The 43706-nt window shown below is 56.9% G+C and carries 38 protein-coding genes, 3 tRNA genes, 2 pseudogenes and 1 riboswitch; of the genes and pseudogenes, 31 read left to right on the forward strand and 12 right to left on the reverse strand.

The features are described 5' to 3' along the window. Positions 1-57: 57 nt before the first annotated feature. From CE168_RS08675 to CE168_RS08685, 3 genes are all read right to left on the reverse strand, one after another. A complete protein-coding gene (locus CE168_RS08675) occupies positions 58-396 on the reverse strand; it encodes a hypothetical protein (protein WP_099572004.1) in 339 nt (112 codons plus the stop codon). A gap of 85 nt (positions 397-481) precedes the next feature. Further along, positions 482-1324: an ATP-binding cassette domain-containing protein gene (locus tag CE168_RS08680; RefSeq protein ID WP_099572005.1), complete on the reverse strand. Its 843-nt coding sequence runs from the start codon at positions 1322-1324 to the stop codon at positions 482-484. A 42-nt stretch (positions 1325-1366) separates the two neighbouring features. After that, entirely contained in the window at positions 1367-2536 is a 1170-nt protein-coding gene (locus tag CE168_RS08685) for an ROK family transcriptional regulator (RefSeq protein WP_033501168.1), read from the reverse strand. A 243-nt stretch (positions 2537-2779) separates the two neighbouring features. Between CE168_RS08685 and CE168_RS08690 the strand changes: the two genes are divergently transcribed. The 12 genes from CE168_RS08690 to pyrE all read left to right on the forward strand — a co-directional run bounded on the left by CE168_RS08690 (position 2780) and on the right by pyrE (position 16957). After that, the gene (locus CE168_RS08690; RefSeq protein ID WP_099572006.1) at positions 2780-3961 is read left to right on the forward strand and encodes a substrate-binding domain-containing protein; all 1182 of its coding nucleotides are present in this window, start codon (positions 2780-2782) and stop codon (positions 3959-3961) included. 81 nt (positions 3962-4042) lie between these two features. Further along, positions 4043-5599, forward strand: coding sequence for a sugar ABC transporter ATP-binding protein (locus CE168_RS08695; RefSeq protein WP_099572007.1), 1557 nt, complete (start codon positions 4043-4045; stop codon positions 5597-5599). Further along, on the forward strand, positions 5596-6813 hold the full coding sequence (gene mmsB, locus CE168_RS08700; RefSeq protein WP_099572008.1) for a multiple monosaccharide ABC transporter permease: 1218 nt from the start codon (positions 5596-5598) through the stop codon (positions 6811-6813). The genes CE168_RS08695 and mmsB overlap by 4 nt, the downstream gene beginning before the upstream one ends. Before the next feature lie 100 nt (positions 6814-6913). After that, positions 6914-7171, forward strand: a complete 258-nt coding sequence (locus tag CE168_RS08705) for a hypothetical protein (protein WP_099572009.1) — start codon at positions 6914-6916, stop codon at positions 7169-7171. A gap of 92 nt (positions 7172-7263) precedes the next feature. After that, positions 7264-10359: a bifunctional [glutamine synthetase] adenylyltransferase/[glutamine synthetase]-adenylyl-L-tyrosine phosphorylase gene (locus tag CE168_RS08710; protein WP_316102547.1), complete on the forward strand. Its 3096-nt coding sequence runs from the start codon at positions 7264-7266 to the stop codon at positions 10357-10359. A 208-nt stretch (positions 10360-10567) separates the two neighbouring features. Then, positions 10568-11581, forward strand: a complete 1014-nt coding sequence (pyrB, locus tag CE168_RS08715; RefSeq protein ID WP_099572011.1) for an aspartate carbamoyltransferase — start codon at positions 10568-10570, stop codon at positions 11579-11581. Beyond that, entirely contained in the window at positions 11581-12006 is a 426-nt protein-coding gene (locus CE168_RS08720; RefSeq protein ID WP_099572012.1) for an aspartate carbamoyltransferase regulatory subunit, read from the forward strand. Before pyrB ends, CE168_RS08720 begins: the two co-directional genes overlap by 1 nt. A 3-nt stretch (positions 12007-12009) precedes the next feature. Beyond that, entirely contained in the window at positions 12010-13428 is a 1419-nt protein-coding gene (locus tag CE168_RS08725) for a dihydroorotase (protein ID WP_099572013.1), read from the forward strand. Further along, positions 13428-14390: an orotidine-5'-phosphate decarboxylase gene (gene pyrF / locus CE168_RS08730; RefSeq protein ID WP_099572014.1), complete on the forward strand. Its 963-nt coding sequence runs from the start codon at positions 13428-13430 to the stop codon at positions 14388-14390. The genes CE168_RS08725 and pyrF overlap by 1 nt, the downstream gene beginning before the upstream one ends. 72 nt (positions 14391-14462) lie before the next feature. Further along, the gene (locus CE168_RS08735; protein WP_099572015.1) at positions 14463-15281 is read left to right on the forward strand and encodes a dihydroorotate dehydrogenase electron transfer subunit; all 819 of its coding nucleotides are present in this window, start codon (positions 14463-14465) and stop codon (positions 15279-15281) included. Position 15282: 1 nt separating this feature from the next. Beyond that, positions 15283-16233 carry a dihydroorotate dehydrogenase gene (locus CE168_RS08740; RefSeq protein ID WP_099572016.1) on the forward strand — a complete coding sequence of 317 codons (951 nt, stop codon included), beginning with the start codon at positions 15283-15285 and terminating at the stop codon, positions 16231-16233. A gap of 28 nt (positions 16234-16261) precedes the next feature. Then, positions 16262-16957, forward strand: coding sequence for an orotate phosphoribosyltransferase (gene pyrE / locus CE168_RS08745; RefSeq protein ID WP_099572017.1), 696 nt, complete (start codon positions 16262-16264; stop codon positions 16955-16957). A 131-nt stretch (positions 16958-17088) separates the two neighbouring features. Here pyrE and CE168_RS08750 read toward each other — a convergent pair whose 3' ends face one another. Further along, complete coding sequence (locus CE168_RS08750) at positions 17089-18012, reverse strand: LysR family transcriptional regulator (protein ID WP_099572018.1); 924 nt, start codon at positions 18010-18012, stop codon at positions 17089-17091. A gap of 217 nt (positions 18013-18229) precedes the next feature. Beyond that, complete coding sequence (thiC, locus tag CE168_RS08755; protein WP_099572038.1) at positions 18230-20872, reverse strand: phosphomethylpyrimidine synthase ThiC; 2643 nt, start codon at positions 20870-20872, stop codon at positions 18230-18232. Positions 20873-21074: 202 nt separating this feature from the next. Further along, a riboswitch (TPP riboswitch) is annotated at positions 21075-21177 on the reverse strand. Positions 21178-21352: 175 nt separating this feature from the next. Here thiC and CE168_RS08760 point away from each other — a divergent pair. From CE168_RS08760 to CE168_RS08775, 4 genes are all read left to right on the forward strand, one after another. Continuing rightward, the gene (locus CE168_RS08760; protein ID WP_099572019.1) at positions 21353-21916 is read left to right on the forward strand and encodes a GNAT family N-acetyltransferase; all 564 of its coding nucleotides are present in this window, start codon (positions 21353-21355) and stop codon (positions 21914-21916) included. Positions 21917-22140: 224 nt separating this feature from the next. After that, on the forward strand, positions 22141-22779 hold the full coding sequence (locus CE168_RS08765) for a sugar O-acetyltransferase (protein WP_099572020.1): 639 nt from the start codon (positions 22141-22143) through the stop codon (positions 22777-22779). 143 nt (positions 22780-22922) lie between these two features. After that, the gene (locus tag CE168_RS08770; protein ID WP_099572021.1) at positions 22923-23213 is read left to right on the forward strand and encodes an autorepressor SdpR family transcription factor; all 291 of its coding nucleotides are present in this window, start codon (positions 22923-22925) and stop codon (positions 23211-23213) included. A gap of 11 nt (positions 23214-23224) precedes the next feature. After that, positions 23225-24001, forward strand: coding sequence for an SdpI family protein (locus CE168_RS08775; RefSeq protein ID WP_099572022.1), 777 nt, complete (start codon positions 23225-23227; stop codon positions 23999-24001). A gap of 254 nt (positions 24002-24255) precedes the next feature. Here the strand turns inward: CE168_RS08775 and CE168_RS08780 are convergent, their stop codons facing one another. Both CE168_RS08780 and CE168_RS08785 read right to left on the reverse strand, forming a co-directional pair. Beyond that, positions 24256-24891, reverse strand: coding sequence for an HAD family hydrolase (locus CE168_RS08780; protein ID WP_099572023.1), 636 nt, complete (start codon positions 24889-24891; stop codon positions 24256-24258). A 93-nt stretch (positions 24892-24984) separates the two neighbouring features. After that, on the reverse strand, positions 24985-26766 hold the full coding sequence (locus tag CE168_RS08785; RefSeq protein WP_099572024.1) for a bifunctional ADP-dependent NAD(P)H-hydrate dehydratase/NAD(P)H-hydrate epimerase: 1782 nt from the start codon (positions 26764-26766) through the stop codon (positions 24985-24987). Between the two features lie 93 nt (positions 26767-26859). Here CE168_RS08785 and CE168_RS08790 point away from each other — a divergent pair, with 93 nt between their 5' ends. The 3 genes from CE168_RS08790 to CE168_RS08800 all read left to right on the forward strand — a co-directional run bounded on the left by CE168_RS08790 (position 26860) and on the right by CE168_RS08800 (position 27867). Continuing rightward, on the forward strand, positions 26860-27561 hold the full coding sequence (locus CE168_RS08790; RefSeq protein ID WP_099572025.1) for an ABC transporter ATP-binding protein: 702 nt from the start codon (positions 26860-26862) through the stop codon (positions 27559-27561). A gap of 98 nt (positions 27562-27659) precedes the next feature. After that, a tRNA-Asn gene (locus tag CE168_RS08795) sits at positions 27660-27732 on the forward strand. 59 nt (positions 27733-27791) lie between these two features. Continuing rightward, positions 27792-27867 (forward strand) — tRNA-Asn (locus CE168_RS08800). A 33-nt stretch (positions 27868-27900) separates the two neighbouring features. Here CE168_RS08800 and CE168_RS08805 read toward each other — a convergent pair. After that, a complete protein-coding gene (locus tag CE168_RS08805) occupies positions 27901-28278 on the reverse strand; it encodes a transcriptional regulator (RefSeq protein ID WP_180753427.1) in 378 nt (125 codons plus the stop codon). A gap of 176 nt (positions 28279-28454) precedes the next feature. On the opposite strand from CE168_RS08805, the gene CE168_RS08810 reads away from it, so the two are divergent. After that, complete coding sequence (locus tag CE168_RS08810; RefSeq protein WP_099572027.1) at positions 28455-29066, forward strand: M23 family metallopeptidase; 612 nt, start codon at positions 28455-28457, stop codon at positions 29064-29066. A 114-nt stretch (positions 29067-29180) separates the two neighbouring features. After that, positions 29181-30995 carry an AMP-dependent synthetase/ligase gene (locus CE168_RS08815; protein WP_099572028.1) on the forward strand — a complete coding sequence of 605 codons (1815 nt, stop codon included), beginning with the start codon at positions 29181-29183 and terminating at the stop codon, positions 30993-30995. 140 nt (positions 30996-31135) lie between these two features. Here CE168_RS08815 and CE168_RS08820 read toward each other — a convergent pair whose 3' ends face one another. Both CE168_RS08820 and CE168_RS08825 read right to left on the reverse strand, forming a co-directional pair. Further along, positions 31136-32668, reverse strand: coding sequence for a substrate-binding domain-containing protein (locus tag CE168_RS08820; protein WP_099572029.1), 1533 nt, complete (start codon positions 32666-32668; stop codon positions 31136-31138). A 156-nt stretch (positions 32669-32824) separates the two neighbouring features. Continuing rightward, positions 32825-34045, reverse strand: a complete 1221-nt coding sequence (locus CE168_RS08825; protein WP_099572030.1) for an NADP-dependent isocitrate dehydrogenase — start codon at positions 34043-34045, stop codon at positions 32825-32827. A 146-nt stretch (positions 34046-34191) separates the two neighbouring features. Here CE168_RS08825 and CE168_RS08830 point away from each other — a divergent pair, with 146 nt between their 5' ends. Beyond that, entirely contained in the window at positions 34192-35310 is a 1119-nt protein-coding gene (locus CE168_RS08830; RefSeq protein ID WP_099572031.1) for a GuaB3 family IMP dehydrogenase-related protein, read from the forward strand. Between the two features lie 147 nt (positions 35311-35457). Next, positions 35458-36048 (forward strand): 3'-5' exonuclease, encoded by a 591-nt coding sequence (locus CE168_RS08835; RefSeq protein ID WP_099572032.1) that lies wholly within the window; start codon positions 35458-35460, stop codon positions 36046-36048. 16 nt (positions 36049-36064) lie between these two features. Here CE168_RS08835 and CE168_RS08840 read toward each other — a convergent pair whose 3' ends face one another. Then, a complete protein-coding gene (locus tag CE168_RS08840) occupies positions 36065-36499 on the reverse strand; it encodes a hypothetical protein (RefSeq protein ID WP_143433427.1) in 435 nt (144 codons plus the stop codon). Beyond that, the gene (locus tag CE168_RS09205) at positions 36492-36854 is read right to left on the reverse strand and encodes a hypothetical protein (protein ID WP_236824379.1); all 363 of its coding nucleotides are present in this window, start codon (positions 36852-36854) and stop codon (positions 36492-36494) included. Before CE168_RS09205 ends, CE168_RS08840 begins: the two co-directional genes overlap by 8 nt. Positions 36855-37164: 310 nt before the next feature. Between CE168_RS09205 and glmU the strand changes: the two genes are divergently transcribed. The 8 genes and pseudogenes from glmU to CE168_RS08885 all read left to right on the forward strand — a co-directional run. Next, the gene (gene glmU / locus CE168_RS08850) at positions 37165-38547 is read left to right on the forward strand and encodes a bifunctional UDP-N-acetylglucosamine diphosphorylase/glucosamine-1-phosphate N-acetyltransferase GlmU (protein WP_099572034.1); all 1383 of its coding nucleotides are present in this window, start codon (positions 37165-37167) and stop codon (positions 38545-38547) included. A gap of 2 nt (positions 38548-38549) precedes the next feature. Beyond that, positions 38550-38957 (forward strand): ribosome silencing factor, encoded by a 408-nt coding sequence (rsfS, locus tag CE168_RS08855; protein WP_099572039.1) that lies wholly within the window; start codon positions 38550-38552, stop codon positions 38955-38957. Positions 38958-39065: 108 nt separating this feature from the next. Then, positions 39066-39797 carry a histidine phosphatase family protein gene (locus CE168_RS08860; RefSeq protein ID WP_099572035.1) on the forward strand — a complete coding sequence of 244 codons (732 nt, stop codon included), beginning with the start codon at positions 39066-39068 and terminating at the stop codon, positions 39795-39797. A gap of 123 nt (positions 39798-39920) precedes the next feature. Then, complete coding sequence (locus tag CE168_RS08865; protein WP_099572036.1) at positions 39921-41051, forward strand: hypothetical protein; 1131 nt, start codon at positions 39921-39923, stop codon at positions 41049-41051. Between the two features lie 153 nt (positions 41052-41204). Further along, positions 41205-41277: transfer RNA gene (locus tag CE168_RS08870), tRNA-Ala, on the forward strand. A 137-nt stretch (positions 41278-41414) separates the two neighbouring features. Further along, positions 41415-41957, forward strand: a pseudogene (locus CE168_RS08875) (Fic family protein); the annotation flags it as partial. Between the two features lie 488 nt (positions 41958-42445). Further along, complete coding sequence (locus CE168_RS08880) at positions 42446-42850, forward strand: pyridoxamine 5'-phosphate oxidase family protein (protein WP_099572037.1); 405 nt, start codon at positions 42446-42448, stop codon at positions 42848-42850. A gap of 319 nt (positions 42851-43169) precedes the next feature. After that, a pseudogene (locus tag CE168_RS08885) lies at positions 43170-43706 on the forward strand (isopeptide-forming domain-containing fimbrial protein); the annotation flags it as partial.

The following is a 43706-nucleotide window of genomic DNA, read 5'->3' on the forward strand; positions in this document are numbered from 1 at the left end:
CAACCGCCCCTGATGTTATACGCAAGATCATTCTATCCGACGTCACGGTTGGGACTTCTACTTTTTCTTGGTACTCCTCGCACTCTTCAACGGTGTCTTCGGCTTGGCGGGCTCGAACCACGGGAAGCGGTGAAGTACCCAGCGGTGCAGCGGCGGGGTCTTGGCGACGGCCCAACCCGCAATCATTGCGAAAATCGCCACCCACGAGGCGAGATTCTGCTTGGCGAAGATCAGCAGGATGGTTAGTCCCACAGCGACGATGCCGAGGGCTTGCGAATATTTGTTCTGCGATTCGGTGGTCTTGTCCGTCTTCATCGGCACGAAACCGAAGAACAGGCCGATCGCCACGGATACGATGGCGACGGCGACGCAGATGATGATGTCCTGAGTGCTCATGAACGTTCCCTCCCGGAACAGGCGATGAAGATATGCGATTGTATCAGTCTACCGCGGCGCATCGGCGCGTGCCGATGCGCCCCTTCTATTCGAGATTCATCGCGGCGCTGATCGTGCGGTCGATGAGCTTGCGCTGATGAACCATGTTGGCGTATTTCGGGTTCTCCGTTATCCCCTCACTCCCACGTCCGGCGTCAACGCCAGCGATTTGCGCGATGATCTCCTCGTAGGAGGTCTTGGCGGTGCGATACACGCCGCGGATACGTCCTTGGCGGATGACCACGATGCGATCCGACACCGCGAACACGTTCGGCAGGTCATGACAGACCATCACTACCGACCGGCCATCGGAACGTATCCGTTTGATGTAGGACAGCACCTCCGCGGCCTGCATCACCGACAGCGAGGCGGTCGGCTCGTCGAGCAGGATGAGCTGCGGGTCGTTGAGTAGCGTGCGGGCGATGGCCACGGTCTGACGCTGCCCCACCGACAGCGAGGTGATGGGGGACCCCACACGGATCGCGGAGCTCAGCGTTCCGAGCACGGAACGGGCTCGCGTGTTCATCATATCGTCGTCACGAACCCAGCCCGACTTCATCTCCTTGCCGAGGAAAAGATTGGAAGCCACATCGAGGTTGTCGCAGAGTTCCTGACCTTGGAAGACGGAAGCGATGCCCATGCGGTCCGCCTCCCGGATCGAGGGGATCGTCACCTGTTCGCCGTTGAGGTAGATATGCCCGAATCCGGGTTGCAGAAAACCGGAGATTACCTTCATCAGTGTGGACTTGCCGGCGCCGTTGTCGCCCACGATGGCGATGACCTCTTTGCGGTCGATGGTCAGATTCACCGATTTCAGCGCCTCGACGAATCCGAATCTGACGCAGATGTCCTCCAGCTGCAGCAACGGAGGTGTACTTGCGTTCCTCATGTCATCCCTCTTTCCTTGACCCTTTCCTCATGGGTGTTTCGTCTATGCTGCGATGCTGTTGCGAATCGCATGTCCGATGGCGGCGAGCGCGCCGCCCAGCGCGCAGTTGTCGCTCGGGTGAGGGGAGCTCAGCACCGTGATTGGCATGACCGCGTCGGGGAACAGCAGCCGCTGCAGCGCTTCATTGAACGGTTGAGTAAACACCTCGCCGGCCATGGCGAGTTTGCCTCCGACCACGACGACCTCCGGGTCGATGCTGATGCACAAGTCGGCGGCCACTTGCCCGATGCGCACCGCCGTGTCAGCGATGATGCGGCGGCATCCGGGGTCGCCGTTGTTCGCCTGTGCCACGAGGTCGTCCATCGTCATGTTGCCGTGCGTGACGCTGAGCAGTTGCACCAGCCGGTTCTCAGCGACAATGGTGTTGAGGCATCCGCGATTGCCGCAGGAGCAGATCGCACCGAGCGGATCGACTTGGATATGGCCGATCTCGCCGGCCAGGCCGGTCACCCCGTGCATGATCTCCCCGCCGGCAACGATACCCGCGCCTACGTTGTCATTGGTGGAGATATAGACGAAGTCGCGCTTGCCGATTGCTGCGCCCATGCGTGATTCGCAGTAGGCGGCGTAGTTTGCGTCGTTGTCGACATATACGGGGGTGTTGAATGTGGCGCTTAGCGGAGAGACGATGTCGAAGCCATCCCACCCGGGCATGACGCCGGGGATGGCGATCATGTGGTCGCCGATGGCGACTGGTGCGGCCAAGGCTACGCCGATGCCGGCGATCTCCCCGGGATCAGCGTCGATGTTGGTCATGGTCTCGTTGATGAGCTGTATCGCGCGTTCCAGTGTGGTGTCGGCCTTGTGACCGAGGGGAAGCGGCAGCATATGCTCCGCGATGATTGATTTCGCGAAATCGACGACGGCCAGTTTCAGTTCGCGTTGCGCGATCCACAGGCCGATGCCGAGACCCTGATTGTGGGCGAGTCTGACCAAGGTAGCCCTGCGGCCGTTGCGTATGGTGCTTTTCGTCTCCAGCTGTCCCTCGTCGACGAGTTGGTGGACGAGTGTGGAGACCGTTGCGGTGGAGAGGCTGGTGACCTCCGCGAGTTCGACCTGCGTCATAGCGCCGAATTTGTGGATGCTGGACAGCAGGTTGGCACGGTTTGCCTCGCGCAGAGAGGTTTGTGAGCCGAAAAGTCGTGTTGCCATGGATATCCAGTGTAGTCCGACGCGGTGGTCGCCGGGGCCGTGTGCGCTCTTCCTGCGGCGTGTCGCGTCGAAAGGCGCATAATACAGCTCTTATGTTCGATAACTGAATTTAAATAACGTTTAAGAACAAATATAAGTTTGACAACTTAACTCAAGAGTGTATGCTATGAGATGAACCGGAACGGTCCGGATCACAAACGGAACAATGGTCGTTCCGTCACCCTCAAAGATGAAGGAGAATACATGCAGTTCACCAAGAAGATCGTCGCCGTCGTGGCGGGCGTGGCGATGTGCGCGGGTCTCACGGCCTGTGGCGGCAGTCGAACCGGACAGTCCGGCGACGGCGACAAGATCGAGAAAGGCGCAACCATCGGCATTTCGATGCCGACCAAATCCGAGGAGCGCTGGAACAAGGATGGCAACAACCTCAAGGCCAATCTTGAGAAGCGAGGGTACAAGGTCATCCTGTCGTTCGCGGATGACAAGCCCGCCCAACAGAACGCCGACATCGAGAACATGGTCAACAACGATGCGAAGATCGTCGTGGTCGCCTCCAAGGACGGCACCGCGGTCGGTCCAGCCGTCGAGAAGGCCCGTGACGCTGGCGCGAAGGTCATCGCCTACGACCGTCTGATCATGAACACCGACGCGGTCGACTACTACGCCACGTTCCAGCTGGAGCAGACTGGTGTACTCGAGGCCACCTGGCTGATCGACAAACTCGGGTTGGAGGACGGCGCCACCGGCCCGTTCAACATCGAGCTGTTCGCGGGCTCCCCGGACGACAATAATTCCAAATACTTCTTCAAGGGTGCATGGGATCTGCTCCAGCCCTACTTCGAGAAGGGAATCCTCGTCAGCCCATCCAACCACGGCGGCGGCGTGAAGGCCTCCGACAAGGCCGAGGACATCTGGCAGAAGATCGGCGTGCAGTCTTGGAAGGCCGAGCAGGCCCAGAAGGACATGGAATCCATCCTCGACTCCACTTACGCGCACGGCGAGAAACTCGACGCGGTGCTCAGCCCCTACGACGGCATCACCCAAGGCGTGGCCAACGCCATCGAGTCCAAGCGCCCGGATATGAAGCCCGGCACCGACAGCTGGCCGTACATCACCGGCCAGGACGCGATGGAGATCTCTATCGCCAACATCGCTAACGGCAAGCAGGGCGAGACTGTGTTCAAGGACGTGAACAAGCTCGCGAACGCCGTCGAGGAGATGATCATCGAGATCGCCGAGGGCAAGGAGGTGTCCGGCATCAACGGCAAGTTCAATAACGGCAACTTGGACGTGCCGTCCAAGCTGCTTGACCCGCAGGGCATCACCATCGACAACCTCTCCGATTTGGTGAAGGCGAACTACGTGACCCAGAGCCGCTTCAACGAACTGACTAAGGGCACGCTGCTCGAGGATCAGATCAAGTGACGCGACGGTTCGACGGATGGGGCACACGGCCGTCGTGGCGTGCGCCCCATCCCCTCGCAACACAATATGAGGAGTGATGAAATGTCCCAAACAGACACCATTCTGATGATGGAGAACATCACCAAGACGTTCGGACCGGTCAAGGCCCTGACCGACGTGAATCTGGAGGTGGGCCGTGGCGAGATCCACGCCATCTGCGGCGAGAACGGCGCGGGCAAATCGACGTTGATGAACGTGCTTTCCGGTGTGTATCCATACGGCAGCTACAGCGGAAGGATCGTCTTCGACGGCAAGGAATGCAGATTCCGCACGATCAATGACTCCGAGGCCGATGGCATCGTGATCATCCATCAGGAGCTGGCGCTGAGCCCGTTCCTGTCCATCGCCGAGAACATCTTCATGGGCAACGAGCGGGCCAGGGCCGGCGTCGTCGACTGGGACCGGACCCGCGCCGAGGCCAGAAAGCTGTTGGATCGCGTGGGCCTCCCGGAGGATCCGGACACCAGGATCATGGACATCGGTGTCGGCAAGCAGCAGCTCGTCGAAATCGCCAAGGCTCTGAGCAAGGACGTGAAACTGCTCATCCTCGACGAGCCCACCGCGGCCCTGAACGACGAGGACTCCGCCCATCTGCTCGGTCTGGTGCGCCAGCTGCGCGACGAGCAGGGCGTGACTAGCATCATTATCACGCACAAGCTCAACGAGGTCGCCGCCATCGCCGATAACGTCACCATTATTCGTGACGGCTCCACCGTCGGACAGATGTACGTGACGCCGGAGACACCACTCGATCAGGACGAGCTGATCCGCAAGATGGTCGGTCGCCCGCTGCACAACTTGTATCCGGATCATCCCTCTAACAAGCCGGGTGAGGAATATCTGCGCATCGAGGATTGGACCGTGCATCATCCGCTCGACGTCGAGCGCGTGATCGTGGACCACGCGAACATCAACGTGTGCGCCGGCGAGATCGTCGGGCTCGCGGGGCTGATGGGTGCCGGCCGCACCGAGTTGGCTATGAGCGTGTTCGGACGGTCCTATGGCTCGAACATCTCAGGCAACGTGTACGTCAAAGGCAGGAAGGTCAACCTGCCGAGCGTGCAGGCCGCCATCGACGCCGGAATCGCCTACGCTACCGAAGATCGCAAGGTATACGGCCTAAACCTGTTGCAGAACATCCGTGAGAACGCCTCGCTCGCCTCGCTGAAGAAGATGAGCCGGCACGGTGTGATGGACGATAACATCGAACGCAAGGAGGTGGAAGAGTACCGCAAGGACTTCCACATCAAATGTCATGACATCGATGTGAACGTCGGCACGCTTTCCGGCGGCAACCAGCAGAAGGTCGTACTCGCCAAATGGGTGATCTCCCAGCCGGACATCCTCATCCTTGACGAACCGACCCGAGGCATCGACGTCGGCGCCAAATACGAGATCTACGAGATTATCGACCAGCTGGCCGACGCCGGTAAGGCCGTCATTGTGATCTCCTCCGAGCTGCCGGAACTCATCGGCATCTGCGACCGCATCTACACCGTAAGTTACGGCGTCGTCACCGACAACGTCGAGAAGAATGGATTCACTCAGGAATACTTGATGAAGGGAATGACCAAGGAAAGGAAGGTGGACGCCCGATGAGCGCCGCAACCGCAACATCTGCACAGAAGAAAGAGAAGGTCAGCCTGCTGGCCACTATCGGCAACAACGCCCGCCAATACGGCATCGTCGGCGCATTGCTCTTGATCGTCATCGCCTTCGAGATCCTCACTGGAGGTGTGCTGCTCAAGCCGAACAGCTTCGTGTCGCTAATCCAGCAGAACGCCTATGTGATTATCCTCGCCATCGGCATGGTGATGGTCATCATCGCCACCCACATCGACTTGTCTGTCGGTTCGTTGGTCGCCTTCATCGGCGGCGTCTGTGCCCTGCTGATGGAGCGCGCAGGCATGAACTGGATGCTTGCTATCCTCCTCTCCCTCATCGTCGGCCTCATCGTTGGCGTCTGGCAGGGATTCTGGGTGGCCTACGTGGGTATCCCGGGCTTCATCACTACCTTGGCCGGTATGCTGATGTTCCGAGGGCTCGCCACCGTGATTGTCGGCGAATCCGTGCCGATCACCTCCAATGCCTTCCGTGGCATCGCCCGTGACTATCTGCCGAACATCTTGGGGTTCTGGGGGCCGTTCGATGGTCTGACCCTTGTCGTCGGCGTGCTGTGCATCGTCGGCTACGCCTTCTCCCAGCTGCGCAAGCGCAAGCGCGTCGAGAAGGTCGGATTGGTGCCCGAACCGATGAACTTGACTATCCTCAAGATCGTCCTCGCGGCCGTGGTCATTGCGTTCGTCACCTATCTGCTGGCCTCTTCGGGCAACGCGGAACAGGGCGGCATCCCGATTATGCTCGTCATCGTCGGCGTGCTCGTGCTCGCCTACAACTTCATCCTGACCCGGACCGTGTTCGGTCGTCACGTCTACGCCGTCGGCGGCAATCGCAAGGCAGCCATCCTCTCCGGTATCAACACCAAGCGCGTCGACTTCCTGCTGTTCGTCCATATGGGCTTCCTCTCCGCTGTCGCCGCGGTCTGCATGCTGTCCCGTCTGGCCTCCGCGACCGCACAGGCCGGCATGGAGTTCGAAATGGACGCCATCGCTGCCTGCTTCATCGGCGGTACGGCCGTCACTGGCGGTATCGGCACGATTCCGGGGGCAGTGGTCGGCGCATTCGTGATGGGCGTCATCAACCAGGGTCTGTCGATCATGGGTGTGGACACCGCCGTGGTGAAGACCATCAAGGGTCTTGTGCTCCTGCTGGCCGTCGCCGTGGATATCATGTCCAAGCGCAAGAAGAGCTGATCTGTTCCGAATCCCCTCCGGCGGATGGGGGTCCGCATCGCGGTGATGCGGACCCCCATCCGCCCGTCCCGTGCTCATTGTCGAAAGAAAAGGAATCCCCATGCGACTGAATACGCATTCCACCGCCCGTCTCTATGCGCTCACCTGCCTCGCCTGCGTGATCTGGCTTGCCCAGTCGCTGATGCAGGCACAGGCCGACGGTTCGTTGCTCGACTGGTCTACCATCGTTTTCTCGCTGTGTTTGCTCGTCGTGATCGGCTGGTGCGCCCGTTGCGCCGTCGTTGGCTGGAACACGAAGGACGGCGATCAGGCGGCGACGTCCCACGATGCGGGGACCACGAAGGAGCATCGTCGATGACATGTCCGTCGTGAAACGCGGAGGTGGTCGCAGATTGGCCGAAATCGCGTCCGAACGGGGCATGGCGTGTACATTAGCTAGATATGAACGCAATGAACGCTTTCCATCCATCGGCCATGGACCTGATCCGCATCGGGCTGCAGAACCTCGACGACGCACGCGCGAACCTTGACCGGCTCAAAGCCGACGGCGTGTCCGACGAACGGCTGGTTGGCATGCTCAAGGCCCTGTCCAAGGTGTGCGACCCGGACTGCGCGCTTTCCAACTTCGTCGACATCACCAACGCGATGCAAAGCCAGGGGCGCGACTTCGACGCCATGGTGCCCGACGAAGCGGCGCTCGAACGGCTCATCACCGTGCTCGGCGTCTCTGACGCCCTCGGCAAGCTCATGCGATTCCGTCCAGAACTCGTGGAGGCCGCAGCCAACGATGCCTGCGAAAGCCACCTTTACAATCACGAACAGCGCAGAGCGCATGTGCTCAAATCGGTAGGAGCCGATCCCAATGACCATGCCATGCCGACCGCAAATCTGCCACTTGCCGAAGCTGCGACGGCGCTGCGTAAAACCTATCGCAAACAACTCGCCGCAATCATGACGCAAGACGCCACGGCAAACGATCCCACCGAAATCCAACCGCGCATCAGCGCCGAACTTTCCGACCTTGCGGACGCGGCGCTCGAAGGTGCACTCGCCATCGCACGCCATGAAGTGGACGGCAGCGAACATGTACGTTTCGCCATCATCGGCATGGGCAAACTGGGCGCACGGGAGCTCAACTATGTATCCGACGTGGACCTGATCTACGTGGTGGAACCCGCCGACACGGACACCAACGGCATGACACTCAGCCGAGTCGGCACCAAAATGGCGACCACCCTGCAACGCGTATGCCAATCCGTCATCATGGGCGTCGCCGAACCGACGCTCTGGCAGATCGACGGCGGATTGCGCCCCGAAGGCAAGGACGGCCCACTGGTACGCCGGCTCGAATCCCACGAAGCCTACTATGAGCAATGGGCGGAAAACTGGGAATTCCAAGCCCTGCTCAAAGCACGCCCGGTAGCCGGCGATTTTGACCTCGGCCAAGCGTATATGAGCATGACCCGACCGTTTGTCTGGACCGCATCCAAACGAGACAACTTCGTCTACGACTGCCAGCAGATGCGCAAACGTGTCGAAGATCTTATTCCCAACCCGCTCAAAGACCGCGAAATCAAACTCGGCAGGGGAGGTCTGCGCGACGTCGAATTCACCGTGCAGATGCTCCAACTCGTGCACGGACGCTCCGACGAAGCATTGCGTACCAGCTCCACACTCGAATCCCTACAGGCCTTGGCCGAAGGCGGATACGTATCACGCAAACAAGCCAAAAAGCTCTCATGGGACTACCGATTCGAACGCGTACTGGAACACCGCCAGCAAATGTGGGCGCTCAAACGCACCCACCTGTTCCCGGACCTCGGCAAAGCCAGCACGGGAGGCCTTGAACGCAAACGAGACATCACCATCGACGAGCTAAACCAAAATCTCGAACTACGACGACTCGCACGCGCATTCCACATGCATCCCGAAGAACTCGTCAACAAATATGATGAGACACGTCGCGAAGTACGCCACCTGCACATGGACATCTACTACAGGCCCATGCTGCCCATCAACGCGGGACTCGACGACGAACAGGTGGAACTCTCCGCAAAAGCTACGCAGGAACGATTCGAATCCATCGGATTCGCCGACGCCGACGCGGCCATGCGCCACGTCACCGCACTCACCGCAGGCGTCTCCCGAGCCGCGAAAATCAACCGCATCCTGCTGCCCGCGGCGCTGCAATGGCTCGGCGAAGGGCAGAATCCAGACATGGGACTGCTCAACTGGCGCAAACTCGAAGAAAACTTCGGTTCCGAAAGCGAATACCTCGGATTCCTACGCGACTCACCATCCGCGGCACAACGCCTATGCCACATACTATCCAACTCACGATTCCTCGGCGACGCACTCAACAAATCCGTCGAATCCGTCACCTGGCTCGGCAACGACGAATCCCTGCAACCACGCTCGCGCGAAAGCCTCAATATCCAAACCAAAGCAACGCTCGAACGCAATGCCGGCAACATCAACGACTTCGCCAACTCCATCCGAGCCATGCGCAGACACGAAATCGAACGCATCGGCCTTGCATGGATGAGCGGCGTGATCGACGATGAAGCATCGCTCGCCGGCATGACCGACGTATACGACGCGGCCATCGAAGCGTCACTGCAATGGTCCATCCGACATCGCATCAACGACATGCAACTCGAACAAGCGCCCGCCGCGATCGCCATCATCGGCATGGGACGTTACGGCGGCAAGGAAGTCAACTTCAGTTCCGACGCTGACGTGATCATCATCTACCGGCCAGCCGAAGGCGCCGACGACACCCAAGCCAACCTCTTCGCACGCAAAGTGCAGGAAGACCTACGCGCGATCCTGCAAGGCCCAACCACATTCGAACAAAAAATCGAACTCGACATGGACCTTAGACCCGAAGGCAAAAACGGACCACTCGTACGATCCTACGCATCCTGCGAGGAATACTACCGATCCTGGGCAAGCACATGGGAACACCAGGCACTGCTACGCGCCCGATACGCGGCAGGCGACGCGGCGCTCGCCGAGGATTTCCTGATGAACATCGCCGATCCGTTGCGTTATCCGAAAATCGATCTTACGGAAACGCAGATCTCTGAAATCCGCAAGCTTAAGGCGCGTATGGAGGCCGAACGTCTGCCACGCGGCGTACGCAGGGATCGCCATCTGAAACTCGGCAAGGGTGGACTATCGGATGTTGAGTGGACGATTCAACTGTTGCAATTGCAGCATGCGGGAAACAACGCCAACCTGCGCGTCAACGGTACGTTGCTGGCGTTGGACGAGCTGGAACATCGCAAGCTGATTTCCGCTGGCGACGCTGTGGTGTTGCGTAAGGCATGGCGCATGTGCACGGCTGCACGCAACGGCAGCTACCTGTGGAGCGGACGCGTCAATCAGGCCGATATTCTGCCGGACGATTCATATTCGCTGGGAGGTATCGCCGTATGCCTCGGATACGATGCAAATCGCGGTCAGCATTTCGAGAACGATCTGCTTGCAGTAATGCGCAAGGCCCGCGACGTAACGGAACGCCTGTTCTACGGCCGTTCGTGAGCTGGGAAGTTAACGGCGAGGAACATGTTGTGACCGTCGGATCGAGGCCATACGGCTCTGACGAATGTGCTGGATCAAGGCTTCTGCCTATGGAAGGACGGAGACCGCTCTACGAGTATTCGTGAACACGCGGTGAACCGTCAGGGTCTGCATTTCAGGCTATAGTTGGCTAGGTCACTTCGAGTGGCCACCTTCAACCACAAGTTGCATGAAAGGTGAGCCGTTGTCTTCAGTACTCGAGCAGGCGGTTGAAACGCCGATGGTAGGAAAAAGCGTCATCACATTGGATGATCTTTCCATTCGCCAGATTCAGGAATTACTCCACAAGGCGCAGTACATTGATTCTCATCGTAAAGAAGTGGCGCACACCTGCGATGGCAGGGTGCTCGCCACTTTGTTTTATGAGCCCAGCACTCGTACGCGTCTGAGCTTCGAAACCGCCATGCTCCGACTCGGTGGCAAGGTGATCGGCTTCGCCGGCGCCCAGCTCGCTTCCGTGACCAAGGGTGAAACCATTTCGGACACTCTGAAAACCGTGTCTAACTACGTGGATGTGGTGGCGATTCGCCACCCGAAGGAGGGTGCTGCGCTCGTGGCGTCCCGCGCTGCCTCCGTGCCGGTCATCAACGCCGGCGACGGCGGGCACATGCACCCCACGCAGACCTTGGCTGATTTGGCGACGCTACAGTCGCGCTTCGGTCGCGTGAACAATCTGACCGTCGGTCTGTGCGGCGATCTTACCTTCGGCCGTACCGTGCACTCCCTGATCGAAACCCTATGCCGTTTCGGCAATGTGAACTTCGTGCTGATCAGCCCGGACGAGCTCAAGACCCCCCAGTACGTGCTCGACCGCATCAATGCGACCGACTCCTGCTCTTACACGGAAGTCAAAGATCTGGTTTCGGTGATTGGCGATCTCGACGTGCTGTACATGACCCGTGTGCAGAAGGAACGCTTCTTCAACGAAGACGATTATCTGCGACTGCGCGACACCTACATTCTCGATGAAGCCAAGATGGCTTACGCCAAGAAAGACATGGCTGTGCTGCACCCGTTGCCGCGAGTCAACGAAATCGCCGTTGAAGTGGATGACGACCCACGCGCCGCCTACTTCGAACAGGTCAAGAACGGCATGCTCATGCGCATGGCATTGGAAAGCTCGGTGGTTGGAGACGAACTGCCGGGATATGAACCGCTTGAATCCAAGGAGGTTGCGGCCTGATGGAAGTCACCAGCATTCAGAACGGAATCATCATCGACCATGTGCCTGCCGGCACCGCACTCAAGGTACTTGAATACCTGAAAATCGATCCGGCTAAGACCAAGCTCGCGCTGATCATGAACACCGACAGCCACATGTTCGGCACCAAAGACATCATCAAAATCGAAAGCGAAGAGGAAGCCGAAACCATCGACCTTGACGTGCTCGGCCTTGTGGCACGCACCGCGACCGTAGGCATTGTGCGCGGCGGTAAAATCGTAGAGAAAAAGCAGCCTACACTGCCGGAACATGTGGTCAATATCATCAAATGCGTGAACCCGCGCTGCGTGACTACCACCGAGCCGGCCGTGCAGATGTTCCATCTGGTGCATTCCGACCGTCAGGAATACCGCTGCGACTACTGCGACGAGGAAGCGAAGCTCTGACCCATGACCCTCACCCTTCACGACATCAAGGTTTGGAATACCGGTGAAGTCATCGACCTGATCGTCCCATCCGACGCTGATAAAACGGTGGACGCTTCGGCCATGACCATCGCCCCGGGATTCGAAGATCCCCACGTCCACTTCCGCGATCCGGGCCAGACCTACAAGGAATCCATGGTTTCCGGCTGCGCGGCCGCCGCCTCTGGCGGATACACGAACGTGCTTATCATGCCGAACACCGTTCCCGCCATGGATGGCGTGAAGGTGACGGCGGGGGAACCGGGTGCCAGCGAAGTGCTCGACGCCGGTTTCGACACGGTCATCGACTATTTGCAGCATTACGAACAAGCCCATGATGTGACCTTGCCGGTACGTTATGACCTGTGCGTATGCGCTTCCAAAGGGCGTGCAGGCAAGGAAGCGACTGACGTGGCCGACTGGATCGGCTATCTGCCGGAACACGATGACGACAACAAGGATGCCTACCAGCTGGCCCACCCGGTGACCGCCATCAGCGATGACGGTTCCGCGGTAACACCGGAAATCCTTGACCCAGTGTTCGACAACGTCAAGGAATCAGGTTTGTACCTGATCGAGCATTGCGAACACCACGACACCGGAGCGGTCAACGAAGGTCCCGTATCACGAGAACTGGGTGTCCCCGGCATTCCCGAAGACACCGAACTGAAGATCGTCGAACGTGACATTGAGATGGCACGTAAGACCGGCGTGCACGTGCACTTCCAGCATGTCAGCACTGCGATTTCCTTCGACGCGATTCGCAAGGCCAAAGCTGAAGGATTGCCGATTACGTGCGAAACCGCACCGCATTATGTTGCGCTGTGCGATGAGGCGTTATTGAAATACGGCACGCTTGCCAAGATGAATCCGCCGTTGCGCTCCGAAGAGGATCGCAAGGCAACCATCGCAGCCGTAGCTGACGGCACCGTCGATCTGCTGGCCACCGACCATGCGCCACACACCATGGAAGAGAAGGAGCTCGGATTCCTTGACGCTCCGAACGGCATCATCGGCCTTGAATGCGCGTACGGCGTCTGCCACAAGATTCTTGTGGACGGTGGTTTCATTTCCGACGAACGTTTGATCGAACTCATGTCGACCGCGCCTGCCGAACTTATGGGGCACGACAAGACCGACCTGACGGCCGTGCTGGACGAATACGCGGACGCCGTTCCGGGAGACGACGACACCAAACGTGTGCTGGACCTCGGCAAGGTTCCGGCAGACGACAATGTTGATCTGGTAGTGCTTAACACCAACGAGGAATGGACCGTGGATCCTGAACGATTCCATTCCTCGGCTCGAAACACCCCATTCGGCGGATGGCAGGTCACCGGCCGTCCACTCGCCACCATCATCGGTTCGAAGCTGGCCTTCAGCCGTATCGATAAGGAGGATTGATGGATCGTCTGATTGAAGCGATTGAAGACAAGCAGAATCCGAGCGTTGTGGGACTTGACCCGACTGAAGCGCTCGTGCCAGCGCAAATCGTTGCAAGCTTCGCCGAGGAAATCAACGAACAGGTCGAAGACCCGGCGGAGGCACCTGCCATGCAGCTTTCCGTGGCCTTCTTCGAATTCAACCGCGCCATCATCGACGCCGTCGCAGACATCGTGCCTGCGGTTAAACCGCAGATCGCCATGTATGAGGCGCTCGGTCCGGCAGGTATCGACGCCTACACTATGACCTGCGAATACGCCAAGCAGCAGGGATTGTATGTGCTCGGCGATGTCAAGCGCGGAGACATCGGCTCCACCGCAGCCGCATATGCTCATCACCTCAGCGGTGTAGGATTGGGCGACACCGCCTACGATCCATGGCATGAGGATGCGGTGACCGTGAACCCATACCTCGGCACCGATGGCATCACGCCGTTCGTCGACGCCGCCACCGCCAACGACAAAGACATCTTCGTGCTTGTGCGCACCTCCAACCCGTCCAGCAGCGAACTGCAGGAACTTGAACTCGCTTCTGGCGAACGCGTATACGAGCATGTTGCCGATCTGGTGGAAAGCTGGGGAGCGGAAACCATTGGCAAGAACGGCTATTCACACGTTGGCGCGGTTGTCGGAGCCACCCACCCGGAGGAAGGCAAGGCATTGCGCGCACGTATGCCGCACACGTTCTTCCTAGTGCCGGGCTACGGTGCACAGGGCGGTACCGCGCAGGGTGTGGCCGGCATGTTCGACCGCGACGGTATGGGTGCTCTCGTCAACTCGTCCCGGGGCATTATCGGAGCATGGAAGAAGTCCGGTAAGTATTCCGAATCCATGAGCGCCGACGATGCTTTGGACTTGGTCGCCGAATCGGCGCGTGAAGCAGCCAAAGACATGCGTGACAATCTGCGTGCAGTCCTGCCGTAACCTGCCGACTGGCCAACTGTTTAATCTCAAAAAAACAACCATCAACCATCGAACGTAATAGAGAGGGAGTTCATGACCACCGCAACAACGTTCGTTCCGACCGTTGCCGAGGCGACTTCGGCAGGCTTTTTCCCAAGCCGGCATGAAGTCGAGGTCGTTGACAATCAGGAACTGACCGACGGCGTGTACCGTTTGACGTTCCGTGACGAATACATCGCCAGCCATGCCAGACCGGCGCAGTTCGTCGACGTATATTCCAATGATCCAAGCAAGCTGATGCCGCGTCCGTTCGGCGTGTGCGAAACCAACGGCGATGAAGTCAGCCTCATGTTCGCCGTGGTGGGCAAAGGTACCGCCGAATTCGCACAGCTGAAGCCGGGGGACACCATTCGTGTGATGGGTCCGCTCGGCAATTCGTTCAAAACCAAGGAGCCCGCCAATTATGTGCTGGTTGCCGGCGGCTTGGGTGTGCCTCCGCTCGTATGCGCGGCGCAGCATATCGCCGGTGTCGAAGGCGCGGCCAGCACTGCGGTGTTCGGCTACCGTAACGTGCATTTCGGTGACGAATACGTGGGCAAGTATGCCGACAAGGTGTACAGCATCGATGAGAGCGAAGGCAATGTGATCACCCTGCTTGATCGCATCGAAGGCGAACTGCTTGGTGGCGAGCTCAAGCCGGTGATCCTGACCTGCGGTCCTCTACCGATGATGAAGGCCGTGGCCGCATGGGCTGCAAAGCGTGACATGGCATGCCAGCTGAGCTTGGAACAGCGCATGGGTTGCGGCTATGGCACATGCGTGCTGTGCACGGTCGACACATTGGATGGACGTTTGAAGGTCTGCTCCGACGGTCCGGTCTTTACTCGCGAACGTTTGGGATGGGGTGAATGAGATGAGCGACAATACCCAGCATGAGAACCTGTACGGCCCGTACGAATGGAAGCATCCCACGCAGGTGGCGGGCGTGCCGTGGAAGAATCCGGTCGCCACGGCTTCCGGCACCTTCCAGTATGCGGCGGTTCGCTGGTTCTACGATGTGAGCCAACTGGGCGCGGTCACCACCAAGGGCGTCTCTCCGGTGCCGTGGGAGGGCAATCCCGGCGTTCGTACCGCCGAAGGCCCATCCAGCAACATCAACGCGGTCGGACTGCAGAACCCGGGCGTGGATCATTATCTGGAAGACGACCTGCCCAAGCTCAAAGCCATCAATGCCACGGTCATCGCCAATGTGGCCGGCCACTGCGATGACGACTATATCGAAGTCGTATCCAAGCTGAACGATTCTCCTGCAGATATGCTGGAAATCAACGTGAGCTGCCCGAATGTGTCAGCCGGAGGCATGAGCGTCGGCACAGATCCGGTGGCATTGAGCCGTCTGATCACCCGACTGCGCAAGCTCACCGATAAGAAGATGATCGTCAAGCTTACGCCGAACGTCACCGACATCACCGTGCCTGCCCGCGCGGCCGTGGAAAGCGGCGCCGACGCGCTGAGCATGATCAACACGCTGCTCGGCATGCGCATCAACATTCGTACCGGCGAGCCGATCATCGACCATGTGACCGGCGGTGTTTCCGGACCGGCCGTGCTGCCGATGGGTCTCGTGGCCGTGTGGAAGACCCGTTCCGCATTGCCAGACATTCCGATCATCGGCATCGGCGGCGTCGATTCCGGCGAGAAGGCGCTCGAATACCTGTATGCCGGAGCGAACGCCGTGGAAGTCGGCGCGGCCGCGCTGTTCGAACCGACCGCACCATTGCGTGTGGCCCGTGAACTTGACGATCTGCTCGACGCACGTCCCGAACTCGCAGACAAGCTTGCCAAGGGCGAAACTTGGCGCTGACCTCGATCATTCATCAAAGGAGCATGACATGACTGAATCCCTCGACCACCGTTTTACCAAGTTCCTGCTGGACGCACAGGCGCTGAAATTCGGCGAGTTCACGCTTAAGTCCGGCCGCAAGTCACCGTATTTCATCAATGCCGGCGCATTCAACGACGGACGTAAGATCGCCACGCTCGGCGCCTTCTACGCGGAGAAGATCGCTGCGGAAATCGAAGCAGGCAATCTGCCGAACGACATCGACACCATTTTCGGTCCTGCCTACAAGGGCATTCCGCTGGGCGTCTCCACCGCGATCGCTCTGACTTCCGACCACGGTATGGAAGTCGGCTACACCTTCGACCGCAAGGAGAAGAAGGATCATGGCGACGGCGGCATGATGGTCGGCACCCAGCTGACCGACGGCATGAAGGTGCTGCTCGTCGACGATGTGATGACCGCAGGCACCGCAGTACGCGAGGTCATTCCCAAGCTCAAGGCCGAAGCGAATGTTGAGGTTGTCGGCTTGGTGCTTTCCGTGGATCGTATGGAAAAGACCAAGAATTCCGACACGTCCGCGGTGAAGGCCGTCGAAGCAGAGTTCGGCTTCCCGGTGTTCGCCATCGCCAACGTGCGTGAGATCTTCGAGGCCGGACAGCATATCGAAACCGCTGACGGTACCGCGTACGTGACCGACGAGATCAAGGCTGCTGCCGACGCCTATCTGGAGCAGTATGGCGCCTGAATTCTATAGGTGAATCGTATAGGCGAATCCTATAGTCGAGCACATAAAAAAGTGCCTCGCACCAATCGAAAGCATCGGTGTGAGGCACTTTTCATATCTCATATCAGAGTGCATCCGGTCGATCAGTGCATTCAGTCGATAAGATTGTATCCATGGTCGGTCACCACCGACTTGAGCTTCTCCAAATAGTTTTCCGCGGCCTTCGACAGCTTCGCGCGCTCGTTCGTGATCCAGCCGACCAACATGTTCTCATCGGTGTCAAGCGGCACGGTCACGATTTTCTCATTGTTGAGATCGCCGTTGTCAATGCCGGTGCACACGGTGTAGCCGTTCAGACCGATGATGAAGTTCAGAATCGTCGCACGGTCGGTCACGTTGATCTGCTTGGGGGAGTATTCCGGCCAGACCGCCTCTTCGGCGAAGAAGAAGCTGCCTTCCTCGCCCTGCTCGTACTGGATGAACGGGAACGGCTTCAAGTCGTCCATCGTGACTTTTTTCTTGCCAGCCAGCGGATTGTTGCGCGAAATGAACACATGCAATGGAGCACGGAACAGTGGATGGAATTCCAAATGCTTTTCGCGCAACATCTTGCCGATCACGTCTTTATTGAAATCGGACAGGTAGATGATGCCGATTTCGGAAAGCATGTTCGCCACTTGGTTGATGATGTCTTTGGTGCGCGTCTCACGAATGGTGAACTCGTATTCGTCGGATTTGATGGAGTTGATCATTTCCACGAACGCTTCGACGGCGAACATGTAATGCTGTGTGGACACGGAGCACAGCTGCTTGCGTGGCTTCGCGTTCTTGTAACGTTCTTCGAGCAGTGACGCCTGATCGAGCACCTGGCGCGCGTAGGTGAGGAATTCCGCTCCGTCCACGGTCAAGGCGATGCCTTGCGACGAGCGGGTGAAGATTTCGATGCCAAGCTCGTTTTCGAGTTCCTTCACAGACGAGCTCAACGCGGGCTGTGACACGTATAATTCGTGCGAGGCTTCGTTCATGGAACCGCATTCCACGATTTTCACAATATATTTCAGCTGAAGAAGAGTCATAAACTCAGGTTAGAGCCATGTGCTGACCGTGGGGGAGTGCTTATACCCTCTTGTCTGGATAGTGGACTGCCGACCGCAGCGAATCAACAACAGTGCCGGCAGCATGTCAATGTCAATAATCGAATAAGCGGGATTGCCGGCCTTCTTAAAAAGCTGACAATCCCGCTTATTGCAACCGATTACCGTTCAGCCTTACCGATTCGGCTTGCTGATCAGCCTACTGATACAGATGGCCTCCCTGTTCGCGGAAACGCTCGCTCATTTCCTGCATGCCGGCGGCAATGGTTTGTGCGTCGGCCACAAGCTTCTCTTGTGATTCGGCATTGCCGAACTTTTTGCGAATATTCTGACTGATGGCCATGGAGCAGAACTTCGGACCGCACATCGAACAGAAATGCGCCATTTTCGCAGGCTCGGCCGGCAAAGTATCATCATGGAACGCGATGGCGGTGTCCGGATCGTAGCTCAGGTTGAACTGGTCAAGCCAACGGAATTCGAAGCGTGCCTTGCTTATGGCATTGTCACGGTCGATGGCATGCGGATGATGCTTGGCGATATCAGCCGCATGGCAGGCGATCTTGTATGCGATCACACCTTGCTTCACATCGTCCTTGTTCGGCAATCCAAGATGTTCCTTCGGCGTCACATAACACAGCATTGCAGTGCCATAGCGGGCGATTTCCACACCGCCGATCGCCGACGTGATGTGGTCGTAGCCGGGAGCGGTGTCAGTGGTGAGCGGTCCAAGCGTATAGAACGGCGCATCCTTGCAGATCGCCTTCTCCATTTCGATGTTCATGCGCACGGTGTCGAACGGAATATGGCCAGGTCCTTCGATCATCACCTGCACGTCGTGTTCCCATGCGCGCTGGGTAAGCTCGCCCAAAGTCATCAGTTCGGCGAACTGTGCCGCATCGTTCGCATCGGCAAGCGATCCCGGACGAAGTCCATCACCCAGTGAGAACGCCACATCGTATTTGGCGAAGATTTCACACAATTCGTCGAAATGCGTATACAGGAAGCTTTCCTGATGATGCTGCAAACACCATTCAGCCATAATCGAACCGCCACGCGAAACGATGCCCGTCATGCGGTTCGCCGTCAATGGCACGAAACGCAGCAGCACACCGGCATGAATCGTCATATAGTCCACACCCTGCTCGCACTGCTCGATCACCGTGTCGCGGAACAGTTCCCAGCTGAGCTTGGAAGCGTCATCCTCCACCTTTTCGAGTGCCTGATACATTGGCACGGTGCCGATCGGCACGGGGGAGTTGCGTAGAATCCATTCGCGCGTAGTGTGAATGTCGTTGCCGGTAGACAGATCCATTACGGTGTCAGCACCCCACTTGGTGGCCCACGTGAGCTTCTCCACCTCCTCGTCAATAGACGAAGTGACCGCCGAATTGCCCATATTGGCGTTGAGCTTGGTAAGGAACTTCGAGCCGATGATCATGGGCTCAGCCTCAGGATGGTTGATATTGCAAGGCATGACGGCACGTCCTGCGGCCAGTTCGCTGCGCACCAGTTCCACGCTGCAATGCTCGCGTTCCGCTACATAGCGCATTTCCGGCGTGATGATGTTGTGGCGCGCGTACCACATTTGCGTCACCGGATGATCCTTGGCCTTCATCGGCTTATGCTGGCGGCCGCGCCATTCCTTGGAAGCCTTGCCACGCTTGATGGCGCGTTTGCCGTCATCTTCCAGATTGCGTCGACGTCCCTCGTATTCTTCGACGTCACCGCGGTCAAGAATCCAATCCAAACGCAGGGGAGCGAGTCCCTCTTTCGGATCGCATTTCGGTCCTTCGGTGTTGTAGTCCTTGAATGGCGCGTTCGGTCCGACGCCAGGAGTGTCAGACAGTTTGATTTCGGTGTATGGCACTTCCAGATCGTAGGAGCCGAATTCGTTTTCGAAATGTACCGGCGTGGTTTTGCGGATATGCGCTTTGTCGCGCTGTTTGGAATCGCGTGCGGCAATGTCGACGCGCTGCTGCTTGGCGAGCTTGGATGCGGCCTTGGCTTCCTTCGCATTGGTGAACTTCTTTTCACCGGATGCGCCGTCGGCTGCGTTGCTAGGGCTGATTTCCGCTGTGTTCTGGGCTTTCATGCGCGGTGCGTATCCGTGCTTCGTGTCGCCACGTACGGCTTTCCAACGCGTTACCATATCGCGGGTTGTGGCTTCCGGATCATCGGCTCCTGCAATCGCGGACACCACGAACCAGCCTGCCGCCTTTGAACGCGCCAGCATTTCCATATCACCTGCGGTCACGCCACCGCCTACCACTACCGGAAAACCACTGGCTGAACAAATGGTGTTGATCTGCTCTTTGTCAAGCGTGCGACCGGAACCGTCATTGCCGCCTACGGACGCTTCCGGCTTGGTGACGGAAACATGCAGCGGCGCCGCACCGATATAGTCGATGCAGCCATTGGGCAATTCGTTGATGAGTCTGACCAGGCTTTCTGTCTCCGCCGACAATCCCACGATGGCGTCTTCGCCGAGCAGCGTGCGGGCTTCACGCGGTTCCATATCGGTCTGTCCGATGTGCACGCCGTCAACCTTGATGCCTTTGCTGCGGGCCTGCCAGACCACATCCACGCGGTCGTCGATCACGAATGCCACGGAATCTGACTTGTTGTTGTCTTCGATGATTTGCGCGATATCACGCGCCATGTCGGTAAGGTCCTTCGCGTCGGCGTCTTTGGCGCGCAGTTGGATAAAGCTTGCGCCCCCGCGCAATGCGTCATCGATGACGTCGGTGATCGGTCGACCTTTGCAATCCTGTGGGCCTACCACAAAATAGGCGCTCAGGTCGAAGCTGTCTCGCATCGACGCATACGGATAATTGTTCATGATTCCCCCTTGATTATGCTGTTTTGGGTTGGGAAAATTTGATTCCGTCAGTAAATGGATACGCTGACATGCCTCGTATTCTTGGATACACGGGATAGAAAGCGAAATTACGCTTGATGATTTCGCGATGCAGGTTGTTTTGCCGACGCGTCTGTTGCGTTGACTTTTACGGATGCCGATTGACGCTGGAAATGCGTGTGCACGATGACGCTCATTCTTCGCTCCCTACGATGGTGTTAACCAACAGGTTCAAAGGGTCAGGCATTCGCCTATCTCAGCTCCGTTGAGGAGCCCCCCTGCTTTAGGTGTTGGCTATGAACCTACGCCCTGCACTGGACGTAGCCTTTCGCCGAAGCCCATAGGTGAGTCAGACCCGTCGTCACTTTCGCATGCATAGTCTTCATCCGTATCACGCCCCACCGCGCATCTCATGGCAAAACTCTCCTTGCAGGCTAAGCTATACCTCAGTTCAATGCATTGCGTATGAAAGAGGTTGACTACATGTTGGAGACGGAACGGCTGACATTGAGGGCTTGGACTGAAACAGATGCGGAAAGCTTGTACGTCTATGCGAAAGATCCGGATATCGGACCTATCGCGGGCTGGCCCGCACACCGATCGAAAGAAGAAAGTCTCAATACGATTCGTCATGTGCTCAATGGCAAGGAATGCTGCGCGATTTGCGAGCGCGGCAGCAATAACCCCATTGGCTCGATTGAGTTAAAGCTTAATGGTCATACGGATATGACGGATCGTGATGATGAGTGTGAGTTGGGTTACTGGTTGGGCAAGCCTTTCTGGGGAAGGGGTTATATGCCGGAGGCAGCTAGGGAGATTATCCGTCATGGTTTTGTTGATCTTGGTATGAGTGCGATTTGGTGCGGTTATTATGATGGCAATCTGAAGTCGAAGCGGGTGCAGGAAAAGGTTGGTTTTGTCTATCATCACACGTGCGATGAGGTGTCGGTGCCTCTTATGCATGAGGTGCGTGTCGAGCATGTGAATATCCTTACCAAATCACGTTGGCAAATTTTGGCTGCCCGCTGATCGTGTCGGAAGCCAAGGCTGCAACAGGTTAACTGGCGATGTTTTGATGTGGTGATTGGGAGTTCAATGGCACTTACGGTCACACCGCCGAACATGCGAAATATTTCGCTAGCCGCAGACGATGATTGTGCAGAGGATTGCGAAAGGCATGCGGAATCACGGCATGAGTTGCGTTGAGTTCGTATATAATCGCAACGAGTGTGAATGACTGCAAGGAGGCTGCCATGACTGTGCCGCAACGAGTGCTTGACACTATGAATTCCGGATTGATCTATGCCTGCGATGACGAAGAGATGATCAAAGCGCAGCAGGAACAGATGGAACTACTGTACGACTTTAACGCGACCCGCCCCAGTCAAATGACGCAACGTATCGAAATTGCACGCCAACTGCTTGGCGAATTCGGCGAGGACGCCTATATCGAACCGCCGTTGCATGCCAATTGGGGATGCAACACGTATTTTGGTGCATATGCTTACGCCAATTTCAACCTCACGTTGGTTGATGATGGTGAAGTGCATATCGGCGAACATACCATGATCGGCCCGAACTGCACTATCGTTACCACCGGCCATCCGATTCGTCCTGACCTGCGCGAGAAGATCACACAGTATTCTCTGCCGGTCACCATCGGCCGCAATGTGTGGTTGGGCGCCAACGTTACCGTACTTCCTGGCGTCACTATTGGCGATAATTCGGTGATTGGTGCATGTTCGCTGGTTACCAAAGACATTCCCGCCAACGTGGTCGCATTCGGCCAGCCGTGCAAGGTGTATCGCGAAATCGGCGAACATGATGACGTCTACTATTGGCGTGACCGCATGATTAACCCGCCCTACGATCAGCGGCATTCGGTTGCATAGACATCATCGTCCTCCTTCATGAACTTATGATTCGTCAACCGTGGTAAACGCGCGGGCGTGAATATGTATGTCCGGAGCATATATTTAGATAATTGTCTAAATAAGAAAATATCTAAATATTCAGTATCGTAAAGGAGGAATGCATGGCAGGAGAGGGGTTCAAAGCGCTCTCCGATCCCACGCGACGGCGCATTTTGGAATTGCTGCGCGAACGTGACATGACGGCCGGTGAGCTCGCGGAACAATTCAACATGAGCAAACCATCGATCAGCCACCATCTGACCACGCTGAAAACCGCGGAACTGGTAACCGACGAACGGCACGGGCAAAACATCATCTACAGTCTCAACACCACGGTGATGCAGGATCTGATCGGATGGTTCATGGGGTTCATGGACGGCAATGAAAACAATAAGCAAACGGACGGTCAATAAAGGAGAATCTTATGTGCGGGAACAATCTGGATGATTCCAAAAAAGCTTTCGATAACAACATCAACAATGCTGAAAGCGTGAATAAGAATGATTCGAGGGAGAAGATCGCTCCAATCAGCCGCAACGTGTGCATTGCACTTGTTGTGCTGTGCTTGGTCAATGTTGCCGCACATCTTGCTTGCTACAGTCGACTTCCCGAAAACGTGCCGATTCATTGGGGTGCCGACGGTTCGGTCAATGGCTACGGTCCGAGAGCCATAACGTTGATTCTTGATATATTGCCGTTACTGTGCTTGGGACTTTTCCTCATCATCCCGAAGATGGATCCCAAGGGAGAAAGCTACATGAAGGCCAGCGGACTGTATCGTGGATTCGTCATCGCGTTCACGCTCATCATGTGCGGCATCACATGGTTCACCGAAGCCACCGCATTCGGCGTGATCCCAGCTACCGGTGGTCCTGTTGGGCTTATCGTTTGCGTGGTGCTGGGAGCGTTGTTCGTCGGCGTGGGAAATTACCTTCCGCGCATGCGCCAGAATTACACCTTCGGCGTCAGAACGCCTTGGGCTTTGGCTGATGAAACCAATTGGAAACGCACGCAGCGTGTAGGTGGCATCTCTTTCATGGTGTTGGGAGTGTTATTGGTCGTAGCGGGCGTCGTCAGCTCTGTCGTGCCTGTGAGCGACGTGCTCATGGCCGCAATTATTGCGACGATAGCGGTTGGCGCAGCGCTCGTTCCTTCTGCGTACAGCTATCTGCTGTTCCGCCGTAGCCGGAATTCGCAGTAACGCCAAAGCAATACTGAGACGCTCTTCGGAACTCCTCCGGGGTGCGCCCCCGAGCTTTTCCCGACGCCGTCTGATGTTCCAGTGCGCGATGTACGCGTCGGACTCGCCGCCGTAATGCTTCCTGCAACCGTCACACATAATGAAACCGCACCTTCGGTCATCGAATCTGAATTTCTTCAGTCCAACAATCGGGGTGCGGTTCACATGTGTGCGGCCCGGCCTTTTTGCTAATTCAGATGTTCGTTTTGAAACAGTCAGAAATTCATGCCCAAGGATTTCAGATCACGACGCGCCTGATCGGCATCGACGAACTGGAATGCATGCATGCCCACAGCCTGCGCTCCAGTGACATTCTTCGCGGTGTCGTCGAAGAACACGCTGGATTCCGGCTTAAGATTGAAACGGTTCAGCGCCAGTTCGTAGATGTCGGCATTCGGCTTGTGCATCTTTTCCGCGCCAGACACGATCGTGCCCTGCAGCAGCTCGCCCAGCTGGGGGAAACGCTCGAAGGCGAAATGGAACGTCTCATGCGACCAATTCGTCAACCCCCACACTCCGTAGCCTGCAGCCTTTAAATCACGCAGCAGCTGTTCCATATTCGGAATCATGCGGGGGAGCGCATCGTCGTAGCGTTCGATGTAATCGCGGAAGATCTCGGCGATCTCCTCACCCTGCTCGCGTACCACGTCGGGATAAATGTCTTCGAAATCTTCGCCATGGTCCATGCGATCCTCATAATCGTAAAAACCGCACGGATCATTATCCGCGCAAATACGGTCCACAACTACCTGAGGGTACCTGCCTTCAAGGCATGCGCGCGTCTGCCAGTCAATGAGCACGCCGCAAAAATCAAAGACCACATCGGTGACGTTGGCACTGGGGGAGGTCATGAAAATCCTTCCTGCAAAAATATGGATCGGCAACGTCAGTGTAGCGCAAAGTCACCGACGTTGGGGCTGGTGTTCAGTAAATTTGTTACACAATTAAAGTAATTGTAAAAATGCAGGCTGAATACCACAGATAATATCGCTGGCGATGATCGGATGGCCGATTTCTCCGAAATGCTGTTTTTTGGAATGACCATAGATTTGCGGACGATGCCATCCACGCTGTTCGGATTGCGATGCGATCGCTCCCGCAAGACCATGCACGTAGGCACCGGCAGCCACGACTTCGGGAACCAATGCCGGATCCTCGGCAAGCATGTCGTCCTGCTGTGCGAGCAGGGCTCCCAACATGCCGGCGAGCACGTCACCCGATCCTGCGGTAGACATCCATGCCGGTGCACGACCGGAAAGAATCACACGCTCATTGCTTTTGCCATCCGTGCCTACCACCATGGTCACCGCGCCCTTCAGCAATACGGTCGCGCCGGTCAGCTCATGGAGTTTACGGGCGCAGGCAAGCGGCTGTGCCCGTACCTTGTCGACACCGACTTCGTTTTCGTCCAGCCGGGTCAGCATGCGGGCCAGCTCTCCGACGTGCGGGGTGACGACCACCTGAGCCGGCACCTTGTTCGGTAGCAGGTCCAATGCTCCGGCATCCACCACGATTGGCGGCATATCCAATGCGTTTGCATGCTTGGCGTCGTCACCGTCTTCGGAGTCGACCTCTTGAGGCAACGCATAGTGCTTCAGCAGCGCGGCTATGGTTTCGCGCTGGATGTCGGCATCGGCGGCTTCGTCATCACCTGTGGGAACGCCGGAGCCAACCACCCATGATTGTACGCGTCCCTTGCCGATCACAGCTTCAGGCAACGAGGAAAGAACCATATCTTGCGTGCGCTGTGGGCCAAGATAACGTACCATGCCCGTATTGGTGCGCGCCGCGGCAGTGGAAGACAACACGGCCGCACCTGGGTAACGTGCGGAACCTGTCACCAATCCGACTACTCCACGTGAATATTTGCCGTCCGAAAGCTGCGGCAGACGGATTGAATCCGTTACGAAATCACCGTCCGTCATTTCGGTTGCGGGAACGCAATCATCAATATCGAAACCGAAATCGACCAAGGTGAGCCGTCCGCATGCGTATGAGGCGGGCGGCACCATCGCGCACGGCTTCATCGCACCGAACGTTACTGTCGCATCGGCTGGGATATATGGTCCCGGCAGCGAACCGTCATTCACACCAACGCCGGACGGCGTGTCGATCGCCACAACAAGCGGTAGGTCGGAGGAGGGTTCATTGTTCGGCAGGGCGGGCTTGTCGGGAAGTTCGCCGTCGAATCCCAAGGAGGATGCGATGGTGCCTGCGATGCCACGCAATGCGCCGCTTACGCCGATGCCGGCCATCGCGTCGATGATTACATGGGATCCTTGGGCGTATTCGACGGCGGCCTGCAGTCGTTCTCCGGCTTCGCCCGCGGAAAAACCCGTGGCGCATCCGGGTATTTCCGCGGCTGGGTCGAGTGCGAGAACGCGGCCTCCGGCGTGCACAAACGCGCTGAAAGCCTCCTCGTGCAGGGAGCGACCCACGGCGATCGCAGTGACGTGCGCGCCTTCGTTTGCCAATTCCGCGCCGGCATACAGGCCGTCTCCGCCATTGTCTCCCGCGCCTACCAGCAGGGTCACGCGAGCATCCTCGACGGCGAGATCCTCGTCGTCGAGCAGTGTCATGGTCACGTGGGCCGCCGCCGAAGCGGCCATGCGCATCAGAGGCACGCCGTCGTCAAGCAGCGGACGTTCCAGCTCGCGCACGGTATCGGAGTCGTAAGCGCTGTACAGTAGTGTCTGCAAACGGTCGGCGTCATCGGCGATGTCCATAACGTTCCCTTCCTCGTCGTTTATGAGCAACAATCCCTACTGTAGTCGTAATATTGGGAGTCAAGGGTTTTTCGGCGTGGAATGGAGGCTGATATGGCATATATCGAAATGCAGCACAGTTACAAGCGTTACCAAATGGGTTCCACCACCATTACCGCGAATGACGATGTGAACTTCGGCATTGAGAAAGGCGAATTGGCCATTATTCTGGGCGCTTCGGGCGCAGGCAAGTCGACGGTGCTGAACATTCTAGGCGGCATGGACACAAATTCCGAGGGCAGAGTGGTCATCGACGGGCGTGACATTTCCAACTACTCTCCGAAACAGTTGACGGCTTACCGCAGAACGGACATTGGCTTCGTGTTCCAGTTCTACAATCTCGTGGCGAATTTGACCGCGAAGGAAAACGTCGAACTTGCTTCGCAGATTGTTTCCGACGCGCAGGATGCCGTCAAAGTGTTGGAAGATGTTGGTCTTGGCGATCGTGTCGACAATTTTCCCGCGCAGCTTTCCGGCGGCGAACAGCAGCGCGTGGCCATCGCCCGTGCCGTTGCGAAGAATCCGAAGATTCTGCTGTGCGACGAGCCGACTGGCGCGTTGGATTACAACACCGGCAAGCAGGTGCTGCAGATCCTGCAGGATATGAGCCGTAAGAAAGGCGCAACCGTGGTGATCGTGACCCATAATTCAGCAATCGCGCCAATCGCGGATCGTGTGATCCACATGCATGATGGCAAGGTCACCGCCGTCGACGTCAACGAGCATCCGATGGACATAGCGGAACTCGAGTGGTGATGTCGCGACACGCGGTGCGACACTCGATTTGCGAAGACGTGCGAAGCGTGTAATATATGTGACTTGTGCACGGAAGCAATTCCGTACGGGAAGCACATTCCTGCGTAGCTCAGTTGGCAGAGCATCCGACTGTTAATCGGACGGTCACTGGTTCAAGCCCAGTCGCAGGAGCGCAGTTTTAGGAGTTTTCCTGATTTTTTTCAGGAGAAGACTTAAAACGGGAAAAATATTCCTGCGTAGCTCAGTTGGCAGAGCATCCGACTGTTAATCGGACGGTCACTGGTTCAAGCCCAGTCGCAGGAGCCACATGAAAGCCCTTGGAAATCAAGGGCTTTTTTGTTACTCCAACGAATCAAGCACGTCGTCAATCAGCGTGCGCTCGTGCGATCCATCGGCTTTGAGTCGAGGGAAGCGTCGTAAGGCATTGGCGGGACTCGCGCCGGCCGCACGCGCCACATTCGATTTCGATTCGCCATGGGCCAAAGCCGTTTCCGCAAGACGATCCACCAGCGAGTCCGACACCTTGCGAATCTGCTCGGCAACCCACAACTGCGCCAGTTCGGGGGAGAGCGCGTAATCGTCCTGCAATTCGCTTGATGCCTCCTGCACGGCCGCCCACAGCACCATAAAAGGCTTCTGATAGTAGGTGATCCGATCGTAGTCGGACTCGCTTTCCAGCTGCTGCAACGCTTTGCGCTGTGACGTGTTATCGCTCATGCGTTCCATCGTATGCCGCGACACGCCCCGAAGCCTGTGGATAACCCATCCTCCGACCACAGGGCCGTTTCAGCTGGACAATCCAATCACCATACTGTCATGCTGGCAATTCACCGCAGCACAGCGCAACAAAGCAATAAAGCGGCACAGCAACGTAGCAACGCGAAGGAGCCATCATGAACGAACATGAATATCGTCGACGAATTCAACGGAACAGAATCGTCCAAGAGGAAAAGAAACGCATTCGCCAGCAGTTGCGCCAAATCATGGTCGTATGCGCGCTGGCGTGCGTCATGCTGCTCTTGTGCTGCCTATGGTCGGCTGAACCGACATATGCGAAGACGAATTCTGGTAGCGCGTCCGGATCCTGCGTAGCCCTGATGCGATGGCCGTTGAACGGCGCGCAGATAGTTGGCAAGTATGACGCGCCGAAACAACAGTGGCTTCCAGGACATCGGGGCCTTGACCTGCGCGCAGACCCTCAGGAAGCCATTATCGCGCCAGCGGACGGCGTGATCGCCTTCAGTGGCAGCGTGGGAGGCAAAGCCGTGGTCACCATACGGCATGGAGGCAGCCTTTCCGGACTGACCTCGACGTTCGAACCAGCCAAGGCGGAACGCGATGTCGGCGCACATGTTGCGAAAGGGGAGCGTTTCGCGCATGTGGAGGGCGAATCTGACCATTGTAACGATCATTGCCTGCATTGGGGAATCAAATCGGAAGGACGGCAATACACCGATCCGGAAAGCAAAACCCGGACGGTGCGAATCGGATTGAAAGTCCTATGAAACAGGAGTCGACAGAACCATCGGTTTTGTCCATACGTCGTGGCCTCGCCGAAAAAAGTGAAGCTCTCAGGCTATGATGCTGCATGTACGATGATTACGCAGGGGAGAAATGCCATGTACAAGGAATACACGCGGCCTTTGGAACAGCAGATTGACACAGACAAAAATATTTTTTCGGTGCTTGAGGAACGAGCGAACCGTACTCCGAACGATTCCTTGGTCGAATACAAGAATGAGCATGGCAAGTGGGCGTCGTTCAGCGCCACCGAGTTCCGAGACAAGGTCATCGCCATCGCCAAAGGCCTGATCGCCCAGGGCATCATGCCCGGCGACTCGGTGTCCATCATCGCCCACACTTGCTGGCAGTGGACTGCGCTCGACGTGGCGATCATGTCGATCGGCGCTCTCACCGTTCCCGTGTACGAGACGAATTCGCCCGCGCAAGTCAAAATGATCTTCAACGACGCCAACGTCAAAATGGCGTTCGCGGAAGATGACGCGCAGCGCGACAAGATCGAATCCGTCAGGAGCGAATGTTCCGATCTTGGTGACGTCTATGTCATCGGACTTGGTGCGATCGACACGATGATCGAATACGGCCATGCCGTGTCCGACGCCGAATTCCAAGAGCGCGAACATGCAGTCAAAGGCTCGGACCTCGCCACCATCGTGTACACTTCCGGCTCCACAGGAACGCCAAAAGGCATTGAGCTCACCCATTCCAATTTCGTGTTCATTACCTATTCGGGCATCAACTCCATGCCCGACATCGCGATGAAGTCGAACCGTCGTCTGCTGCTGTTCCTTCCGCTGGCACATGTGTTCGCCCGCTACATGCAGTTCTTCTGCTTCGCCGGCAATGTTTCGCTTGGCCTGTCAGGCAACCTGAAGACGATCCTGGCTGATTTCAAGGCGTTCAAGCCGACGTTCATCCTTGCCGTGCCGCGAATCTTCGAAAAGATCTACAATGCGGCGTCGCAGAAGGCCGGAGCCGGCCTCAAAGGACGTATTTTCGCAGGTGCCACGCAGGCGGCGCGCGACTGGTCGCATGCGCAGCAGTCAGGCGAAGGCATTCCGGTCGTCTTGAATCTCAAGCATGCGTTGTACAACAAGCTGGTGTACGCCTCGATCATGGACGTGTTCGGCGGTCATGTGGAATATGCGGTTTCTGGAGGCGCTCCGCTTGATTCATCCATCGCTCATTTCTTCAATGGCGTCGGATTGCCGCTGCTGGAAGGCTACGGCATGACCGAAACCTGCGCTCCGTCAAGCGTCAATCCGACTTCCGGATACAAGATTGGCACCATCGGACTGCCGCTGCAGGGCGTGACCATGGGTGTCGACGATGAAGGCGAATTGTGCATCAAGAGTCCGGCCGTATGCGCTGGCTACCATAACAATCCCGACGTCACCAAGCAGCAAATCGTCGACGGCTGGCTACATACCGGTGATCTTGGTTCCATCGACGATGAAGGCTTCGTCTCCATCGTCGGACGTAAGAAGGACCTCATCATCACCGCCGGCGGCAAGAACGTCTCCCCATGCGAGATGGAAGCGTCGATCATGACGTCGCCCGTGGTGAGCCAATGCGTGATGATCGGCGACCGCAAGCCGTTCATCGCGGCCATCATTTCGTTGGATCTTGGCGAAACGAACGCATGGCTTGCGTCGAAGGGCGCGGAATGCGTAGTATCCCTCGAGGAGGCCTCCCGCAATCCGATCGTGCACGCCGAAGTGGAACGTGCCGTCAACAAAGCCAACGAGCTCGCATCCCGCGCCGAATCGATCCGTAAGTTCGAAATCGTGCCGGACGAATTCACCGAAGAAAACGGCTTGGTCACGCCGAGCATGAAGGCACGCCGTCAGGCGGTGGTCGACCATTACCGCACGCTGATCGACACAGTCATCTACGTTCCAAAGAACAAGTAAGCGCCAATTATCGCAAAAAAGCGTTGACTGCAATATAAAAAGCTGGTTTCCGTCGAATTGTTACGACGGAAACCAGCTTTTTATATTTCTTGTTCGGATTTCGTATGTTTGATGATCCGGATTATCTCGTATCAGCCGGATTACAGTCCTGCGTCGGCAAGCGAGATATATCCCGGTTCGATCAGCGTTTTCTTCAGATTGTTGGCGCTGACCGCAAGCGCCTCTTCTTGGATGGTCGGCACTTTCTTGTCTTTCATGGCTACGGATGAGATGAATGTCAGCTTCGCAAGCTTGCCCGACGTGTTAAGCTGCACGCAGGTCCGTGCAATGTCGGATGCCAAGGTCTTGCGATTTTCCAAAGCGGTCATCCACTGTTTGCCGTTCACGATATTCGGCATGGAGCTGACGTAGGCGCCGTAGCCGGTGATGATCGGCCATTGCGAGTTCTGCTCGTCAAGGGAATCGCTGGTATCTTCCGTATCGGAATCGCCGTCATCGGATTTAGGCGCCTGCGCAGGATCGGGAACGGATTGTTTTTTCAGGTCTTTCTTGCCGGTGATATTGTCCACGATGCCGGAAATGGTGATGGATGGGTTGATGTCGGCCGCCGAACCGGTATAGCCAAGATCGTTGAGCTCTTCGGAAACATAGCCGGCCACATAATCATTGCAGGAGATGATGCCGTCGATACGGGTATGACGCGATGTGTCCTTGTCCATGCCGAGACGTTCGGCGAGTGTGGATTTGATCCGTTCGCTTTTTGCCGCGTCGAACGCCACGGACGCCCAATCGGATTCCGTACTCGACGAGGTCAGCGTGCCGGATGGGGAAACGGCTTTCCCTTCTTTGAAATACGGTCCGAGCACTGACCAAATGCCTTTGAACACGTCTTGCGCGAAAGTCGCGTCCGCTGTGCTGCCGCTTTCATCGGCGGCATCGTAGGGGAGCAGCACTTCGATATGCTTCGGATTGTCGGAGCTGGTTTTGTCGAGTTCAAGTTTGCTGACCAGCTGCTTGGCCTGCAGCTGTCCGACTTGTTCGGCCGTAGTCATCGGTGCGTACACATCCGGAATGAAACCCTGCAGCGTGTTCGACACTAACACGACCTTCATACCCTCGTTTTTAGCGAGCTGCAATGCGGAAACCAAGCGTTCCGCGGATTGGGCGTAATCCTGGGCGTCTTCGTCGGAGGAGTTCCCATTCCATGTGATGGCGTGCGACGCGTAGTCTCCATACTGGCGGTCGGATTCGGTGGTGTCGGCCACCGGCGCTACCACCAGCGTGGTTTTGTCGGAGGAATCCGCATCGTCGCCGGTACTGTTGACGTGGTCCACCACATAATCCTGCACGCTTTGGCTTTGTTTGTCGAGGCTCGACGCCGTTTTGACGGTGATGTTGGAACCTTTGACGTTGTTGTCTTTCAAAGATGAGACTATTTCCGGCACTAGTTTTTCCCATTTGCTCAAAGGCGTCTGCTGGGAGATGGTGATGCCATCAGAAGGGGTGAAGATCACCACGTTGCCGGCATCGACGGTAGTGGCGGTGCCGGCGGAGTCCGCTTCATGCGATTGCGTTTCATTGTCGGACGCGCAGGCGCCCATGGCCGTGATGAGCGAGATCGATGCCAACAGTGCGAACAGATGTTTCGTCACGGTCGTGCGGTGCAGTGTCATGCCGTTTCCTTCATGAAAATCGAATGATGATTCCTATGCTGAGCTCCGATTGTAATATCTGGACGTCAAAAAGGGCTGGATATGCGTGTGAACCATACGTATCCAGCCCTTTGAGTCTGCTGTTGGACGTTCAGCCAAAGGTTATTCGGCTAAGAATCATTCAGCCAGAGCCTTGGCGAGATTTTCGTCCAAAGCGTTCATGAAGCCTTCGGTGTCAAGCCAGGCCTGATCCGGACCAACGAGCATGGCGAGATCCTTGGTCATCTGGCCGCCTTCAACGGTGGACACGATGACTTTCTCCAATGTTTCGGCGAAATGCTTGACTTCCGGAGTGTTATCCAAGTCGGCGCGGTGCTTGAGGCCGCCGGTCCAAGCGAAAATCGATGCGATCGGATTGGTGGAGGTCTTCTCGCCCTTCTGCCAACGGCGGTAGTGGCGGGTCACGGTGCCATGCGCGGCCTCGGCCTCGACGGTCTGACCGTCAGGGGTCATGAGCACGGAGGTCATGAGGCCGAGAGATCCGAAGCCTTGCGCCACGGAATCGGATTGCACGTCGCCATCATAGTTCTTGCAGGCCCAAATGTAGCCGCCATGCCACTTGAGGGAACTGGCCACCATATCATCGATCAGACGATGCTCATAGGTCAGGCCCGCTGCGGCGTACTTGTCTTTGTATTCGTTTTCGAACACTTCGGCGAACGTATCTTTGAACTGGCCGTCGTAGGCCTTGAGAATCGTGTTCTTGGTGGAAAGATACACCGGATAGCCGCGCATCAGACCATAGTTGAAGCACGCGCGGGCAAAACCACGGATGGAATCGTTCACATTGTACTGCACCTGGGCCACGCCGCCGTCGGCGCCATAGTTGTACACGACATGCTCGATCGGCTCGGAACCATCTTCCGGAGTGAAGGTGACGGTGAGCGTGCCTGCCCCCGGAACCTTGAAATCAGTGGCCTTATACTGGTCGCCGAACGCATGTCGGGCTACCACGATCGGTTTGGTCCAGCCGGGAACCAGACGCGGAACGTTGCTCATCACGATCGGCTCGCGGAAAATGGTTCCGCCGAGAATATTGCGAATGGTGCCATTGGGGGACTTCCACATCTTCTTCAGGCCGAATTCCTTGACACGCGCCTCGTCCGGCGTGATGGTGGCGCACTTCACGCCGACATGCTCACGCTGGATGGCCTTCGCCGCGTCGACGGTCACCTGATCGTCGGTAGCATCGCGGTTTTCGATGCCGAGATCGTAATATTCGAGATCCACGTCGAGGTACGGAAGGATCAGGCGATCCTTGATGTCTTTCCAGATGACGCGGGTCATTTCGTCGCCGTCGAGTTCGACGACCTTGCCTTCGACCTTGATTTTGGCCATGTGTTGTTCTCCTGTCGGGATTGAAGGTGATAAGTTCCTGTCTTATAACGAACGTGTTAACGATACCTGTTAATGTCCAAAAAACGGGGTGGCGGCGGGTGACACGCTCTTGCATACTGTCATTGCTGAGCATTAGCCTTGAAAGCATGTCTCAGGAAATTGAAATCGGTTTGGGCAAGAAGGGTCGTCTGGCGTACTCTCTGGACGACGTTTCCATCGTTCCCTCCCGTCGTACTCGCGATCCGCAGGATGTGTCCACTTCTTGGCAGGTTGACGCCTATGAATTCGATGTGCCGGTCATCGGCGCGCCGATGGATTCGGTGACCAGCCCGGCCACCGCCATCGCCATGGGCAAGATGGGCGCTCTTGGCGTGCTCGACCTCGAAGGTCTGTGGACCCGCTACGACGATCCGCAGCCGTTGCTTGACGAAATCGCCGAGCTGCCGGCTGAAAGCGCGACCGAACGTATTCAGCAGATCTACGCCGAGCCGATCAAGCCGGAGCTCATTGTCGAGCGTCTGCATGAGATTCGTGACGCCGGCGTCACCGTTGCGGGCGCACTGTCTCCGCAGCGCACGCAGGACTATTACTCGACCGTTCTCGAAGCGGGCGTCGACCTGTTCGTCATCCGTGGCACGGTCGTCTCCGCCGAGCATGTCTCCCAGGATCACGAGCCGTTGAACCTGAAGAAGTTTATCTACGATTTGGATGTGCCCGTCATCGTCGGCGGCGCCGCCAATTACACCGCGGCCCTGCATCTGATGCGTACCGGCGCGGCCGGCGTGCTTGTCGGCTTCGGCGGCGGCGCGGTGTCCGCGAACCGCAACACCATTGGTGTCCATGCTCCAATGGCCACCGCCATTGCAGATGTGGCCGAGGCACGTCGCGACTATATGGATGAGTCCGGCGGCCGTTACGTCCAAGTGATCGCCGACGGCGGCATGGGTGACTCCGGCAGCTTCATCAAGGCGTTCGCGCTTGGCGCCGATGCTGTGATGCTTGGGTCCCCGCTGGCTCGTGCCAAGGAAGCTCCGGGCAAGGGCATGCATTGGGGTACCGAAGCCCGGCATCAGACGCTTCCGCGAGGCTTCCGTACGAACGTCGGCACCGTCGGTACTCTGGAAGACATCATGTTCGGACCCAGCCACAATGCGGACGGCACTACTAATTACATTGGTGCGCTCCGTCGTGCCATGGCAACCACCGGCTATGTCGATCTCAAGAGCTTCCAGCGTTGCCCGGTCACGGTCGCTCCGACCCGCTGAACAAGCTTTTCGGTAAAGCCTGAATAACGGTTTGCTGATCCTGCAGTGTCATGCTGCAGGATCTTTTTGTTATGCTTTCTCGGCTGAGAAAGTCAGGTTGGAATGATTAAGTTATACATCGCAGATGAAGCGGCAGAGGTGAGATGAATGGCAGTGCGTAGAAGCGGCGATCCCCGACGTTTGGACCCGTTGTCCGGACGATTCACGGACTACATCGTGATCGATACGGAAACGACCGGATTGAGTGTGCGCAAAGGTGCCAAACTCATCGAAATCGGTGCTGTCAAAATCCATAATGATGAGCTGGTCGACGAGTTCGACCAGCTCATCAACCCGTTCGAACATGTTCCTTCAAGAATCACGGGTTTGACTGGCATCAACGATGGCATGCTGCTCGGCAAACCGGACGTACGCGAAGTCATGGATGAGTTCGCGCGTTGGTGTTCGGACACGGCCGTGGTCATGGCACACAATGCTTCCTTCGACATGTCATTCCTCGACAATGCGGTGCAGCTCGCCTATGCTCAGCAGGACGCGCGTTTCTCGCACCATTTCGTCGACACGTTGGATCTCAGCCGCCGGCTGCATCCGGAAAAACGAAGCCACAAGGTTTCCACCCTTATCGTCGACTACCATATTGCCGACATGGAGGAACACCGCGCATTGTCTGACGCCAAGCAGGAATGGATGCTGTACCGTGCCATGCGTGACGAGGCTGAACTGCTCGGCATGCTCTGACAGTCCGACGTCCGACCTAACGTCGTTCGAATACTTCGACCCGGTATTCGCCTGCGGAATAATGGTCGGTGTTGCGATACTCCGTCGTCTTCTGCTTTTTATCGTTGCTTGATCGTGTGAGATAGTAGATGGTCTTGCTTGACAGGTCATCCAAGTCGCGAACCTGTGCCATGCTGCCATGGAGGGGAGCATAACCACCTCCGCTTGACGCGTCATCCTGCTTCAGGAAATGATAATTGTCGCAATCGTGATAGTGGTAATACGAATCAATGTAAGTGAATTCACCATCGGCAACAACAGCGGACGAACTGTCGCATTGTGTGAATTCGCTGGCCTGAGCGGCATGCGGCGTCAAAGCACGTTCATAGATGTAGTTTCCACGGAAAAGGAAGCTGACGGATCCGCCGATAAGCAATGCGAGGCACAGTATCCACGACAGCCATTTACGCAAGGCATGCTGTATCGAACCATTTTCGGACGGATGTTGGGCGGTGGCTATCCTCACGCAAATCAACGCGAGCGACGCGTACAAGAAAGGTATGAACGGAGTCGCATACCGCACGGTGAAAAAGCCCCAAGGCCAGCAGAACCACCAGTGCGGTAATTGCGTTGGACCAGATGGAACCTGCCGCGCCGACATAATCGGTGTGGCCTTTGAAAGCGATTCCCAGAATGATGCCGAATGCCGTTGCAAGCAGCACGCGTGTAGTGAACCCTGCATTTTTCTTACGTTTGAGGAACGATAGGACGGCGAACAGGATCGCGGCCACGACGAGTGCGATCCAATCGTATGCGATGTTTGACATTTTGTCGTTATTCCCTTCTCGAAAAACGATGATGCGTTACGTGAGATACCCCCACGTTCATGTCGGACATCAATCTATCCGCTCGTTCTTCGGCGCAACGCCTTGTGGTTATTGCCGTTTTCTATAGTCGTCTATCAGGCGGCAGTCATTCCGAGGCATACAGGCTGACGTTCCAGTGTTCCGCAAGTCGCTCCAAGACGTGGTTGTTTTGCGTTTAGGGAGGGCTCGTTTTAATATGGGACGTCGGATAACTGGCTTCGTATCTGAATTTGTCTGGATTTGTTAGGGCCGGAGGAATTGGAGATTAGACATGGCATTAAGCGCCGCGATTATTCTTGCAGCGGGTGAGGGTACCCGCATGCGTTCCAACAAGCCGAAAGTGCTGCACACTTTGGCCGGAAAGACGTTTTTGAACCGTGTGATGGATTCCGTGGCGGCGCTCGACCCTGAAACGTTGGCCGTGGTCGTGCACTACCAGGCGGAACGAGTCGCCGAAGCGGCCCGCTCCTACAATGAGCGTGTCACCATCGTCAACCAGGATGACATTCCTGGCACCGGACGAGCCGTGCAGTGCGCCATGACGCAGTTGAAGGAGCAAGGCGGGCTTGACGGCTCGGTGCTGATCGCAGCTTCAGATATGCCGCTGCTCGATGCCGACACGTTGAACCAGCTGCTTGCCTTCCATGAGCAAAGCGGCAATGGTGCCACCGTGCTCACCACCATTCTTGACGATCCTACCGGCTATGGCCGCATCATCCGCGACAGCGAAGGCAACGTGCTGCGCATTGTGGAACAGAAGGACGCTAACAGCAGCGAGCTGGCTGTGCACGAAGTGAACACGTCCGTCTACGTGTTCGACGCCAAACTGCTGGCTGAAGCGATTGCCAACCTCAAATCCAACAATGCTCAAGGCGAGTTCTACCTGACCGATGCTCTCGAAACCGCCAAATCCAACGGTGCCGTCGGCGCATTCGCAGCCCCCGACCCGTTGAGCGTCGAAGGCGTCAACGACCGCGTGCAGCTTGCGGCGCTCGCCAAAGCCCACAACAAGCGCGTCTGCGAGCATTGGATGCGTGAAGGCGTGACCATTCTCGACCCCGAAACCACATGGATCGAAGATGACGTGCGTATCGAACGTGACGCCGTGATCCTTCCCGGCTGCTTCCTCGAAGGCAGCACGGTAATCGGAGAGGGCGCGCAGGTCGGCCCATACACGACGCTTATCAGTGCGGTCATCGATGCCGATGCCCATGTGGAGCGTTCCCGCGTGCAGGAGAGCCACATTGGCCGCGCGGCCAACATCGGCCCATGGACGTACCTGCGCCCGGGCAACGATCTTGGTGAAGAATCCAAGGCCGGCGCCTTCGTGGAAATGAAGAAGGCACACATCGGCAACGGCACTAAAGTGCCGCATCTGAGCTATGTGGGCGACGCCGACTTGGGCGAGCATACCAACATCGGCGGCGGTACCATCACTGCCAACTATGATGGCGTGCACAAGCACCACACCACCATCGGATCGAACGTGCATGTCGGTGCCGGCAACCTGTTCGTGGCTCCTGTCGAAGTCGGCAGCGGCGTCACCACCGGTGCCGGTTCCGTGGTTCGCCACGACGTTCCGGACGATTCCATGGTCTATTCCGAAAACACACAACATGTAGTAGAGGGCTGGAAGCCCGAATGGGAGCGCTGAATATGCCGGCAGTACAAGATTCCATCGACGCCATCCGCATCGCCGCAGCCGCGGCCGACCGTATGAAGGCCACTGACCTCGTAGCCTTCGACGTCACCGAACCATTGGCCATCACCGACGCGATGCTCGTCGCCACCGCTTCGAACGAACGCCAGGTGCTGGCCGTCGCCGAAGAAATCGAAAAGGACCTGTATCTCAAGAGCGGCAAGCGTCAGCCGCGTTCCCGTGAAGGCTTGACCGAAGGCCAGTGGGTGCTGCTCGACTACGGTGATTTCGTGATTCACGTCATGCATCAGGAATCCCGCGACTTCTACCGCCTCGAACGCTTGTGGAAGGATTGCCCGAGCATCGACCTGCAGCTTGAACATCCCGAGGCTTCCGACGAAGAGACCACGGAAACCGCGGAATAACACGTACGAACATGCCTTCACGTTTGGATGCGGAAGGCATGTTTTCGTATCAGGCGAGATAGTATTCGCAAATTTCATAATCGAGAAAGCAACGGAGAAGGAAGCAGTATGCCTCGAAACGTCGAACTCGAACACAGCGGCACAGTACCGGAGCACGTTCACGCCATCACTCTGGTGCGTCATGGGCGCACCGCCTACAATGCGCAACACCGCTTGCAAGGCCAGATCGACATTCCACTCGACGAAGTGGGCCGATGGCAGGTTGAACAAACAGGCAAGGCGTTGCGTGAACTGTATGTTGACCGTCGTTCCGATATTGCGAAACGGCTGGTTGTTTGTTCGGATCTGGGGCGTGCCGCAGCCACCGCCCATGCGTTCGCGGATCCGCTCGGATTGGAGGTGCATCCGGATGCCCGCGTGCGTGAACGCAGCTTCGGCGACTGGGAGGGCATTTCCGTCGAAGAGCTGGCGCAGCGTTACCCTGAGGATTACCGTTCCTGGGCGGAATTTCGTGGCGGAGAACTCAAATATGGCGCTGAACCCAAAGAGGAAGTGGGGCGGCGTGGCGTCGAAGCGCTGAACGATTGGGCGTTCCGTGCCGGGCGTGACACGGATTTGTATGTGTTCTCGCATGGCGCGTGGATTTCTCAAACGTTGCAGACATTGCTGGGAATGGCTGACGCGCACGGTGATTTCGCCGACATTCTGTCGATGCGCAATGCTCACTGGGTGCGGCTCATTCCATTGGAGATCGGTTCCGCATTGCGTTGGCGTTTGATGGATTACAACCATGGTCCCGCCATTGCTGACACCGAAGAATGGGAACATCCCAACCTGTAGCGGGTCTGCAATCGGTCCATAGCCGGCCGATGCATGGTGTCGAACGCTGCCTGTCATCGTTTTTTCAAGCTTTTCACAGAATCGCCAGTACTTTCATAGCGGAATTAGCTATCGTCAGGGCTTGTGGAAAATTTTTTTAAAGGAATCTCTTTTTCGTCGATTTGCGCGGGTGCGCTGGCGGCGGTCACGTCATTCCTGCTTTCCGCGAAAATCGGTATCGCGGGATCGGTGATTGGCGTGGCTGCGGGCTCGGTTGTTTCCGCGGTTGCCACGCAGGTGTACAAGAACGTTTTAAAGGCGTCGGGGGAGAAGCTCCAACAGGCCGTGCCGTTACCGTCAAGTAGTGATGAGGCTTCGGATGAGCCTGCTGCGGATGAAACGCAGGTGCTTGGCTCTTCCGCGAAAGGTGACGAGACGAGGATTATCGGCTCGTCTCCCGTTGCGTCGGATGCCACGATGGTATTGTCCGCCGACACTGTTGCGATTGCGCCGTCCGGCTTGCCGCGCGTCATCTCCTCCGGGCAGGAGGATGAGGATGCGACCCGCACGCTTGGCGATATTGCCGGAGCGGGGAAGACCCCTGTGGTCCAGGACGGGCAGCGTGGTGTCGGTAGCGCTAGCATTGCCAACGGGAAATCCGCTGCTCGTAGCGCACGTGGTGTCCAAGTGCAGCATGCGGGACGGCGTTCCTCGAATTGGTTGCATAGCAAATACGCTCCGGCGATCATCGCATTCGTCAGCGCTCTGGTTGGTGTGGGAGTGAGTGCGGGATTGATTCTCGCTTTCACCGGCGGTCAGGGAACGGATACCGTGGTGCGTAACGTGGTGCATGAGAAGGTTGTGCCTTCGCATGAAAACACTGGCGATTCCGGATCCGGTAATGAGCAGGTTCCTGCGCAGAAGCCCAAGTCCGATTCCACGGATTCGAATGATGAAACCACCACGGATGGCAGCGGCAAGACCACCAGCGGCTCCACCGACTCGCCCACTTCCAATGGCACGTCAGGCAATACCACCAATGGTTCCACGTCCGGAAGCAGTGGATCGTCATCTGATAATTCCAGCAACGGTCCCAGCCAGACCGGAACGGACCCGTCCAACGGTACCGGTTCGAACGGAAGCACGTCCGGCACCACTGGTGATGGTTCATCATCGGGAACTGGAAGTAGTGGCACTGACGGATCGACGGGCACTGGCACATCGGGATCCACCGATGGTACTGCCGGTTCGACAGGAGATGCAAGCAGCAACTAGCGTTACCGGTGCCGTACTTTCCGTGTCGCCCGCATGAGGCGAGATTGCATATTGCGGATTACATATGGCAGTTTCCTAATGCGGGCGACACGCCGAAAGTTGCGTGGCTCATGTCTGTGATGTATCTTGTATGAGGTTTGCAAAGCAGACTTTGGGGCTATGGCGCAGCTGGTAGCGCATCTCCATGGCATGGAGAGGGTCAGGGGTTCGAATCCCCTTAGCTCCACAATTATCGAGGGCCACTCCGCAAGGGGTGGCTTTTTTCGTTGAAACGACGCTGTTTCGCGGAAGTGCTTGCCGAACCTCAAAAACGTCTTAAGGTGGTAGAAACCGGTTATAAGGTGGTACGAAGGTGGTAAAGAAAACGGCAACGGCAGGACAGGCAGGTATCTGCTCGCGCTCTACCTCAGCCACGACCTCACTCTGCCCACCGTGCTGTCCCTATCCAGGACGATCGCGGAGAACAAGAACGAATACTACAAGGCGTTCACCGAGGCCGAGGACAAACTCAACAGCGGGGAACTCACGTTCTTCGTATACACCATCCTCGGACTCATCGAACGGGCGCAGGAATCCCTGATCGAGGAGCTCGGCGTCAAAATCGACCAGCTCGACAAGGCGACTGTCCTACGTGACGAGCTACGGAAGGAACATGCGCTGTCCACGAACGCAACCCTGCTTCTCTACGCAGTCATGCAGGAGGAGCTGTTCGACACCACCAAGTCCATGACGCTCGAAGACGCAGGCGGCGACCTCATGCTGACGAAGCAGACGATCCGCAAATACGTGGACGAGCTGGCGGGCGTGAGCCTCATCGAGTTCACAGGAAGACGCCCTCTCAGATTCAGGGCCTCCGAAGCGCTGCGCACGCGCATACAAGCAAAGCGAGAATGGGGGATGGAATGAAATGCCTTTGTGCTTTTTCTGGCAGATACCGTCTGACATACCTAAGCCAGCAAACAAGAATTGTCACATCGCAAAAAGCCCAGGCTAAATCGGAGATGTCTGAATCTGCATAAATTCTTTTGAGAGAAAAACCATCAATGGAATAAAGAAATTCACATACAATATCTAAGCCGAGTACGAATAGCGGCATGCCGTAGGCTTTGTCTTTGAACCCATTGCGAATCAACTCGACGTGCATATCGTCCAGCAAATACCGCTGATGCCAACCCAAAATCAATCCTTTCTTTTCCATGATTGATTGGATAGCAGATGATCGTGGTCTGACGCCTCAACAAAGTGCGGAACAGGTGCATCTTTCCTAAATTTGTGTTCAGATGAGGCACGTATGTGATGTTATTCACGTTGGGTGAACATGCGTTACGGGGTTTCTTGACGTAGTCTGAAAGTATGCCCGCATTCCATGGGCACGCAAACGAAAGGACGTCATCATGGCAGATCTCACCGATGAGATGAAGGAATTCCTCAACAGCAACCTCGCATGGGTGGCCACCATCAGCAAAGAAGGCCAGGTTGATCTCGGACCGAAAATGAGCATGTTCATCATCGACAGCAACCATATCGGCTACCACGAGCGCACCGCGGGCCAAACATACCGTAACCTGCTTGACGGCAGCGATCTGGTCGTCGCGGTCGCCAATCTTGAACAGAAGAAAGGCTACCGCTTCCGTGGCAACGTCGTGCTTCATTCCGACGATGCGATCTATGACGAGCAGGTCAAAGTCGCTGAGGAACGCGGTACGAAAAAGCCGGCAACCATTCCGGTCTTGGAGATTACGGAAATCCAGGATCTCACCCCGGGCGCTACGGCAGGTAAAACCATCGTCAAGGACTGATCAGTTCCATACTGACCTAGTCGAAACGATAACAGCGGAGAACCGCAGGCGGGACAGCATGTCCGGTCTGCGGTTCTCCGCTGTTATCGGAACGGAATATCGCGCATATGCTGCATATCGTTCGCGGCGGTTCGACTATGGATCCCTATACGACAGCTGCATGTATGGGTTGTGGATAAGTGTGGATAAGTGTACGCTCATCCACTTATCCACAGATTTTCTTAAGGAGGTGGCGGGCGAATATTGGTTTCTGCCATGCTGGTCTGCACGCATAAGCGAAGACGCTCATGCGACAACCAGCAACCGAAGAAGGTGAACCATGACACAACACACCATACGCCGCCGATGCGTAGCATTCCTCGCCATTGGCGCTATGGCGGCCCTCGCCATGCCGAGCACGGCCCAAGCTGCTCCACAATTAGCCGATCTGGGCGTCAAACAGTCCATGAGCGTGAAAGCAAGCAACGGGGAAAGCCTCGAAGGCAAGGACCTCCGCGCCATCCAACTCGCCACATACACTGCGGCAAGCGTGGACGGCAACACGATCGTCGGCTACGATCTGACCACGAACACAGCATTGGCGCCAGACATCACCGCGGCGGCCAAAACAGCCGGAGCCACCGACGCGAACCTCACCGTCAACGGCAAAAACGATCCGATGGCGTGGGTGGTGAAGAATCTGACCGACTCACGCAGCGATCTGTGGGGCGGAAAGCTACGCAACTTCTGCAATAGCCTCGCCAAACAAACCAACTTCGCCAAGCAGGAGGGAACGGCGGTCGCCACAGCCAGCCAAGACAAAACCACCATGTCGACCGGCAACGTACTTGTGCCGGGAATCTACGCCATCGTGGAC

This window comes from Bifidobacterium sp. N5G01 (assembly GCF_002742425.1).
Classification (GTDB): Bacteria; Actinomycetota; Actinomycetes; order Actinomycetales; family Bifidobacteriaceae; genus Bifidobacterium; species Bifidobacterium hominis.

Bases quoted from the DNA above. Each gene is read 5' to 3' on its own strand.
- pyrF (WP_099572014.1), top strand. From the start codon at position 13,428: ATGGATCGTCTGATTGAAGCGATTGAAGACAAGCAGAATCCGAGCGTT.
- CE168_RS08690 (WP_099572006.1), top strand. From the start codon at position 2,780: ATGCAGTTCACCAAGAAGATCGTCGCCGTCGTGGCGGGCGTGGCGATG.
- CE168_RS08680 (WP_099572005.1), bottom strand. From the start codon at position 1,324: ATGAGGAACGCAAGTACACCTCCGTTGCTGCAGCTGGAGGACATCTGC.
- CE168_RS08705 (WP_099572009.1), top strand. From the start codon at position 6,914: ATGCGACTGAATACGCATTCCACCGCCCGTCTCTATGCGCTCACCTGC.
- glmU (WP_099572034.1), top strand. From the start codon at position 37,165: ATGGCATTAAGCGCCGCGATTATTCTTGCAGCGGGTGAGGGTACCCGC.
- CE168_RS08710 (WP_316102547.1), top strand. From the start codon at position 7,264: ATGAACGCTTTCCATCCATCGGCCATGGACCTGATCCGCATCGGGCTG.
- CE168_RS08695 (WP_099572007.1), top strand. From the start codon at position 4,043: ATGTCCCAAACAGACACCATTCTGATGATGGAGAACATCACCAAGACG.
- pyrE (WP_099572017.1), top strand. From the start codon at position 16,262: ATGACTGAATCCCTCGACCACCGTTTTACCAAGTTCCTGCTGGACGCA.
- CE168_RS08830 (WP_099572031.1), top strand. From the start codon at position 34,192: ATGTCTCAGGAAATTGAAATCGGTTTGGGCAAGAAGGGTCGTCTGGCG.
- CE168_RS08790 (WP_099572025.1), top strand. From the start codon at position 26,860: ATGGCATATATCGAAATGCAGCACAGTTACAAGCGTTACCAAATGGGT.
- CE168_RS08740 (WP_099572016.1), top strand. From the start codon at position 15,283: ATGAGCGACAATACCCAGCATGAGAACCTGTACGGCCCGTACGAATGG.
- CE168_RS08750 (WP_099572018.1), bottom strand. From the start codon at position 18,012: ATGACTCTTCTTCAGCTGAAATATATTGTGAAAATCGTGGAATGCGGT.
- pyrB (WP_099572011.1), top strand. From the start codon at position 10,568: ATGAAAGGTGAGCCGTTGTCTTCAGTACTCGAGCAGGCGGTTGAAACG.
- CE168_RS08785 (WP_099572024.1), bottom strand. From the start codon at position 26,766: ATGGACATCGCCGATGACGCCGACCGTTTGCAGACACTACTGTACAGC.
- CE168_RS08880 (WP_099572037.1), top strand. From the start codon at position 42,446: ATGGCAGATCTCACCGATGAGATGAAGGAATTCCTCAACAGCAACCTC.
- CE168_RS08760 (WP_099572019.1), top strand. From the start codon at position 21,353: ATGAAAGAGGTTGACTACATGTTGGAGACGGAACGGCTGACATTGAGG.
- CE168_RS08775 (WP_099572022.1), top strand. From the start codon at position 23,225: ATGTGCGGGAACAATCTGGATGATTCCAAAAAAGCTTTCGATAACAAC.
- CE168_RS08810 (WP_099572027.1), top strand. From the start codon at position 28,455: ATGAACGAACATGAATATCGTCGACGAATTCAACGGAACAGAATCGTC.
- CE168_RS08675 (WP_099572004.1), bottom strand. From the start codon at position 396: ATGAGCACTCAGGACATCATCATCTGCGTCGCCGTCGCCATCGTATCC.
- CE168_RS08835 (WP_099572032.1), top strand. From the start codon at position 35,458: ATGGCAGTGCGTAGAAGCGGCGATCCCCGACGTTTGGACCCGTTGTCC.
- CE168_RS08770 (WP_099572021.1), top strand. From the start codon at position 22,923: ATGGCAGGAGAGGGGTTCAAAGCGCTCTCCGATCCCACGCGACGGCGC.
- CE168_RS08780 (WP_099572023.1), bottom strand. From the start codon at position 24,891: ATGACCTCCCCCAGTGCCAACGTCACCGATGTGGTCTTTGATTTTTGC.
- CE168_RS08720 (WP_099572012.1), top strand. From the start codon at position 11,581: ATGGAAGTCACCAGCATTCAGAACGGAATCATCATCGACCATGTGCCT.
- CE168_RS08820 (WP_099572029.1), bottom strand. From the start codon at position 32,668: ATGACACTGCACCGCACGACCGTGACGAAACATCTGTTCGCACTGTTG.
- CE168_RS08765 (WP_099572020.1), top strand. From the start codon at position 22,141: ATGACTGTGCCGCAACGAGTGCTTGACACTATGAATTCCGGATTGATC.
- rsfS (WP_099572039.1), top strand. From the start codon at position 38,550: ATGCCGGCAGTACAAGATTCCATCGACGCCATCCGCATCGCCGCAGCC.
- CE168_RS08860 (WP_099572035.1), top strand. From the start codon at position 39,066: ATGCCTCGAAACGTCGAACTCGAACACAGCGGCACAGTACCGGAGCAC.
- CE168_RS08815 (WP_099572028.1), top strand. From the start codon at position 29,181: ATGTACAAGGAATACACGCGGCCTTTGGAACAGCAGATTGACACAGAC.
- CE168_RS09205 (WP_236824379.1), bottom strand. From the start codon at position 36,854: ATGTCAAACATCGCATACGATTGGATCGCACTCGTCGTGGCCGCGATC.
- CE168_RS08825 (WP_099572030.1), bottom strand. From the start codon at position 34,045: ATGGCCAAAATCAAGGTCGAAGGCAAGGTCGTCGAACTCGACGGCGAC.
- mmsB (WP_099572008.1), top strand. From the start codon at position 5,596: ATGAGCGCCGCAACCGCAACATCTGCACAGAAGAAAGAGAAGGTCAGC.
- CE168_RS08725 (WP_099572013.1), top strand. From the start codon at position 12,010: ATGACCCTCACCCTTCACGACATCAAGGTTTGGAATACCGGTGAAGTC.
- CE168_RS08805 (WP_180753427.1), bottom strand. From the start codon at position 28,278: ATGAGCGATAACACGTCACAGCGCAAAGCGTTGCAGCAGCTGGAAAGC.
- CE168_RS08685 (WP_033501168.1), bottom strand. From the start codon at position 2,536: ATGGCAACACGACTTTTCGGCTCACAAACCTCTCTGCGCGAGGCAAAC.
- CE168_RS08735 (WP_099572015.1), top strand. From the start codon at position 14,463: ATGACCACCGCAACAACGTTCGTTCCGACCGTTGCCGAGGCGACTTCG.